The sequence below is a fragment of the Ferruginibacter profundus genome, from assembly GCF_054783275.1.
The window spans coordinates 173,015-230,685 of the sequence record NZ_BAAGQW010000002.1 but is presented as its reverse complement, the minus strand read 5'-3'; the positions used below and the strand labels follow the sequence as shown (position 1 = coordinate 230,685).

Sequence of the window (57,671 nt, the reverse complement as noted above, 5' to 3'; positions counted from 1 at the left end):
ATAGTGGTAACAACCGGGGTATATCAGATGAAAACAATCTATTTAAATCAATAAATATCTCTAATAATTAAAAAAAAAGCAAATGAAACAATTCAGAATTATTCTTTCAATGGCAGTAGCCGCATTTTCTTTTACTGCGGTAAATGCTCAATCTGCAAAAGCCAAAACCGACAGTGTAGCTAAAGATACGGTTGTTTACCAATGCCCGATGAAATGCGAAGGAAGCAAAACCTACGATAAGGCAGGTAAATGCCCTAAGTGTGGCATGAATTTAAAAGCTGTGGCAAAACCGGCAGTGGTAGCACTATATCAATGCCCGATGAAATGTGAAGGAGATAAAACATACGATAAGGCAGGTAAATGCCCGAAGTGTAATATGAACCTTGCTAAAGTAGAAAAAAAGATAAAAACAGAAAATCATCAGGGGCACATTCATAATTAATTAATCAAACAAAAAACAGATACATGAAAAAAGGATTTAAAATTTCTATGGCTGCTTTAGCCATTGCGACAGTGACATTTTTTACGGCTTGCAACAACAGCGCAGATACAACAAAAAAAGAAACTGCTGACACTGCAATGAATGCGATGACACATGAAGGCGGCGACCATATATACGCCTGTCCAATGCACCCGGAAGTAACCGGTAAAGAAGGTGATACCTGCCCCAAATGCGGCATGAAGCTGGAACACAACGATAATGCTGGCAGCACAAGTAATGTTAGTATGCAGTTTACTGCTACGCCTGCTTCGCCCAATGCCAACGAAGAAGTTACTTTATCTATGACGCCAAAATTGAAAGACAAACCCAATGAACAGGTGCCGTTAGATGTAGAGCATACAAAAAAAATTCACCTGATTGTGGTAAGCGAAGATTTAAGCTGGTTCAACCATATTCACCCGGAATTAAATGCGGATGGTTCTTATACAGTGAAAGAAAAATTTCCTTTCCCCGGCAAGTACACATTATTTGCAGATTATAAACCAAGCGGTGCAAACCATACGGTAGATAATTTGAATGTAACAGTGGCAGGTACCGCACCTGCGGCAAAAACTTATGGGGCAGATAAATTAACAGGTGCCGGTGGTGATGGATTTTCTGTTTCACTTTCGCCTGAAGGCGGTAAGTTTCTAACCAATATGCCCATGCACATTAATGGTGTGATGATGCTGAATGGTAAAGAAGTAGATGTAAATACATTAGAAGATTACCTCGGTGCAAAAGCACACATGGTGGTAGTAAGTCTTGCTGATAAAAAGTATTTGCATGTACACCCAAGTGTAGAAGGCGGCAAGTTTGATCTACATACCACTTTTGATAAACCGGGTGTTTACCGTGGCTGGATACAATATCAATCAAAAGGGAAAGTATATACCAGCGATTTTGTTTTCAATGTAGCAGAAGGAACAGCGGCCAACATGAAAGACATGAAACATGATAGCATGGACATGAAAGAAATGAAACACTAATTTTTAAACATAAAACAAAAAATATGAAAGCGTTAAAATTGAAAACAATTGTTGCAGTATTTGCAATGATGCTGTTAGGGGTTACTACTACTTTTGCACAAAAGAATCCACACAATGTAGGTGTTGCAGGTAAAGGCCCACACGGTGGCACGGTGCAGGAAGCTGATCCAAACCATGCAGAAATATTATTGAAGGATGCTATGCTGCAATTCTTTGTGCTGGATGGTGATGCAAAGCCAATGGCCAACAAAGGAATTACCGGTACAGTACTGTTGCAATTTGCGGACGGTACTTCAAAAACCGTTGCTCTTATGCCAATGGGTACAGAGGGCTTTATGGCCGATGATGCCAAAGCAGCAACATATGTCAATGCTATTGCGACTTTTAAAGTAAACGGCAAATCTGTTTCTGCAAAGTTTAAAAATAAACCTGCAAAACCTGCCGATACCCATCACCATTAATCATTTTATAAGAACACAGGTAACAAGTACCTGTGTTCTTATTCATCAAAAGGAATAAAATGAAAAAGATATTAAGTGCTTTAGGAGTTTGTTTAGTAATGCTTTCTTCGTTTGCACAAAGTAAAGAAGCAGGTACAGAGAGAGAAGCAATAAAGCAATTCGTGACAAAGGATGACAACTTACCTGTATCTCCAAAAGCCAAAGACGAAGAGGCCGTAAAGTTGGTATTAAAGCAATACAACAACGCCGTTGAAAAATTAGATGTCACCGGTACAGAAAAACTATTTACAGCGGATTCGAGAATTTATGAATCAGGTGGTAGTGAAGGGAACTATGCCCATTATTTAGAACACCACCTAGCCCCTGAGTTGAAAGAATTCAAATCCTTTACATTCAGCAATTACAAAGTAGAAGTACAGGTTGATGGTAATTATGCTTTTACCACAGAGACTTATAATTATACAATTGTAATAGCTAAGGATAATACAGAAGCAAAACGAAAAGGAATAGCTACTTCTGTTTTAAAGAAAATAAAAGGCGAATGGAAGATTATGATTGCACATAGTTCATCAAGAAAATAAAAAAATGTTTAAAGATTTTTCTTCCCTGCACCCCCTGGCTGTACACTTTCCGATAGTGCTGATATTGCTTGCTGCTGCATTTCAGGCAGTGTTAGTTGTAAAGGACTGGAAGCAAATTCGCTGGGCTACGTTTTTCATTATGGTAGCAGCTTTTTTTTCGGCATTGGCCGCCAGTACCATTCTGCATGCAGAGCCTTCAGCAGATGCACCCAAAGCCGCCATGGAGATGTTTGAGGCTCACGAAAAATATGCAGCATACACCCTGTGGATGTCGGGTATTACGCTGTTGCTTAAAAGCATTGGTATTTTTTTTAAAATATTCAGGCGGCCTTACGATATAATTGTGCTTATTGCCGCAATCATTGCTGCGGTTTTTCTATCTATTGCAGGTCATCATGGGGCAAGGCTAACACATGTTGCCGGTGTTGGCCCCATGGGCAGATATTTAATGAAAGAACACGGTATGGGAGGAGGTGATATGGAAATGAATGGTGATAGTACCATGAAGATGGATGACAAAATGCCCGGCATGGATACCATGCAAAATATGAAAGGTATGGATAGCATGAAGAATGTGAATGAAATGAAAAATATGCCTGGCATGAAAGAAACGAACAGCCAGAAAGAGATGGACAACATGAAGGATATGAAAGACATGAAAAATATGCCTGGTATGAATACCAATAAAAATATGAAAGGAACGAAGGAGATGAAAGGCATGCAGAATATGGATGGTATGCCAGTCATGAAAAGTAACAATAACATGAAAGGCATGAAAGGAATGGATAACATGAAAGATATGAAGGATATGAAAAACATTCCGGCTATGGATACGATGAAAAACATGAAAGGAATGGATATGCCCGGTATGAATATGAAAACTAATGCAATGGATACTATCCGCTTTCCTGATAATAACCCTGCACAAAAAAAATCAAAGAAGCCGGCAAAACAATAAATCAGTCTGAGATGAAAAAGCTATTTCCCTTTTTATTGTTTCTTCCTTTTTACAGTATGGCGCAAAGCAATCCACCCATGCAAATGAATATGGGTAAAAATAAGACGATGCCCAAAACAACTCCCTACAATCTTCCTTTGCAGCCTTCACCTGTAAAAGCAGGAGTTGCTTACACCGGAAAAAAAGTGGAATATGACTTATATGTAACCGATACAATGGTGAACTTTACCGGCAAACACCGCCATGCCATTGCTATCAATGGACAAATACCGGCACCAATTCTTGAATTTACTGAAGGCGATACCGCCATCATACGTGTGCACAATCAAATGAAGATGGAGACTTCAATTCACTGGCATGGTATATTATTGCCCAATAGGGAGGATGGTGTTCCCTATTTAACTACATCACCAGTAAAAGCAGGTGAAACTTATACTTTCACTTTCCCGCTTATTCAAAGCGGAACATACTGGTATCATTCACATACCATGCTGCAGGAGCAAAGTGGGTTGTATGGTTCTATTGTAATACATCCTGCCGTGGAGGAACCAAAATTGAAAGAATATGTAGTGCTGCTGTCAGACTGGACGGATGAAAATCCCCACCAGGTACTGCGTTACCTGAAACGTGGCGGCGAATGGTACGCCATAAAAAAAGGCGCATTGCAAAGTTACGGTGAGGCCATTGCAGCAGGTTATTTTAAAGACAAACTAAAACAGGAATGGCAGCGTATGCCCGCTATGGATGTGTCAGATGTCTATTACAATAAATTTTTACTGAACGGGCAACAAAAAAATGAGTTTAAAGATGCAAAGCCCGGCGAAGTAATCAGGTTGCGTATTATTAATGGCTCGGCATCCACTTATTTTAATCTGCAATATGCCAACAGCTATATGCGGTTGATTGCTGCAGATGGAATAAATGTAACACCTATATCGGTTAATAAATTAGAAGTCGCTATCGCAGAAACCTATGATGTATTAGTTACCGTACCTGAAAATGGCGCAGCTGAACTAAGGGCTACATCCTGGGATGTAACTGGTTATTCATCTGCTTATTTCGGTAATGGCCCAGCAATAAACGCACCTGATATTCCTAAACTCAATTATTTTAAAATGATGAGGGAAATGGGCAGTATGAATATGAGAGGGATGAACATGGGCGGTATGGACATGAAAGGAATGGACGTGAAGAATACGGATATGAACAAAATGCAAATGCCAGTTGATACCTCAGCCAATAAAATGGATATGAATATGGGTAATATGGAGGGTATGGACATGGGAGCAATGCAGGGAATGGATAACATGATGCCACCGGGTGAATTTAATTATAATATGCTACGGGCTTTGCACCCCACAACTTTAGATTCCAGTTTAAAACCAAGAGAAGTTAAATTGACGCTTACCGGAAATATGCTGCGGTACGTATGGTCTTTCAACTTTAAAACTTTATCTGTTGCCGATAAAATCCTGATCCGTAAGGGTGAACGAGTAAGATTTGTTTTGACCAACAACACTATGATGCGTCACCCTATGCACCTGCACGGCCACTTCTTCCGCTTTATTAATGCACAGGGCGAATATTCACCTATGAAACATACGTTTGATATTAAACCCATGGAAACAGTTACCATTGAGTTTGAAGCAAACGAAGAACAGGACTGGTTTTTTCATTGCCATATTTTATACCACATGATGGCTGGCATGGCCCGTATTGTAAGTTATGAAGGCAGTGAACAAAATGAATTTGCAAAAGCCGGTTACAAAAAATTGAAGAAAGAAGACAATGCTCTTTATCCGTGGTATGATTTATCAGTACACTCCCAGGGTGCCTGGTTAAGCGGCAATATTTCCAACAATAAAAATGCCCTGGAGTTTGAAGGAAGGATGGACTGGAAGGGAAATTTTGAAACGGAAACACACCTGCTGCGTTATCTTGATAAACAGCAATATCTAGCCTTTTATGTTGGGTACGATTACAGAAAAAATAAAACGCTGCCGCTATTCAACAAGCCGAATAGCAAAGACAACCGCCATGTATTTGATGCAGGTTTTTATTATCTGCTGCCGATGCTTGTTCGATCAGAATGGAGGGTTGATAATACAGGCAGGCTGCGCCTGCAATTGGAAAGAAAGGATTTACCGCTGAGCAATAATTTCTTTTTTGATTTCAGAGTAAATACCGATAAGGAATATAATGTAGCGGCAAAATATATGATTGCGAAATCATTTTCCATCAGCACAAATTATGACAGCGATTATAAATGGGGAATTGGATTAACATGGCATTATTGATTGTATTATTTGAACCGACATAAAAATGGAATCTATTTTTCACTTTTAAAATAATAATATGGAAATGCATAATATGGAAAACATGCCAATGGCAGACAAATCCCTATATTCAAAATTAATCTGGATGATAATTATCTCCTTTAGCACCATGTTTATATTGATGTATTCGATGGTTGATAAGTTCGCCAATGTTGTCATCAATATTAACCAGTTTTACATGGCTGGGCTTATGACGGCTCCTATGATAATAATTGAAATGATACTTATGGGTGGCATGTACATGAATAAAAAACTAAACCTCATTATTATTTCAATAAGTGCTGTGGTGCTTGTAGTCTGCTTCTTTTTTATAAGGGTGCAAACGGCAGTATCCGACAGGCAATTTCTAAAATCAATGATACCACACCATGCAGCCGCTTTGTTAATGGTAAATGGTGCAAAAATTGGCGACCCCGAAATAAGAAAACTTGCCGATGATATTATTTCATCACAACAAAAGGAAATTGATTTTATGAAGGCCAAATTGAAAGAGATGGAAAAATAGTAACGGAATAGTTAGAAGGATTACATTAAAACTGTAAATTTTTTAAAACTACAATTTGTAATATGGAACATAACAACGATATTTTACAATCGGCTTTTGCTTATACTTCAGAATATGTGAATGATGTAATTCCATTCAGGAATTGCGTAATATTTACTATGGTAATAAAATTAACTTTATTGCATTGTGAAAATTCTTTCATAATTAAAAATTTAAAATGAAAAATAATATAAGCTCAAGTTACAAGATGCTAAAGTTTGTTATGTTCTCATTCGTTATTTTCGGTGCTAGCACATTTTCTGCATACAGCCAGCAAATGCCGAAAATGAAGACCGATTCTGCAAAAGTTAAAAATGTCAATGATAAAAGCAGCCAAATGAGTAATGATGAAGAAATAGCTCATCCTTTCTTTACACACATGGGCATGCCTGAAGCCGTGGGTACCTACAGCTTGCGGTTTGCTGCATTAGCCACCCGGATGGATGGTACAACAAAAGGTGATTTTGCTTTTCACTTTGAAACCGGTCTTTCAAAATTTGTCGGGCTTCACATAAGAAATGACCGCTTTTTAGATAATACACATACGGAAATAATGTTTCAGTTTGCGGCAATAAGAAGTAAAGATGGTATGAGTGGGTTTTCTCCCATCATAGAGTTTGAAATTCCTACAAAGAAAGGGGCAAGCCGTATCAATACCTTGGTAGGTTTTTCCACTGCCGTTGTTAAATCCCGTTTTGCTTTTAATCAGGTACTCCATTACAACCCCCGGGAAGATATGATTGATGGCAGTGCCGCATTTGTTTATAGGGTGAACAAAGGAGTGTTTTTTGTGGTTGAAATTTTAGGTAAAAAAATGCAGGATGCACAAGCCATGATTAACCTGCTTGGAGGGGTTAAAGTAAAGCTTAATAAATATATTATTCTTGGAATAGGTTATCAACAACCAATTACAACCAATAAGGAATTTTCATCGCAGTATATTTTTCAGCCAGATATGGAATGGAAAAGGTAGTAACACAAAATAATAAGCCAGTTAATATTTTACCAACTTTCTAACTAAAATATAAAGAAATGGTACATCAACATCATAGCAACATCAGTGAGACAGGTACAATGTACACCTGCCCTATGCATCCGGAAATAGTGCAGGATAAACCCGGCCATTGCCCTAAGTGTGGAATGAACCTGGTTCCTGTAAAAGCTGAAACGGATTTAGCGGCCTCAGATAATCAATTTATTGACAATAAGCAGCCGGTTAGTCATGAAGGTCACAATCATAAAAAAGCGGTAAGAGCCGATTCAAATAAAGCCTTGCAGGGTTTTCAAAAATATACTTGTCCTATGCATCCACACATACTAAGGGATGCGCCGGGTAAGTGTCCATTATGTGGTATGACCCTGGAACCGGTTGTAACCGCAGGTACTGATAGTGCTCATGGAAAACACAATAAGCATAGTGGAATGATAGCTGATTTCCGCAAAAGGTTTTATACCGTATTGGTGCTTACCATTCCTATAATGTTGCTATCAGGGATGATACAACACTGGCTGAATATTCATATTAGCTTCCCCGGTTCAAAATATGTATTGCTGGCATTATCCTCAGTTGTTTTCTTTTATGGCGGCTGGCCTTTTTTAAAGGGATTGGTAGACGAAGCCAAAGCAAAAAATCCCGGCATGATGTTCCTGATTGGCTTTGCCATAACAGTTGCTTATGGTTATAGCGTAGCCATTGTGTTTGGCTTGCAGGGCATGGATTTCTTTTGGGAACTGGCAACACTGATACTCATCATGCTCCTGGGGCATTGGATAGAAATGAGATCCGTAGCCGGGGCATCAAGGGAATTGGAATTGCTGGTGCAGTTAATGCCTTCAGAGGCCCACAAAGTAAATGGGCAAATGACGGTGGATGTAAAAACAGATACCCTGAAAGAAGGCGATTTGATTTTAATAAAACCCGGAGAAAAAGTGGCAGCCGATGGAATAATTGATGATGGTGAAACCTATTTGAACGAAAGTATGCTTACTGGCGAAAGTAAACCGGTGCAAAGGATAAAAGGAGAGAAAGTAATTGCCGGTTCTATCAACGGAAATGGAGCTATTAAAATCATGGTGTCGCATGGTACAAAAGACTCTTATTTATCGCAGGTAATAAAGCTGGTACAGGATGCCCAAAACTCCAAATCCAATACGCAACTTTTAGCAGATAAAGCAGCAAAATGGTTAACTGTTATTGCAATTGTAGCAGGGATATCAACATTTTTATATTGGTATTTAACAGGACAGTCTCTGGCGTTTGCTATGGAGCGGATGGTTACTGTAATTGTTATTTGCTGCCCCCATGCCCTGGGGCTTGCTGTACCATTAGTAGTTGCTAAATCAACTGCACTGGCTGCAAAAAGCGGTTTGCTGATTAAGAACCGGACAGCATTTGAAAATGCAAGAAAAATAACCACGATTGTATTTGATAAAACAGGAACATTAACTGTTGGCAAATTTCAGGTAATACGATATGTAACGCACAGCATAAACTTTACAAAAGAACAGGTACTGCAATATGCAGCCGCACTGGAACAAAATTCAGAGCATCCGATTGCAACGGGTATTACTGCCAGGGCTAAAGAATTAAACATGTCTTTACCCGAAGTAAAGGGGTTTGAAGCTATTACCGGAAAGGGAATTACCGGAATTATTGACGGCAAAAATGTAATGGTTGTTAGTCCTGGCTATTTAAAAGAAAAATTTACATTTCTTACAAAAGATGATACAGTAAAAGCTGAGGAAACATTGGTATTTGTATTAGTAGATGAGGATATAGCCGGTTCTATCGCACTTGCTGATGAGATCCGCACCGAATCTTTTGATGCAATAAAAACATTGCGTCAAAATAAAATCAAAACCACCCTGCTCACCGGCGATAATACAGTTGTTGCCAAAGGAGTAAGTGAACGGTTAGGTATGGATGGTTTTATTGCCGAAGTGTTACCTCATCAAAAATTAGAAAAGATAAAAGACCTGCAAAGTAAAGGCGAATTTGTCGCCATGACCGGTGATGGTGTAAACGATGCGCCAGCTTTGGCAATTGCAGATGTTGGTATCGCCGTTGGCAGCGGCAGTGATATTGCTGCAGAAACAGCAGGAATAGTTTTGGTAAACAGTAACCCCAAAGATGTGGTGAATCTCATTTTATTTGGCAAAGCCACTTACCGGAAAATGATACAGAATTTAATTTGGGCAACAGGGTATAATATAATTGCATTACCACTGGCAGCAGGGGTTTTATATAATCAGGGTGTTTTATTAAGCCCTGCCGCAGGTGCAGTATTAATGACGGTGAGTACTGTGGTGGTGGCGATTAATGCAAGCATGTTAAAAGTAAAGAAATAATTGATTATGAATACCGAAAGTCAAAAACAGCATTGGGAGAATATTTATGAAACAAAACCTGAGCATGATTTTAGCTGGTTTCAGGAATACCCAAAAACATCCCTGGAATTTCTCTTGTTATTTGATCTCCCTAATAACTCTAAAATAATTGATATAGGCGGCGGCGATAGTCATTTTGTTGATGCGTTGCTTGAGTTAGGATATGAAAACATTTATGTACTGGATATTTCAGGTAAAGCAATTGAAAGAGCAAAAGAAAGATTAGGTGACAAGGCTGCAAAAGTTAATTGGATAGTTTCGGATGTAACAGAATTTAACCCTTCAGTAATTTTTGATTTTTGGCACGACAGAGCTGCATTTCATTTCCTTACAACTGAAGATAAGATTGAAAAATATGGCAACATAGCTGAACAAGCAATAAGCCCAAATGGATATTTGATATTGGGAACATTTGCAGAAAATGGCCCCAAAAAATGCAGCGGATTGGAAATAAAACAATATTCAGAAGCCTCTATGTCTATCAATTTTGAAAAGGATTTTTACAGAATTAAATGTATTGAGGAGACCCACGTCACGCCATTCAATACCCTGCAAAATTTTTTGTTTTGCAGTTTCAGAAAAAAGCTGAAATGATAGTTACTAAAGATTCCAAAAATCGTATAAGGTCAAAAAATCAGCACAAAGACACAAAACCGTTACTTGATAGGTGACAAAATAAAAAAAATAACATGCTCAATAAAATCATTCAATTTTCATTACGTAACCGTTTGTTTGTAGTTGCCTTTGCAGCTTTGCTCATGGTATATGGTGTTATTACACTTATCAATTTACCGGTTGATGTATTACCTGACTTAAACCGACCAAGAGTAACCATATTTTTAGAAGCCAATGGTATGGCTCCGGAAGAAATTGAAGCACAGGTAACACTGCCCGTTGAAACTTCTTTAAATGGTGCTCCCGGTGTGGAAGTGGTACGTTCTGTTGCCAGTCCGGGTTTGGGGCTTGTGTTTGTTGAATTTGACTGGAGTACTGATGTTTACCGTGCCCGCCAGCTAACTGCCGAGAAATTACAAACAGTTCAATTGCCCAATAAAATTGTTCCGGTAATGGGTCCCATTAGTTCTGTGATGGGACAGTTTATGATGGTGGCAGTTACTGGTGATTCTACATCACCGGCTGATATCAGGACATTGAGTGATTTTACCATCAGAAGAAGATTAATGAGTATTAAGGGGGTAAGCCAGGTAATACCAATTGGTGGTGAAAGGCTACAGTATCAGGTATTGATATCTCCAGAAAAAATGCGCCAGTACAATGTTTCAATCAATGAGATTGACAACGCTTTGCAGGCTACCAATCTTAATTCGACCGGGGGGTTTGTAGATGATAATAAAGGAAGTGAAGTGTTGGTGAGAAATATTGCCAGGGCTAATTCTCTGGAGGATTTAGCCAGTACAGTAATCAGTAATAAAAATAATGCTCCTGTTTTATTAAAGCAGGTTGCTGAATTAAAATTTGGCGGCCCTATTAAAAGGGGGGATGGTTCGTTAAATGGTAAGCCGGCAGTAATCCTGAGTATTGAAAAACAACCGGGTGCCAATACGGTTAATTTAACAGCGGAAATTATCAAAGCTTTGGATGACATAAAAAAGTCAGTGCCAAAAGATGTCAAGATTAATACCGATGTGTTTCAGCAAAAACACTTTATTGAAAACTCCCTTACCAATGTGGAAGAGGCATTGAGGGATGGTTTTATCCTCGTGGTTATAGTTCTTTTTTTGTTTTTAATGAATTTCAGGACTACTATTATTACCCTTACAGCTATACCCTTATCATTAATTATTACGGCCATTATCTTTAAACTGTTCGGTATTTCCATCAATACTTTAACGTTGGGAGGATTGGCTATTGCCATTGGCGAACTGGTAGATGATGCGATAGTGGATGTGGAGAATGTTTTTCGCAGGTTAAAAGAAAATTGGGTACTTCCTGAACCAAGGCCCCTGTCAAAAGTAATTTATGAAGCCAGCAGTGAAGTAAGAAACTCTATTGTGTATGCCACTATCATCGTAGTGCTGGTGTTTCTGCCTTTATTTTATATGCAAGGTATTGAAGGCAAAATATTTGCACCACTAGGTATTGCCTATATCACATCAATTATCGCATCCCTGGCAGTTTCATTAACAGTAACTCCAGCTTTATGCAGTTATTTATTGGGTAAAAAGAAATATTTACAGCACGTTAATCTTGCTTTCTGGAAAAAGAAAAAGGAATATACTGAGCACCAGATTTTAGACCATACTCCTGCCAGTGATACAGAGGCTGCCATGCTTGCTTCTTCTCATGACGATAGTTCGTTTGTAAAATTTTTAAAGCGACAGGACATTAAATTGTTGAAACGGGGGTTAAAACATCCTAAAATAGTTATTGGTACTGCCATCGCCTTGATAGTGTCTGCCATAGCCATTGTACCTTTTTTTGGTACAGAATTTTTACCGCCGTTTAACGAAGGGAGTTTTACTATTAACCTTTCGTTGCCTGCAAGTACTTCTCTTACGGAAGCCAATAATGTAGGCAGCATAGCAGAAAAGGAGATATTAAAAGTAGATGGCGTATTGCTAACAGCACGCCGCACCGGACGGGCTGAATTAGATGAACATGCTGAGCCTCCAAGCAATTCAGAAATTGAAGTTGCCATCAAACCGGCAGACGTTAAAAGGAGAGATATCATATTAGCGGAGATTCGAGACAAGCTTTCTGTTCTCAAGGGCGTAACGGTAAATATTGGTCAGCCTATTTCACACCGGTTAGATCACTTGCTTTCAGGTGTCAGGGCCCAGGTAGCTATTAAAATATTCGGTAATGACCTTGCAGATTTAAGAAGTAATGCTGCACAATTGAAAGAGATTGTAAGCACAGTGCCAGGCGTGGTAGACTTGCAGGTGGAAAAGCAGGTACTCGTACCACAGCTTATTGTTAAGATTGACCGCCAGGCGGTACAGCGTTACGGTTTACAGGTTGGCAAAGTAGCAGAAGATATTGAAATATTCTACAACGGTAAAATAAGCAGCCAGATATTGGATGGTATTAAAAGCTTTGACATTGTGCTGCGTACCACGGATAGCACCCGAAAAAATTTAGATGAAATAAAGAATACGCAGATATCTCTTCCTGATGGTTCATTGATACCTCTGTCTCAAATTGCAAAAATTGAAATTGAAAACGGCATTAATACTATCTACCATGAAAATACCTTGCGGAGAATAGTGGTAAGTGCTAATGTACAGGGCAGGGATTTGGGAACTACAGTAAAAGAAATGCAGCAAAAAGTAAATGCACAATTAAAACTGCCACAGGGATATTTTTTACAATGGGGTGGCCAGTTTGAAAGCCAGCAATCAGCATCAAAACTGATAGGCATCTTAAGCATATTTTCTTTCCTGGGAATTTTTCTGGTTTTGTTCAGCCATTTTAAATCATCAAGAATTGTGCTGCAGATAATGCTGAATATTCCATTGGCATTAATTGGCAGTGTGATAGCCGTGATGCTTACTGGTGGGGTGTTCTCTATTGCTACACTTGTTGGGTTTATAACACTAACAGGCATAGCTTCAAGAAATGGAATTATGATGATATCGCATTACATCCATTTGGTACAGCATGAAGGAGAAACATTTGGCGACAAAATGATTATCCGTGGTTCATTGGAAAGATTAGTGCCAGTGTTGATGACTGCATTGGTTGCCGCATTGGCATTGATACCACTAACATTGGATGCTACTGCACCCGGTAAAGAAATTTTATATCCGGTAGCTACTGTTATTTTAGGTGGATTAATCAGTTCTACTTTATTGGATATGATTGTAACACCTGTTGTATTTAAGCAGTTTGGGGAGAAGGCTTTGAAGAAGTATCTGGAAGAACAAGGGAAAAAGGAATTTGAATAAAGATAATGATGTTATAGAAAAAGAAAAATCACATGGGTCGGAGCCCTGCTTTACTTTCCTTATTTGTAATGAAACGTTTTAGAAAGCAGGGTTTCCGTACCCACCAATTGAAAAGTTCAATTTAAGCAATGGCTATGCCTTATTTACTTATAGAAATGAGTTACTCCAATGGGTAGAACAAAATACATACCGGCACTTCGTTTCAAATGGTTAACTCCTTTATATGATTTCTTTTTAGGTATTACAATGCCGGAAAGGAAAATCAAGTTTGCATTAATTGAAGAAGCCGAAATTTCACCACGGATGAAAGTATTGGATTTTGGCTGCGGCACAGCTACATTGACCATTATGATAAAAGAATTTCAGCCTGGGGCTAACGTTGCAGGTATTGATGTTGATGTACAAATATTACAAAAAGCAATTAAAAAGACGGAGCAAAAAGGGGTCGATATTTTCCTGATTGATTATGATGGCGTCCGGTTCCCGTTCCAGGATGAAGTATTTAATAGAACCCTGTCGTGCCTGGTCTTTCATCATCTTGATCTTGGGACTAAACAAAAAATGCTGGCAGAAATTTTCAGGGTTTTAAATAGGAATGGGCAATTCCATATCGCAGATTTTGGCCGTTCAAAATCATGGGTTCAAAGAACTCTTTTTAATTTAATAAGAGGCCTGGATGGATTTAAATCAACAGATGCCAATGCAAAAGGATTGCTGCCCAAATTAATCTCAGAGGCAGGTTTTGAAAATGTAATTATTACAAAACGTTTCAAAACTATGTTTGGTGAAGTTCAAGTCATCAGTGCTGAAAAAACGTAAACACAAATAAATAATACGATGAAGAAGAAATTTTATTTTCTGCTTTTACTGGTTGCAACAGCGTTTGCAGTAAAAGCACAGGAACAAAAGAAAGAAGAAGTATGCTACAATCCCAATTTAGTAAAGGATACCAGTAAGAAAAGTATCAAATCAATGGCCTTTGCTGTCATCAATGGCGACAGTATCAAAATCTCTTATCATTCTCCCGGAGTTCGTAAAAGAATTATCTGGGGCGGTCTTGTTCCTTACGATGAAGTTTGGGTTACGGGGGCACACGATGCAACCACTATTGAATTTAGTAAAACACTTATTGTCGGTGGCAAAGAAATCCCTGCCGGTAAATATGCGTTCTTCACTATTCCTGCAAAGAATGAATGGACTGTTATTATTAACAAACAATGGAAACAACACCTGGCAACTGAATATGATCAAAAAGAAGACGTAGTAAGAATTAAAGTAAAGCCACAGGAAAATAACTATACAGAAAGGCTGCAATATTTTATAGAGCCTGCTGATGGCAATAATTTAAAAATATCAGTCGCTTGGGCGAAGGTCAAGATTGAGTTTCCTGTTACAAGAAAATAACCCATTATGGCAAAGAGTAAACACTGCAATATCGGCAAAATACATCGCTGGCTCGGTATAATACTTGGCATTCAATTTTTGGTATGGACAACTGGTGGTCTTTTTTTCAGTTGGAGCAATATGGATAAAGTATACGAAGGTTTTCAACCCATGCATCCGGCTCAATTATTAGCTTCATTTAATTTTGTTTCATTTGCCTGCCGTAGTATTCAACAGCATCGCTGAAAAAACTGATTCAATTCATCGGATAGAGGTTTAAATATTTTTCTGAATCAATTTTACAGTATAAGCTATTTTTCAGGGAATAATTTTAAGTCTTTGCTTACAGATGCTCAAACAGAGCCGATAAGAAAGTCAATTGACAAACAATAAGCAAATAAAACAACTACCGGAAGTTTTATCAGTGAGGTAGCTATTAAATCTGGAGACTATATTATGCAGTAAGTAAACATGATGAATACCGTAAAAGCCTTTGTCTGCATGGAAGATTTCTTTTCAACTTTCGAGTAATAGCCATGTGTATGCATCAGTACAGACAGGAAAAATCGAAACTTACAGAAATAAAACATGTGGAATATTTGAGATATTATGAACGTTCTTTGGAATGGATTATAATGGCAGGGACGACATTAGTACTTGTGTGTTAAGGACTTTCTCTATATTTGGTTTAGTTAAGGAAATAAGAGGGGGCTCTTTATTTTGTAAACTCAAAAATATTTAGAAACAGCAAAGTGACCCAATAAGAATAAGAAAATGAAGAAGGTCTTATTGGTCTTTAACTTGACAATATGCATCCTTGTATCTGACAAGTTCAGTATATGAAAGGCATAGAAATGAGTAAAAAAGAAACGAAGCAACAACAGTTAACTTATATCTGTCCGATAAGTACTGAAATTCATGCTGCTAAGCCAGCCAATTGTCCTAAGTGTGGAATGATGCTGGTAAAGGAAAAAGCTAAAGTAATCATCACTACGCCTGCAGCAAAGAAGAAATGCAAAGCGTTTGCGTTTTAGTATGATGATCAATACGGATGAAGAGTATATCGCTGGCTTGCGTTACATCGCAACAAAATATATTTCTTTCTCCAGCCACTATGATAGTGATATGGGCTTGGGGGCAGGGATAGTATTGACATATTGATAAATATTTTTAACACATAAAACAACAGTACAATGAAACAAATCATCATGACTATGGCTATTTTATTAGCCACAGTAACAGCAGGTTTTGCTCAGGCAACGCAGGACAGTGTTCATACAGGACACAGCAATCAAACTACCGAAGTGAAAAAGTATACCTGTACCATGCATCCAAAGGTAAAAATGGATAAACCAGGTAAATGTCCTGAATGTGGAATGGAATTGGTGCCGGTTGGAAAATCAAAAGCTGCTAAAAAGAAAAAATCAATGTGTTGCGGTATGGGAATGTAAGCTAAGTACTGTGATAGTTTGCAACAGGTATTTCCGTTTTGTAATTGCTTAACAAAGAGATTTTAAATGAAATTTGCTTTTAAGGTAAATTTGGCGGCCATCTTTATATCATATTTTTTATGAAAAAACTATTACTGCTTTTAATATTATTTTCAAACGAAGTTTTGGCTCAGGTTGGCAATAATGACAAGCCTGTCAAAGGCTTGTCTGTTAGTAATAAGCCGCAGCACGATCCACCCGAAGTGGTAAATGAGTATACAGCGGCGCTTGCATTTGATGCCTGTAAAAACGAAATTACTGTTGCAGATGCCACCGCTTATAAAGTTGGCGATACGGTATTATTAATTCAAATGAAAGGCGCTGTAATAGATACCAGTAACACAGCTACATTTGGAACAATCATTGATTATAAAAATGCAGGCAATTACGAGTTCAATTATATCAGCCAGAAAACAGGGAATAAATTGACATTCAAAAACCGGTTGACAAAAGCTTACGATATACCCAATGGTGTTGTGCAATTAATAAGAGTACCCTATTTTAAAGCACCAATTTTTACGGGAGGGTTAACGTGTTTGCAATGGGATGGAACTAAAGGGGGAGTTTTAGCTGTTATATCAAGAAATGGCTTTGATAGTTTTGAAGATATTGATTTGAGTGGCATGGGCTTTAGGGGAGGTGAAGCTTACAATGCAGTGCTGCCATCTTCAAACTGTAGTGCAAATGAATGGAATTATCCTGCCGCAAGTCAACTTGCGGCTTTTAAAGGTGAAAGTATCGCTTCATTGTCTCAGACTACCATCAAAGGCAAAGGAAGCCCTGCTGGCGGCGGTGGAGGTGGTTTAAGTCATAATAGTGGCGGCGGTGGAGGTGGCAATGCAGGTGCCGGAGGATTCGGAGGTTATCAATCCGATACCTGCAATGGTGCACCATTTGATAACAGAGGGGTTGGAGGTAAAAATTTAATGTATAGCACAGCAGCCGATAAAATTTTTATGGGCAGTGGAGGTGGTGCCGGTCACATTGACAATGCGGACTTTATATATCCAAATGGAGGGAACGGTGGTGGAATTATTATTATCATTACCGATAACCTTACAATGGCCGGGCATAAAATAATTTCAAACGGTCGTGACGCAGATGCATGTGGCAATACGAATTGCAGCGATGGTATGAGCGGCGGCGGTGCAGGCGGCACAATTTTAGTAAGCTGTAATAACCTGGTTGATCCAACAGTTTTTGAACTCAATGGGGGTAATGGTGCAAACATGACCGCACCGATACTCCCCGGAGGAAAAGTAGGCGCAGGCGGCGGCGGTGGTGGCGGAGCTTTTTTCATAAACAATAATGCTTTGCCGGGTAATGCCACTGTAATTAGTAATGGCGGATTAAATGGTGTTTTAACAACGAATGGAGGAAATGCATGGGGTGCTACTTCCGGCACTAACGGATTAAATTTTTTCAATCTTGTGCTGCCGGTTGATGCAACTTTATTTACGCCGAATATTGACTCAGTGCGTATAATGGACAGCGTTATATATTGCAATAAACTGGATTTTAAGGGCCGGGCATTTACAAATACAAATCCAATAGCATCATGGCATTGGGATTTTGGTGATGGTGCAACTGCCAATACCCAAAACAGTGGACATAATTATGCTGCGGCTGGAACTTATACAGTGAAATTAATTGCAACCGATATTAATGGATGTAAAGACAGTATCACAAAATCTGTAGTCACTACGGGCCCGATGTTAGCTGAAGCAGGTGCCGATACTTCTCTTTGTTCCGGTGGAAAAGTCTCTATTCAATTAAATGGCAACGGCCCCGGTACCTATTCCTGGTCACCTGCTGTTTATCTTAATAACAGTACCGCTCAAAATCCGCTGGCTACTATTACAGTAACTACTAAATTCTATTTAACTGTTACTAACGGTACAGGATGCTCTGATATAGATTCAGTTACAATTACCTTAAAACCTGATCCTGTTGTACAAACTTTGCCTGATACCTCCATTTGTAAAAATGCAATTTTAGTATTAACAACCAATGGGGCTTTAACATATACCTGGAGCCCTGCTATATATGTAAGTAATCCCAACATTGCCAGTCCACAATTTACAGATTCGGTTTCCCGTACATTAATTGTAACTGGAACAATTGCAAACGGTTGTTCAGCAAATGATACTATTGCAGTTAATGTAAAAACCCCGAAAGTATTTTTGGCTCCTGCTGATAAGTCCTTTTGCTATAATCAGTCTGTACAGTTAGATGGGGCAAATGGAAATGCAGTTCAATATAGCTGGAGTCCCGCAACTTATTTAAATAATACAACAATAATTAACCCGGTTGCTAATCCTCCGTTTTCAACAGTATATAGAGTTACGGTAACTGATAAAACCTGTAATTATGATAGCAGTTTTGTAGTGAGTGTAACGGTTCTACCTTTGCCCATACTTAATGCTTCAAAAACAAATGACATCAATTGTAAACTGCCATTTACACATTTAAATGCATCAGGGGCATTAGAATATTCCTGGTCTCCAGCTGTATTTTTAAACAACAGCCTTATTGCTAGCCCAGTTGCTAATCCAACAATAACAACAACTTTTGTAGTAAGTGGAACAGCTAAAAATGGTTGTACAAGTAAGGACAGTGTAAAGCTTAATGTAAATTTTGGAAATGAAGGTTTTGAACTGCCTAATAGCTTTACGCCAAATGGCGACGGAGTAAATGATTGCTTTGGTATACGGTATTACAGGGAAGTGCAGAATTTGACATTCCTGATTTATAACCGTTATGGGGAAAAAGTTTTTGAAACCAAAAATGCTGCTGAATGCTGGGATGGTTATTACAGGGGAAAACATGCAGAACAGGGCAGTTATATTTATTATTTAAGTGCAAAGACTTTGTGTGGCGATTTGATGAAAAAGGGAAGTATTCTTCTGATACGATAATAGAACTATACAAAGTCCTTCTAATGTTTAGAATTATGATAATTCTTGTTAAATAGGGAAGACCATTTTACGGGCAGAGTGTCTTAATCAATAGAATGATTTTTAATTTAAAATTATTAAAAATGCAACTCTACATTAAAAATATGGTTTGTGACCGCTGTATAATGGTGGTACGTCAGCAATTGGATCAGTTAAAAATTGATTACAGGCATATTCAATTGGGGCAGATAGAGTTAAATCATGAGATAGCTCCAGTTAGATTACATCATTTAAAAGAAGCATTGGAAAAAGTAGGGTTTGAATTATTGGATGATAAAAAAGCTATGCTTGTGGAAGGGATTAAAAATATAATAATTTCCATTATACAGGGGTATAGCGAAGAAGAATTTAATAAAAAACTTTCAGTGATGCTGGAAGAAAAACTACGCAAAGATTATCATTATTTAACCACGCTTTTTTCGGCAGTTGAAGGAATGACTATTGAAAAATATGTTATTCACCAAAGAATAGAAAAGGTTAAGGAACTGTTGATGTATGACGAAATGAACCTGAGTGAAATTTCTTACCACTTGGGCTATAGCAGTGTGCAGCACCTGTCGCAGCAGTTTAAAAAAATCACAGGTTTCACTCCTTCAAAATTTAAACTACTAAAGGAAAATAACCGCAAACCACTCGATAAAATTTAATGGTATAGGTGCTATGTTTTTTCTTTGCTTTGCCTTTAATCCTCAGTTGAGCATTCGTAAATGTGCTAATCATTCTGTTGCTGATAATTCGCTTAAAATTATATACAACTCTTCCACAATAACATAACAATATAGCCTTTACCGCAAGCTAGCTTTGTATAAAATACTTTTTATGCAATCAGCCGATCTGTTAGAGGATAAATTAATAAGTAAAAATAAAACGAATCACACCGGCATTATTAATGAAATATTTCCTGTATTGGAAATGACCTGTGCTTCCTGCGCTGTTAGTGTGGAATCTATGCTGAAATCTGTTGACGGCGTAAAGGATGCGGGGGTCAACTTTGCCAGTCAGTCAGCTTGGGTGGTATACGATACGGCTATAACAAACCCGGAAATCTTTCAGGCAACCATTCGCTCCATTGGTTATGATATTGTAATTGAAAAGGAAAATCAGCAGGAAATAAAAGAAGCCGCACAGGAGAGGCTCTATGCCGCAATAAAGCAGCGTACAATTTGGTCCTCCTTATTATCCTTGCCCATTGTAATTATCGGGATGTTTTTTATGAATATGCCCTATAGCAATTATATTATGATGGCACTGGCTACTCCTGTGGTGTTTTACTTTGGCCGCAGCTTTTTCGTTAATGCATTTAAACAGGCTAAACACCGGAAAGCGAATATGGATACCCTGGTAGCACTTAGTACCGGTGTCGCTTACCTGTTTAGTGTCTTTAACACATTTTTTCCTGCATTCTGGCATGCAAGAGGACTGCATGCGCATGTGTATTTTGAAGCTGCCGCTGTGGTAATTGCCTTTATCTCCCTGGGTAAGCTGCTGGAAGAAAAGGCGAAATCCAATACATCATCTGCGATTAAAAAACTAATGGGGCTGCAACCTAAAACAGTCATTCGGATATTGGGGGATAATCAGACCCAGGAAATACCTGTAAGCCAGGTGAGAGTGCATGATGTATTACTTGTAAAACCGGGAGAAAAAATTGCAGTGGATGGAATGGTTATTAAAGGATCATCCTTTGTAGATGAGAGTATGATCACCGGCGAACCGCTTGCTGTTGAAAAGAAAGCCAACGAAAAAATTTTCGCAGGTACTATCAATCAAAAAGGAAGTTTTCAGTTTAAGGCTGAAAAAGTAGGGTCGGAAACTTTATTATCACAGATCATTAAAATGGTGCAGGAGGCTCAAGGCAGTAAAGCACCTGTTCAGAAGCTGGTAGATAAGATTGCCGGCATCTTTGTTCCTGTAGTGATCGTAATAGCAATACTCACTTTTGTAATATGGATGGTATGGGGAGGAGACAATGCTTTTACCCACGCATTGCTTACTGCGGTTACTGTATTGGTTATAGCATGCCCATGTGCATTGGGGCTGGCTACCCCAACAGCCATTATGGTAGGCGTTGGTAAAGGGGCAGAAAACAATATCCTGATTAAAGATGCAGAAAGCCTGGAGTTGGCGCATAAAGTAAATACAATCGTGTTGGATAAGACGGGAACTATTACTGAAGGTAAGCCAGTGGTTACTGATTTGATTTTTACAGAGGGCGTAAGCAAAACAGTATTGAAATCTGTTCTTCTTGCAATTGAAATGCAATCTGAGCATCCTTTGGCTGATGCAGTGGTTAAGTATTTACATGAAGAAAGGATAGTGCCGGTTGAATTGCATAAAATTGAAAGCATTACCGGTAAAGGCGTTGGTGCAACCTATAATGATAAATATTACCTGGTGGGCAATGCAAAATTATTATTTGATAAAGGTATTGTACCGGACACTGAGTTGGCGTGTAAAATTGAATTACTTCAACAACAGGCAAAAACTGTTGTTGGTTTTACGGAAAATAATAAAATAGTTGCCATTATAGCCATTGCTGATAAAATAAAAGCAACTTCCAAAGCTGCCATAGAAAATTTGCAACAGCTGGGAATTGAAGTGTACATGCTGACCGGCGATAATCAACAAACAGCCGCTGCAATAGCTGAAGAAGTGGGATTGAAAAACTTTCAGGCAGAAGTGTTGCCCGCAGATAAAGCAGCCTTTGTAAAAGCGTTGCAACAAAAAGGAAAAGTGGTGGCAATGGTTGGTGATGGTATCAATGATAGTCATGCCCTGGCACAGGCTGATGTTAGTATTGCGATGGGTAAGGGAAGTGATATTGCTATGGATGTTGCTAAAATGACTTTGATTACTTCTGACCTCAATAGTGTTTCAAAAGCGCTAATGCTTTCCACAAAAACAGTACAAACGATTAAACAAAATTTGTTCTGGGCATTCATTTATAATCTTATTGGAATTCCGATTGCGGCAGGTGTGTTATATCCGGTTAATGGATTTCTGCTGGATCCTATGATTGCCGGGGCGGCAATGGCATTGAGCAGTGTGAGCGTGGTGAGTAACAGCTTACGGTTGAAATATTTGAAACTTTAGATAACACTGCCATTGAGTAATCCGGTATGCCAGGATAATTATATAAAAACCGGTGCCTGATATATGACAGTTACGGTCACCAACTACTTTAATTTTACAATATAAAAATGAACAACATGGAAACTTTAAAATTTAAAACTACGATCAAATGTTCAGGGTGTGTGGCAAATGTCACTCCCTCTTTGAATAAAACAGCCGGTGAAAATAATTGGTCGGTAGACATTCAAAACCCCGAAAAAATATTAACCGTTTCAAAACAGGACAATATTACTGAGGCGGAAATTGTACAGGCAGTACAGGAGGCAGGATATAAAATTGAAATTCTCAAATAGCATTATTAAGAATCTGTACAGTCCGGATTTTTACCAGGAGTAATTTAACAATGGTAAATTATCTTTTCAATCTGAAATCCATTTTTAAAAAGAATGCTTACCCTTATTTTCGAAATAAGGAAAATTGCAATAAATGCAACAGTATGGACATTTTAGCAATTTTTTTTGCTTTTGCATTGGAATTTAATCCTTTATTTTGTTGCTAATGAAAATTCTTGCATTTATCATGGCTCTTATGGTACTGGTACTTAGCTGTGTCCCATGTATGGATGGGGCATTTGCCATGAAGAATGGGAATATTAAAGCCGAAATCTCCAAATCTACCGGTAATCATAACGAACATAATGATTCTGATAATTGCTCTCCTTTTTGTACATGCAATTGTTGCACAGGGTTTACATTTTCAATAAACACCTTTCAGGCTGGTACTACAGTATTTTATGCTGCTAAGACAATCGCTTTCCACCTGCCTTCAGAAATATCAAACATTGCCTTACCAATTTGGCAACCTCCCCAATTAGTTTAATCATTTTTATCAATTCAATTTTCTGACAAAGCTGCGCTTTGCCAGAAATGATTTTTTAACCTGATTCAATATTAAAATGATAAATAAAATCATTCGGTTTTCCGTATACAATAAACTTGTTACGGGTATGTTGTTGGGCATTTTTATTATTTGGGGGCTTTATTCTTTTACACAGTTAAGTATTGATGCCCTCCCCGATGTTACCAATAACCAGGTGCAGGTAATTACCAACAGCCCCAACCTGGCAACGCAGGAAGTGGAACAGTTTATAACCACCCCTTTAGAATTAGAATTTAAGTCTCTGCAGGGATTGGTTGAATTGCGCAGCACCAGCCGCAGCGGTTTATCGGTTATCACCATCGTTTTTAAGGACGATATGCCTTTGAATATTACACGACAGTTAGTCGCAGAAAAAATAAAAGTGGCACAGGAAAATATCCCCAAGGAATATGGACAGCCCGATTTGATACCACCCACAACAGGCTTAGGAGAAATCTATCAATATGTGATCGTTCCCAAAAAAGGTTTTGAAGATAAATTTTCTTCTGCCGATTTACGGACAGTGCAGGATTGGATTGTAAAGCGTCAACTCTTAGGCACAGCGGGAGTGGTAGATGTAAGCAGCTTTGGCGGCAAACTAAAACAATACGAAGTAAGTGTAAAGCCTGAAAGACTTGCAGCAATGAACCTTACATTAATTGATGTGTACAACGCCCTGCAAAAAAACAATTCTAACACGGGTGGCAGCTACATTGACAAGGGACCAAACATTTATTTTATCCGTGGCGAAGGCTTGATTGAAAAGTTAGACGACATCAACAATATCGTTGTTGCAAACACAAAAGGAATCCCTGTTTTAATAAAAGATATTGGTACGGTTGATTTTGGCTTTGCCCCACGGTACGGCGCTTTAACACGTAACGGAAAGGGCGAGACTGTTGGTGGCGTGGTGCTGATGCAGAAAGGAGAAAATGCTGTAAGGGTTATTGAGAGGGTAAAGGAAAGAGTGGCAACTATTGAGAAATATTTACCCGAAGGCTTAGGCATTGACGTATTTGTAGACAGAACAAAATTAATTGAAAGGGCAACCCATACAGTAAGTACCAATCTACTGGAAGGTGCATTGATCGTAATTTTTGTGTTGGTACTTTTCCTGGGTAATTTCAGGGCTGGTTTAATTGTGGCTAGTGTAATCCCTTTATCAATGCTCTTTGCCATTGCCATGATGAAATTGTTTGGCGTAAGTGCCAACCTGATGAGCATGGGTGCATTGGATTTTGGTTTAATTGTGGATGGTGCAGTTATCATCGTAGAAAGTTTAACGCATAAATTTTTCCATGATTTTAAAGGACAAAAATTAGGGCAAACAAAAATGGATGAAGAGGTAACCGCAGGCAGCAGCAAGATCATGAGCAGTGCAGTTTTCGGGCAAATCATTATCCTTATAGTTTACATTCCCATTTTTGCATTGAGCGGCATTGAAGGAAAAATGTTTATGCCAATGGCACAAACAGTAAGTTTCGCCATCATCGGTGCAATGATTTTATCTATTACCTATGTGCCTCTAATAAGTAGTTTGTTTCTCAATAAAAAAATAACCAATAAAGAGAACATTACAGATAAAGTAATGAAATGGTTAATCGGTAGATACCGACCGTTTCTGCAAAGGATAATCAAATACAGGATACCGGTTTTGGGAATGGCCTTGTTATTATTTATTGGTTCACTGTTCATTTTTAATTCTTTGGGTGGCGAGTTTATTCCTGAATTGGATGAGGGTGATTTTGCTGTGAACTATGCGATCAGGCAGGGAAGCAGTTTGCCGCAGTCTATCGAAACCGCAACACAGTTAGAAAAAATAGCGAGGCAATTTCCGGAAGTAAAAGAGATAGTAAGTAAAATTGGTAGCAGCGAAATTCCTACAGATCCGATGCCGATTGAAAGCGGCGATGTAATGATCGTCTTAAAAGATAAAAAAGAATGGACTTCGGCAAAAGACAAAGAAGGGCTGGCTGAAATGATGAACAAAAGAATGAGCGTCATACCAGGCGTTAATCTGACTTTTGAGCAACCAATACAAATGCGGTTTAATGAATTAATTGCAGGTGTAAAAAGCGATATAGCCATAAAGATATTCGGCAGTGATCTGAACAAATTATTTGCGAAAGGCAATGAAATAAAATCATTGGTCAAAGGCATTGATGGTTTGGTGGATGTTAAGGTAGAACAAATTGTAGGTATGCCGCAATTGGTGGTAAAATACAACCGCAGTAAAATTGCCCAATACGGGTTAAACATTGTTGACGTGAACGCAACCCTTAATACCGCGTACGCAGGAGGGTATGCAGGTGTGGTGTATGAAGGTGAAAGAAAATTTGATCTGGTGGTCAGGATTACCAAAGATCCGAACACCGATGCGGATGTTTTAAAGGCATTATTAATTCCATTGCCAAACGGTAAGCAAATACCGTTAAGCGAAATCGCCGATGTAACTTTTAAAGCAAGCCCCGCACAAATAAGCCGGGAAGATGCAGAACGCAGAATTGTGGTTGAAGCGAACACCAGGGGCAGGGATGTGGAAAGTGTGGTAAAAGAAATTCAGCAAACCCTAGATGCAAAATTAAAGTTGCCTGAAGGGTATTACATTACTTATGGTGGTCAGTTTCAAAACTTACAAGAGGCAAAAGGACGGTTACAATTAGCTGTACCCGTTTCTCTGCTGCTGATTTTCTTTTTATTGTTCCTTACTTTCCGTTCTGCAAAAGAAGCCATCATCATTTTTTCTGCCATCCCATTAGCAGCCATTGGCGGCATCATTGCCTTATGGATGAGAGGGATGAATTTCAGTATTTCCGCAGGAGTTGGTTTTATTGCGCTGTTTGGTGTGGCAGTTTTGAACGGCATTGTGTTAATCAGCTATTACAACCGGCTGAGAGATGAAGGCGAAGAAGATATTACCAAACGAATTTTAAAAGGTAGTGCTGCAAGATTACGACCGGTATTAGCCACCGCAGCCGTAGCCTCACTGGGGTTTTTACCAATGGCATTTAGCAACAGTGCTGGTGCGGAAGTACAAAAGCCCTTGGCCACCGTTGTAATTGGAGGCTTGTTTTCTTCCACATTTTTAACGCTGTTTGTACTGCCGGTTTTATACAGTCTATTTTATTTAAAAAGAAAAAACAAGATGAAAATAAATGCAAGTGCAATAACGATATTGGTTTTGATGTTTTCGTTTTTTGGGTTTAATGCAAATGCCCAAAACACACCTGTCCCGATTTTTCGGGAAACATTGACTTTACAAAATGCGTTGGATTTAGCAATAAAGAACTATCCAACTATTCAGCAAGCCAGTTTGATAACCCAGCAACAAAAAGCCTTAACAGGAACAGCCACCATTTTAGACCCTTTCAATATCAATACAGGTTTGGGGCAAATCAATAGCAAAGTGTTTGATTACAATGTAGGCGTGGCGCAAGGCTTTAAATTACCCAACGCTTACAAGGCAGAGAAAAATTTGTTAAAACAAAATGTAGCCGTTGCACAATCGTATGAAGCCGTTACAAAAAATGAATTGGTACGCAATGTTTCCAATGTATATTACAATTGGTTGTATAGTTGGCAGCAATATAACTTGCTGTTACAGACTGATAGCATCTTTGCAGATTATGAAAGGTATGCCAACAAAAAGTACCAGGTTGGCGAAAGCAATAAACTGGAAAAAATAAATGCCACACTTCAAAGAAAAGATTTGCAGTTGCAACTGTCAAAAGCAAAAACAGAAGTCGCCTTTTATTTAACAGATTTACAAAAGTGGTTGCGAAGCGCAGACCAATACCAGGCACCATTAACCTATCAAGTATTGCCTGAAATAAATTTAAGCGATAGCGGTTTGGTAAACAAGCATCCTGTATTACAATTTTTGCAGCAGCAGATCACGGCAAAAGAATTGGCCATTAAAGCCGAAAAAGCAAAAGGGCAGCCTTCTTTTAACTTGGGTGTAAATGCACAAAGTTTAGATAAGCAAACACAATTCTATTATGGAAGTGTCGGCATCAATATCCCCATATTTAAAAATGGTGTCAAGGCCCGTACTCAGGCTGCAAAGTTTGAAACTGAAATTGCAAAAAAGGAATTGGATAAATCGCAACAGGAAATTGCTACTTTGTTTTTACAGCAAAATCAGTTACAACAGCAAAGTTTAGAGCAGTTAAGATATTATCAATCCGAAGGCTTGCCAATGTCGGAAAGTATCATCAATGCTGCTCAACGCAGTTATAAAGCAGGCGATATCGGTTATATTGAATACATTCAGAATATAAAAGATGCCATCAAAATAAAAACCGATTATCTGGCTGCCGTCAACAGTTACAACCAAACCATTATCCAACTCAACTACTTATTAAACCATTAAAAGAATTTCAATAATGAAAAATATATTTTTAATAATGTTCGTTTTGCTTTTCGCAATTACATCCTGCAAAAACAAAGCAACAGAAACCAAGGCAGTGCCTGCTGCAAAAGACAGCACTGCAAAGAAAGAAGAACCGGTTGCAACTGAAGTAGAACTTACTGACGACCAGATTAAAGCGATTGGTTTGCAAACAGGTGATATTGAACAGCGTAATTTAAAATCTACTTTAAAGGTAAACGGTAAACTGACCTTGCCACCGCAGAACCAGGCACAGGTAAGTATTTTAACAGGGGGCATAGTAAAAACCATTAACGTAACCGAGGGCACATTTGTAAAGCAGGGGCAAATATTAGCAACCATTGTAAACAATGAAGTAATACAATTGCAGCAGGATTATTTGGAAAACAAATCTCAGTTGGTGTATCTGCAGGCAGAATTTAAACGCCAGAAGGAATTACAGGAAGACCGTATCAATGCCACAAAAACCTTGCAGCAGGTACAAAATGAATTGGGTATGGCGGAGGCTAAACAAAAAGGCTTGCAAACTAAATTACAGTTGCTGGGTATCAATGCGGCCAATATCAGCGCTACCAATTTTACCAGCCAAATTGCAGTAACAGCGCCTATAAGTGGTTTTATTCACCACATCAACTTAACAATGGGGAAGTTTGCAGATGCTAATACTATTTTGTTTGATATTGTTGATAACCGTTTTCTGCATTTAGATTTAACTCTTTTTGAAAAGGATATCGCCAAAGTAAAAATCGGCGACAAAATTGTGTTTACAGATGCGAATGATGCAAATCACACACATGCTGCAATCATTTTTGCATTAAACAAATCTTTTGAAGACAACCAGCAAGCCATTTTAGCCCATGCGAAAATAGAAGGGATTACCGAAACATTATTGCCTGGAATGTATGTAGAAGCAAGGATACAGGTTGACAACTATAAAGCCAATGCCTTGCCCGGTGATGCAGTGGTAAGCAATGGCGACGAACATTATATTTATGTTGAAACAAAAAAGAATCATTACAAACAAATACCGGTTACTGTAGGAGTAAGCGATATGGGCTTTACCGAAATATTGCCACTGGAAGAAATACCGGAAAATGCTAAAGTAGTTACAAAAGGGGCTTACTATTTATTATCCCAGCTTACAAAAGGAAGCAGCGAAGAGTAACAACCAAATATTAACAACAACTAAATTTACTATAATGTATTTTTACATCTTAAAATCAAATAAAAATGAACAGGCTCAATTGCTGGAAATGCGTTGTAATGCTGGCATCAATTCTTGGAATGGTGCAGGTGTTTTCATAAGCCGGCTTATACAATTATTTTAAAGGGGTTGCAGAAATATGTTTCCGCAACCCCCTTTTATTTAGTTAACTATTCTTCCATAACCGCAATGTACAGCATCTTTATAGGGAGCATTCTCTTAAGCTTATTACATGCAGTGATACCCAATCACTGGCTGCCGGTATTGGCCATTGGCAAAAAGGATAACTGGAATTTGCAGGAAATAACTAAAGTAACATTTTTATCAGGATTGGCGCATGCGTTAAGTACGATTGTGATAGGGATTGTTTTAGGCTTGTTGGGCTTACAGCTTGCAAAACAAATTGAATACTTCACTCATTTTATTGCACCTGCTGTTTTGATATTATTAGGCATATTTTTCATTTATCAGCATCACCGGCACAAGCATTTTCATTTGCATAAAACGCCTAAGCCTACACTTCCTAAAAATAAAATTATACTGGCATTGGTAGTTGCGATGTTTCTTTCGCCCTGTATGGAAATTGAAGCTTACTTCCTCTTGGCTGGTGCATACGGGTTATGGGCTGTAATAAGTATAGCTACACTATATCTCACCATATCAGTTTCCGGAATGGTATTGTGGGTAAGACTTGCGTATAAAGGTATTTTGAAATTAAACTGGCATACTCTCGAACATAAGTCCGGGATAATTACCGGGTGGACTTTAGTCCTGACAGGCATTATCTCATTTTTCATTTCTTAAAAAAAATTATATATGCCAAAAGAATGCTGCGACACAGACGAAAAAGATGTACAAAAAAAAGGATTTGTCAATCAACCGGAAAATACAAAAGGGTACAACCATAGTAAAGAGGATGGGCATGACCATGATAATGGAGAGCATGAGGATGGTGATGATCATAAGCATGGCGAAGAAGATTCAGATGGCTGGAAAAGTCATTGGCCTTTACTGTCATCGCTTGCGATATTATTGGTTATGCTGGTATTGGAATTTGGATTAAAGTTTAAACCGGTTTTTCCGGTTGATTTGATTATTTATGTAGTTGCCTATTTGCTTGCAGGTTACAATGTTTTGAACCTGGCTTTCAGAAAAGCGATGCGATTTGATTTTTTCAATGAGTTCTTTTTAATGAGTGTGGCAACCATTGGCGCATTTAGTATTGGCTCTTATAGCGAAGGTGTGGCGGTTATGGTTTTCTATTCTATTGGCGAATGGTTCCAGGATGCTGCAGTGAGCAAAGCAAAGAGAAGTATTAAAGCGCTATTGGATATACGACCCGATGAAGTAACGGTTTTGAGGAATGGAACTGCTACGGTTATTCATCCCAACGAAATACAGGTAGATGAAATTATACAGGTAAAGGCCGGGGAAAAAGTGGCTTTGGATGGAGAGCTGAATTCGGATGCCGGCACATTTAATACGGCGGCGCTTACTGGTGAAAGTAAGCCAGATACTAAACGAAAAGGGGAGCAGGTACTTGCAGGTATGATAAACCTTGATAAAGTTGCTGAAATAAAAGTAAAATCGCTTTTTAAAGACAGCAAGCTGAGCAAGATTTTAGAAATGGTACAGGATGCGACAGCTAGAAAATCACAGACGCAATTATTCATCAGCCGTTTTGCAAAAATATATACCCCTATAGTTTTTGCTTTGGCTGTTGGGGTTTGCCTTGTTCCATACTTCTTTGCTGATCCATATATTTTTAACGTTTGGTTTTATAGGGCATTGGTATTCCTGGTAATCAGCTGCCCCTGTGCTTTGGTAGTGTCAATACCATTAGGATATTTTGGTGGAATAGGACTGGCTTCAAAAAACGGCATTTTGTTTAAAGGTTCTAATTTTTTAGACGTGATTACAAAAGTGAATGTAGTGGTGATGGATAAAACAGGCACATTGACCAAGGGTGTTTTTAAGGTACAGGAAGTTGTGGCAAAGGGTATCGACAAAGATGAACTGGTTAAATTATCAGCGGCATTGGAAAGCAATTCAACACATCCCATTGCAAAAGCGGTGGTTGAATATGCAGGTAAAAATGCTGCAAGTTTAAAGGCAGAAAATGTTGAAGAAGTAGCAGGGCATGGTTTAAAAGGGATGGTTGATGGAAAGAACGTGTTAGTAGGCAATGTGAAATTGTTAAAGAAGTTCAATATTGAATACCCTTCAGAAATCGATAACCTGGTCGATACCATTGTGGTAATTGCAATGAATGATCAATATGCCGGATATATAACCATTGCCGATGAAATAAAAGATGATGCAAAACAGGCCATTGATGATATGCATAAACTGAATATTAAGACCGTAATGTTATCCGGTGATAAACAGGCAGTGGTTTCAAAAGTAGCGCAAACATTGAACATAGATAATGCCTATGGAGATCTGTTGCCGGAAGGGAAAGTGGATAAAGTGGAGGCATTAAAAAATGAGGGGATGCACATTGCTTTTGTGGGTGATGGGGTGAATGATGCACCTGTGGTTGCATTGGCCGATGCAGGTATTGCAATGGGTGGATTGGGAAGTGATGCTACCATTGAAACCGCAGATATCGTTATTCAGAACGACCAGCCCTCTAAAATTGTCACTGCCATTAAAATTGGTAAAATAACCAGAAGTATCGTTTGGCAGAACATCTCCATTGCAATGGCTATTAAAATAATTGTATTGATTCTTGGAGCAGGTGGCATTGCTACATTATGGGAAGCTGTCATTGCGGATGTTGGCGTGGCTTTATTAGCAATTCTGAATGCGGTAAGGATACAGCGGATGAAACTGTAATAAAACTAAAGCCATAGGAAGCTGCCAGCTTTCAGAATATTTTTTTAAAGTAATACAATTTGCTTAATATGTCTATGCCGTTTCCGCCATCCGGCGGACCGGGCTTTTCACTGCAATCTTCTTATCAGAAGGATTTTCGTTGCTATCCCTAACGGGTTCTTTAAAAGTTTAAATAAAGTCATTTAGAAAGCCATTGTAAAGAACCTGCACAGTACACCCGTCTTATTTCTTTTGCGCCTGCGGCAAATAAACCGGGAGAACTGTACCGGATAAGGATAGTGGTCATTGAGATTGGCTCGTTCCTCACCAAACACAATTACTGATTCGATAATAGAATTTCTCATCTATTTGATATAATGATTTATTTTTTGCATAATCAATATGGCTCTGGCGTTAGTAAAATCAATAAACTTATCTTCTGTCCAGATTGTTTCGTCTATTGGGATCAGGTGACGTTTAATGAATGCGGCTTTATCGGCAACATTATTATTTATCCAGTGTTTAAAAGGGCTGGCATTTTTAACTCCTCTGTTTGTATTGAAATCAATTAGCTGAAAATTTTTGATACTGTTAATCGTTGAAGGCTCCAGTCCCAATCCTTCAAGAATGGATTTAGGCATAATGTGATCTATGTCATTTATTCGTATGGTTTGGTTTCGATCATATATTAGGTAATATAAAAATGATGTATCCAGTTGGTCAAGATTGGTACTATCGTAAGTAGTAGTAAAAGTAATGGGATGATCGGCGTATACTTTAAATAATTCATCGGTCGGGAAATCCAGATTCTTAAAGTTCTGCATTTTATTAAGTAACTTCCTTATTCCGGTCTTATAAGGAATCCATCCTGCCCCTTTACTTTTAAAAACTCCGTTAATGAGAGAATGGTATATCCATTTTTCCATTTTTGGATGTTCTGAATTCTTTGCATCAAAATTGGCAAAGAACTTATTGAGTTCGTCATCACTTAATTCTTTATGAAAGAGGTGATAGGCAATAAAAAATAATGGAATAAAGGAGCGATTGCCATCTTTATAATAATTGTAAAGATTGGCATTTATAAGAAAATCCCTTAAACATTTTAATGTAATTTTTATACGCTCTCTGTTTTTAATGGCAAAATCCGCATCACCTGCTTCTATGGATGCCATTTCTTTATTATGATTATCCTGTAATAAAAAAATCAGCTTAATTAGATTATCTTGTGATAATCCAATTTCTTCATAACTTTTCAGCGTTTCTTCCAGGAAGCTTTCCATTTCCCAGGCAAATCCTTTTAAAATCGAAGCAACCAAATCGAATGATGAAAGTTTTGTACCTCCATCATTCAGTCTCCTGAAAAGTTCTACAATTCTTTGTTTATTTGAAATTTCATCATAGGACTTATTTATTGAAACTTTTGAAATTCCCATGCAGTCTGCTGTCAATGTGTTTTTGTAAAAAGCCTTTACATTTTTCTCAATATGCTTTTTGTGAATGGGGTCGATAATACCAAGTGACTTTATTATTTCTTCCGCAACCTGATCTTCGTCATTAGTATCTTTTAATCTCTTTAATAATGAACTCGCAAGGTACCAGCAATGTTCGGGGATAGTCCTGTCTGTATTATCTTTTGATTGCTTGGATAATTTTGTTTTGTCATTTTCAAATTTGAATTCGAATTCTGTATTATAATCACTGAATAAATCAAAGTATAAGACTTTACCATTAATACTTCCTTTTAAGCCAATATAAAAGGATTGCAGTCGTTGTTGTCCGTCAATTACAAAATTTTGAAGCTGGGTTAAATGATCTACCTGTCGCGAACTAATGATTCCACCATCTTTTGTAAATGGTCTGTAATTAAAAAGAGGTTTGGTGTCTCTATCTTCTTCTATAACCATAATACCCCCGAATGAATCACCCTTTAGTAAAGTGTCAAACAATAATTCCATTTTTTCCTCATCCCAAACCAGTCTTCTTTGAATGACCGGTAAAACAAATTTCTCGTCTTCAATTTCACTAACAATATCAGATATTTTATAGGATTTCCAGATAGCCATAAACAGGTAGGTTTGAAATATTAAGGTATTCCCAAATATAGATCGAATTTGGGTATTATTCTTGCAAATATTTGCATTGCATTCAACTAACCGTACCGCAAAATTATTGTCCTGCTCCGTGCGGAAAAAGGTCTGCGCCTGCGTACACTCCGGCTGGCATCCTGTTTTCAAAATAATCTCCACCTGACAATTTTTATACTATCCCTGATGGGGTAGTATTTTTTTGAAAAACCTTGTTCCTCCTCCACAGGCCTAATGGCTGGTCGCTATCGGTAAATGAATGAGGCGAAGCTGAATTCTTTAATTAATCATTTTTAAATTTTATCAATCATGGAAATGACAGCAAGATTAACAGGTGATGCAAAAATCAGCACCCTGCAATCAGGAAAACAGGTAGTGAATTTTAATGTAGCTATTAACGACAGCTACAAATCAAAAACCACCGGCGAAGTAATGAAAATGGTGACTTATGTACAATGCGACTACTGGGTAAACCCCGGTGTAGCTCAGTTTCTTACTAAAGGAACTTTAGTGGAACTGCAGGGCAGGATAGGAGTAAGCGCCTATACTGGTAAAGATGGGTTACCCAAAGCCTCCCTTACCCTGCATGTGAATAGCATCAAACTGCATGGGGGTAAATCAAAGCAACAGGAAACCATAGCAGCAGATAAAATTTTGGTGGGTGCCTCAAGCGAAACAGCAACCGATGATCTGCCTTTCTAAAATCAAAACGGCACCAGCCCTAATGGATTCGGGCTGGTATTTTCTTTCAATCTTTCAATTCAACAAAAACCACAGTGTAGCGCCTGCGGAATACAAATTAAAGCGTACCATATTATGGCACACAATTTAAATTTCAATGAACTAACAGGTAAACATAGCTTCTTTTCAGTAAAAGAAAAAGCCTGGCATGGATTAGGTCAAATAGTAGAGGGGTACCCAACCAGTGCAGAAGCATTAAAATTTGCAGGACTGGATTATACCATAACCAAAAGAAAACTGTATACGTTTGATAACGAAAACGAAACAGCCAATGCAGATATCGAAATCAAAATCCCTGAAATAGAAGTACCCAATTATTTTGCCACCATCCGCACCGACAATGAAACCGTTTTAGGTGTAGTGGGTAAAGATTATGAAGTGGTACAGAACATTGATGCGTTTAGTTTCTTTGATGCTATTGTTGGCGGCGATGGTATTCAATACGAAACCGCAGGGGCATTGGGAAAAGGAGAAAGAATTTTCATTACGGCTAAGTTGCCCAATTATATTAAAGTGGGTAAGGAGGATTTGATTGAGCAGTATTTGTTTTTAACTACCTCTCATGATGGCGGTGGCAGTATTACCGCAGCCTTTACTCCGGTAAGAATTGTTTGTAACAATACTTTAAATGCTGCCCTTCGCAACCATAGCAATGCTTTTAAAATAAGGCATACCGCTAATGCAAAAGAAAGATTGGATGAGGCTCATAAATTGATGGGCATTACAAATAATTTAAGCATCCAGTTAGAAGGAGTTTTTAATCAATGGGCTAAGATTCGTATTACAGATCTCGAAGTAAAAAACTTGATTCAAATGGCTTTAGTGCCTAACAAAGAAGTGTTGCAAAATATACAGGCTGGTAAAGAGGATGAATTATCCACCTGTTTTAAAAATATGACGGATGCGGCTTTTGAATATGCTATGACCAATGAAACGCAACAATTAGAAACTACCAAAGGCAGTTTGTTCGGTGCTTACAATGCCGTTACCGGATATTTTCAAAATGTACGAACTTACAAAAATGAAGAAGCCAAAATGAAATCTTTATTGTTTGGTGGTACAGGACAATTGAGAACACAGAAAGCATTCAATCTTTGTGAGGGTTTTGCAAAGGATTCAATAATGGAGTTTATTAATTAAGATGGCATAAGGGGCAAGCAGTGAAGTTTGCCCCTTTTTTATTAAGACTTTTAAAGCCTGGAAACGAGCCACGCTTGAAGGCGTGGCTCGTTGGGTACTGTGATGATTTTGAATTAATTAGTTTAGTAAAAAATATATTCAGAAAGGAAATACTTATTTTTTTTAATTATTTATAATAGATTAACGTCATTTTTAATTAGAGTTAGCTGTAAACTTATCTGATACCAAAATAGCACAATTATCTTCCGGCAACTCAGGGTTACAATTATCTGCACATTTGCTAACTCCGTTCAATAGTAATGTTCTTATGGAAATTAGTTCACGAATTTTTTCATCCAACAAAGAAACTTTCGATGAAATTTTAGAAGATACATTTTTGCAGGAGGCTTCGTTCATTTCAATCATCTCCAATAAATCAGCCACTTCATTCAGAGTAAATCCAAAGCCCTTTAATCTTTTTATGGTAAGCAATCTTGTCAGGATTTCATCAGAATATTCTTTATAATTATTCTCCCTTCTTTCCTTTCGGTTCACTTTAATTAAACCATGCTTTTCATAAAAGCGGATAGTATCTTTTGATAACCCTGTTTGCTTTACAAGTTGCCCAATTAACATAGTTTTTGAAATTTATTTTAAAAAAGCCTAGACCGTTGCCTATACTCCACTGTTTATGTTTGCAAATCTAAACACTTTAAACAGAAAAGAAAATGAAAAAATTTGCGCTAAAATTAACCCTGTTGATGGCTGTTCTTACAGGATTTACATCCTGTAGTAATGGGCAATCTGTCCCTGTAAAAGCACAGGCAAAACCAAAAGCAGCAACCTGCAGCCATTGCGGCAAAGCATCCTGTGATAAAAATTGTTCGTCAAATTTAATAATAAAAACAAAAGACACTGGTATGCAAATCAAGACAATTCCATCCTGCAGCCTCAATGAAAAAGAATTTTCAGAAAGAGGCGATACTTTAAGTAAAACAATTTTCGGCAAAGCAATAGCTATCAATTCTCTTAAAGATGGTTATGATATTGTTTTTAATGAACCCAAAGAATTTTCCAATGAACTTATGGAAATGGTAAATTTTGAAAGAAGCTGTTGTTCAGGCTTTACCTGGGCCTTGGTTTTTGAACCAAATAATAAAGCTACTCATTTGCAGGTATATGGCTCAAAACAAATAAAAGCCGAAATGCGAAATGCTTTCAAATCTTTTGGACTTGAACACCTGATTAAATAATGTATAAATACTTATAAATGGGAACAACTAAAAAAAACTGCTATAAAAAATTAGGCTGGACAGGAATTGCGCTTTGCGGATTGTGCTGTGCTTTGCCAATAATTGGAACAGCCATTGGAGTGGCTTCATTAACTGCACTTTCTGTATATGTAGAAAAAATAGGCATACTTGCTTTAGGGCTTGCTGGCTTCTTTTTTTGGTATGCATTGTATAACAAGCGTAAAGGCGCTAAAGCATGTACAACAAGTTGCAATACTAATTGCGACTGCAAGACTGAGATTGTAAAAGAAGACAAACAATCGTAATTTTAAAATTCAAAAAAAATATGGCAATAAAATCAACGATCATTTTTTTACTTGCCGGTTTGTGCGAAATTGGCGGCGGCTATTTAATATGGCTCTGGCTAAGAGATGGAAAACCTTTTTGGTACGGCATAGCCGGGGCTGTGGTTCTTGCATTGTATGGAGTGGTGGCTACCTGGCAGCCAGCCAACTTTGCAAGAACTTATGCAACCTATGGAGGTTTCTTTATTGTGCTCTCACTTCTTTGGGCTTATAAATTTGATAATTTTCGACCAGACAAATATGACATCATTGGGGCATCAGTTGCTTTAATAGGGGTTTGTATAATCTTCTATACGCCGAGGCATTAAAGTTCTATAGCTATATTTAAGTATTTGCTTAAATAGTTATTTCCCTTATCTTTGTGTAATGGAAAATAATATCTGCATCAGGCAATTTGCCGACCATGAACAAATAAAAAATTGTAAAGTAAAATTAAGGGCAGCTCAAAAGTCTTTTGGAAATTTATCTGCTGTACTGGCTTTAGCAGGAAATGAAGTAAGGTTGAAGATTATTTATTTACTGGAAGAGGAAAAAGAGTTATGCCCCTGTGACCTTGCTGATATATTAGGTATGAGTATTCCTGCCGTATCACAACATTTGAGAAAGTTAAAAGATGGAAATATTGTTGAAACCCGGAAGGAAAGTCAAACAATTTATTACTCTCTTACTCAGGAAAATATAAAGATACTAAAGCCATTCTTTAAGCATATTAATGTACAAACTCTAAAACTGGAAACAGTATGATAAGTCTAAAGTCATCTGGCACATTTACTGGTGCTGGCGTTCTTTCGGCAATTGCAGCTTCACTATGTTGTATAACCCCCGTTATTGCACTGCTTGCAGGCAGCAGTAGTATAGCTTCCAACTTTTCATGGATTGAACCGGCGAGACCTTATCTGATGGGATTATCAATAGCCGTATTGTCTTTTGCATGGTATCTTAAATTAAAGCCCGTTGCAACAAAAGATATAGATTGCAATTGCGACACAACGAAGAAGGCCTCATTCTTTCAATCAAAATTTTTTTTAGCCATTGTAACTGTTTTTGCTTTACTGATGATGACTTTTCCTCTGTATGCAAAAATATTTTACCCAACCCCAAAAGCGCAGTCAACAACGGTTGCAGCAGTTGATAACAGGCAAGAGGTAAAGTTTACTATAAAAGGTATGAGCTGCGAAAGCTGTGAAGTTGAAGTAAACAATGAAATAGCTAAAGTAAATGGGGTATTAGCCTATCAAACTTCTTATGCCAACCATAGCAGCCTGGTCACTTTTGATAAATCTAAAGTGGATGTAAAAACAATTGAAACGGCAATCAGTAAGACAGGCTATAAAGTAAAGGGCTATGAGTATATGAATAGCCTCGGTGAGAAAAACGAAAAAGAGAAATCATGTAGCGATTCATTAAAATCATGCTGCGAAAAAAAGAAATAACAAATGGAAAAAACAATCTTATTGCAATCAATCATTACTTGCCCTCACTGCGGTTTTAAAAAAGAAGAAACAATGCCTACAGATGCTTGTCAGTACTTCTATAAATGCACCAATTGCGAAACAATACTAAAACCCAAACAGGGTGATTGCTGTGTGTTTTGCAGTTATGGTACTGTAGCCTGCCCGCCTATACAGATGAATAAATCTTGTTGCTCTTAGATATGAAAAAAATATTGCTATGCCAATATCATTACTTTTTAATTATTTAAAATTTAGCACTAATACCTACATAAATACTTCTTCCAATAGAGGGAATAATTCCCGGACCAGGATATTCGTCTGTTCTGCGGGTGAAGTAGGCTTTGTCAGTTAAATTATTTGAACCAATCTTTAATGCGTAATTTTTATACTTGTAAGTAGCGCTTAGGTCAAGAACAGTATATGCTGGTATATATCCTGCAATTGGGTCTGAGCTTACCTTTACATTTGTGGCATCACCATAGGCATCTCCCACGTAATTAACCTGAAAGGTGGTAGAAAAATGTTTATTACTGAAAATTAAACCGATCCTGTTAATAGTCTTAGCTGCTGCCTCAACTCTGTTTCCTTTAAATTCCCCGGTAGTATATTTTGCATTAATATAGGCAAATGAATTAAAAATACTTAAACCATATTTCGATTTTTGGTTAAGGTATTTAAGAAGATTGAATTCAATATAACTTTCAATACCCTTGTGAACACTGTTAGCAATATTTTTTCTGATGGAGTAATCAATACCTGTTATTGGGTCTGTTTGAACCAGCACTCCAATCCGGTTATTGTAAGCCATATAAAAAAGCCCCATATCAAAATTTAGAAAGTTTTTTATAATTCCTCTGTAACCTAAATCAGTATTGAAACCATAAGCATCTTTTAAATTAGGGTCAATTTTTGAGGTTATACCAAATGGCTCTAACTGGCTGTAATCAATAGGCCGGTATGCCTGGCTGAAATTGAAATAGATACTGGTATTATAAACAGGTTTGTATTCTAATCCAATACCAAAAAGCGGGAAAGTTCTTGTTTTAACTTCATTTGGAGATTGTTTTACTGTATCTGTAATTTTGTAGCCTTTAGCAGTACTTTTTAAATATTCAAATCTAAAACCGGGGGTCACTGTAAATTTATCACTTAGCCTAAAAATGTTCTCGACAAAGGGGGCAAAGTTAGAAGTAGTAAAATCTAAATTATATCCCCAATTGCCTGTAATGGATAAATCAAAATCACTGTTTGTAGTACCCTCGCCACCACCTTGTCGCTTGAACCATGCATAAGCATACCTGATGCCGCCTGCAATGGTGGATTTTTGTTTTCCCAAAGAATAACTATTTGAAAAACGTAGCTCGGTTGTTGAATTGTGCATGTCCTCACTGCCAACCTCTCTTGGAACATAAGTACCGGTGGCGGTATCTATTTCATCTAACGCCTCAGGGCCACCGTCTTCATTCCGCCACACCAGCGAACGGTTACTGAAAAGGTAAGTTGTTTTTAAACTGATTGTAGTATTTGAAGAAGGCGTAAAGTTTGCGTAAGCAGTCAGAACGTTCCAGGGGCTTTTAAGCCAGTTTCTTGCCCTTGTTGAAGCCTTTGGATTAGCTTCAAACATACTGTCGGTTAAACCGCCTGGCATTTTTAGTTTATTACGGAGTAAAGAATATTCAACACCTGCATTTGTTTTTGCAGATGGTTTGTATTGGACCTTACCAAAACCTGACAGTTGCCATTGCCTGCTGTTGGGCCGGTAGCCATCAATGTACCTGTATTGGAGAAAGCCATAATAGCTTACCTTTTTGTAACTGCCCCCAATTGAATTGAAAGAATTAAATAGCCCGAAACTGCCAATAGTTTGTGAAGTAGTAAATTCAAATGGTTTGTTTGCAGGGGCATCTTTTGTTACATAGTTTACCAGGCCTCCAAACTGTGAACCAAATTGTAAGGAGGAAGCGCCCCTTACCATTTCAATACGGTTTACCGCTTCCATTGGTGGAATATAATAGGATTCATTATAACCAAAAATATCCGCACTGATATTATACCCGTTTTGACGGGTATTCATTTCAATGCTTTGAATTGGATTCAAACCTCTTGTAGCAATTCCATTGGCGGTAAAGCCACCACTTTCTGTTTCTACGATATTTAAACCTGGTATCCGCCCAAGTATTTGTCGGGTATTATTAATTGCCTTATTCGCATCCATGCTGTCTACAAGTATAACTTCATTCTTTTTACCTGCATAGATGATTCCGTCTTTTGTTTCCAGCAAATGCCCAACGCCATTGACTGTTTTGTACCCGGTAACTGTAATCTCCTTCATTAATTTCACACTATCACGGATTACTTTAACGCTATCCGGCAGCCTGGTTTGCTGAGCATTTGCAGTTACAAATCCAATTGATGCCACTAAAGCAATAACAATATTTTTCATATTTATTCGCAGTTATATAATGATTGCAAATGTTGAACATATTTTGAAGAGAGCATTTGGCAATCAGGAAAAAAACTATCGCAAAGCGGAAAACAGACATTGCTCACATAGCACCTTGTTTAATTATCTTTGCGCTTCAAAATTTATGAATGCGTGAATCAAGGAGTAAGCCAAAACGTGGCAACAGCTGTACGAACAACCTATTTTAGCATTATCGGAAATGCAACCTTGGCTTTAATTAAAGGACTGGCTGGTTTTTTTGGCAATTCTTATGCATTGATAGCAGATGCTATTGAATCTACAACGGACATTTTTTCTTCCCTGTTGGTTTTATTTGGGTTGAAATATGCAAACCGGCCTGCAGATAAAAATCACCCCTACGGGCATGGAAGGGCGGAACCATTGATTACTTTTCTTGTTGTTGGTTTTTTAATTACTTCCGCTACCATTATTGCCTATGAAAGCATTCAAAATATTGGTACACCGCATGAATTACCCAAATCATGGACTTTAATTGTATTAGGAGCAATAATTATTTGGAAAGAAATTTCATTCAGATTGGTAATTAAAAAAAGCAAAGAAACCAACAGCTCTTCATTAAAAGCAGATGCCTGGCATCACAGAAGCGATGCTATAACATCCGTCGCCGCATTTATCGGAATTTCTATTGCTTTAATTATGGGTAAAGGCTATGAGACAGCGGATGACTGGGCCGCACTTTTTGCATCGGGTTTTATTTTGTACAATAGTTATTTAATTTTTCGGCCTGCCCTTGGAGAAATTATGGACGAACATTTGTATGATGACCTGGTAGAAGATATCAGGAAAGTTTCGCTTACAGTTAATGGAGTAAAGGATACTGAAAAATGTTTTATCAGAAAAGCGGGCATGATATATCATGTTGACCTGCATGCCAAAGTTGATGCTCATATCAGTGTAAAAGAAGGACATAACATTGCACATTCACTCAAAAATACGCTGCGTGAGGAAATTCCTCAGTTAGGACATGTATTAATTCATATTGAACCATTTGAACAGAATCCATTACACGCTAATAATTAATTATTGCACCTGCTGATTTTCCACAATTGAATAATTGGAATTTTTTTAAACCGCCATCTTTGTTTTTCACTCCTTTATTTAATACAGGCTGGTCCATTGAATTAAACAGTCCGCTGTATTTTATACAACGGACTGTTTAAATGAAAATATTTTGTTTACGCACGTTCAGATTTTACCAGCACGCCAGTGCTTGTAAAATCTGAACGTGCTATCCCGTTTTTCAGGAAATGTGCTCTCCACTCTCCGCCACTTCTCAGTTTCCATTGACTTACGGGTACATTACCAAACAAAGCAGTAAAACTTTGTAATACTGCTGCAGGTGGGGTAGCCTGCACTGAAAAACCTTTACTTAATGATACATTGTTTGCCAATGTGGTGGCGTTAACAACGGAAAAACTGGTTGCCATCAAAAAGTAATTGCAAAAAAAATCTTTTTCATAATTTTTTGATTTTAAGAATGATGAATTTAAATAACAGAACTAAAATATTTATTCATCAACTATATAAAAATTCAAAGACTCTGAATGGAAAAAAATTAAGGCTCAATGGGAAAAAATATGCATTCCTAAATTGTAAATGTTCAGGAAATGTGTTCAATATAGAATTTGTGCCATCAATTCTCCCACAAAGTTCGCCTTTTAGCTTCTGTAGCGGCAATGAAATTCCGGCATAAACCGCTGCGCTATTTATTCCGTTGCTTCCTTGCCTTGGTCGCCAAAAGCCGGGGCAGGTTCCATAATTAATTTTTAAATCTTTAAAATGAAATGTTATGGAACAGACAATGATTCAACCAGATTGGAGCAAAGTAGCAGAAGTGGAATTGGTATACAAAACCAAAGTAAAAGCTTCTGAAAGGCCGCTGATAAAATCTTCTAAAGATTGTTATGTTATTTTTAGTGAACTATGGGATGAAAACAAGATGGAAATTCAGGAAGAGTTTAAAGTATTACTATTAAACAGGGCAAACAGGGTACTCGGAGTTTACCAGGCATTTGCCGGAGGAATGACGGAAGTATCTATCGATCCAAGATTGATTCTTGCAGCAGCTGTAAAATCTTTATCCGTAGCAATAGTTTTATCTCATAATCATCCCAGCGGAAACCTTAAACCCAGCAGGGCAGATGAAGAACTCACCATTAAAATTAAAGAGGCTGCAAAGTACCTTGATATAAAAGTGATTGACCACCTTATTGTGTCCAGTGAAGGATATTTAAGCTTTGCTGATGAGGGGCTTTTATAGCCCTTTTGAATGAGCAAGCTTTAGAATTCATTAGGCCCTTTAAATTCTCCCACTGCCTGGCCATACCAGCAATATTGTTTATCGGTATTGTAGCTGATTTCAAAAATCCGCCAGGGTTTTTCAGCGCAGATTCCTTCATGAGTTTTTCTGAATTCCAGATTACAACTGGAAAAGAATGGGCATTTATATTTTTCTGTTTTCTCTACTTTACTAGTGGAATTTAACCAATGCGCTTTTTGGTAATGATCATAGGCTATCAGAACTTTTAGTGCCTGGCTTTGTTCATCGGCAAATGAAGCGGTGCCAAGAAAATCTCTCATGTACTCGGCTTCATCCTTAAATATGTACATGTAATCACAGATAGGGAGTAGTTCCAGAAGTCTTAAATATTCCCCTTTGATAACAAAATCAACCTCAAAAGTCGGAGATTCGCAACGCAATAGATACCCTTTTTTAGCTTCTTCTGTGACAATGGTAAATGCGCTGTGTAATTGCTTTCTCTTTTTGAATATTTCTATAATTTCATCTTGAGCTTCATTAAAATCTTCAAGCTTTGAAACTAAGATTGCAGCTGTTTCACTCTTTAATTTAAAAAGTATATTTTCCTTACTGATGCCTGCTTCAATTGCTGTTTTAATTCTTTCAATAAATGCAATGAAAACACTACCGCAATCTAAATAGGAAAGGGAAAGAGAAGCAGCAACTAAAAAACATTCTTTATCAATGTTGGGATATATATATGTTGCAAGGGTCCGCAGCATCGTATATTCTGTAGCTTTCAAGTCATCTTTTATTTCGGGTAATCCATTTGATTGCTGGTTTATAAGCCTGTCAAGTTCATAAGCTAACCCCTCATAAATATAGAACTTGCCAAATGGAAGTGAAGCATCCTTGTATTGCCCTTTAATAAATAGTTTTATTGTTATTAAAGGGATGCCAATTTTAAAGCAAACTAAATCTGTGCCGTCAAGCAGATAAGCATCTTGTTCTATAAGGGAGAATGAATCAACCTTAAGTAATATTCCTTCTAATTCTCCCCCTCCATTTATAACTTCTTTGGTGGCATAGATTTTTGAAAATTTGTCAAGCAGTTCCTTGTTTTTAAAATCAAAGCCGGTGTATTCGCAATTGTCTAAATAGGAACTGAAATGCGCACTAAAAATACTTTTTAGGATCAGATCAAGGGACAGGCCAATATTGCCAATCACTGTGCTAATTTCATGTATATAATGTATGTATTCATGAAATAACGGAGTCAAGTTTTGAGATTGTAATTCTTTTTGAACTGATGAAGTGATAGCGTCTTGAGGGAACAGCCCGAATTGCTTTCGGAATTTATTTGTAGACACTGAAAAATAATACTTACTGATGAAATAAGTGGCCGCTATATCTTTTTTATGCAGTTCGTTTAATCTTTTTAATTGCTCTTTTTCAATCATATTTTATTTAGATTAGTCAGCGTTTTTTTCGAGCGAAAGCTGAATAGAATTCGGGTTGGGGAGCGTTTTTTATTTCTATATGGAATGTTTGCGTCTTTTTTAACTGTAGTTTTCAGCCTGATAGTTAGGATTTTGATAAAAACTTAACACTGAAAAGCGTTAGTCTCAATGAGCTAATTCATGGGTGTCAACAGCCAATTTTAAAGCCATAATTACTGAGTTGTCAATAATTTTATTAGTTTCGGCAACATCATACCAATTGCCTTCTGTTGTCTTGTATAATATGCAGGAAAATTGTCCAGTATTGTCACCCTCTTTTGTGAAATTATACTCTTGTAAAACTGCTATAACATTGCCCAGCGCATTGGTCAATTCATACGGCTTTATGGTGTAATAAAACTGGCTATTATCTTCCAAAGTAATTTGGTTGCTGAAAAGGTTCTTAAGGGCATCTCTCATATCACAATAATAAATTAAATGGCAAATGCTGCAAAACCAACTTATTAACATGGCTAAAATATAGCCATACAATGATAAACCTTGGTATAATTTTTAACTTTACAGAGCGACAGTGTTTTGTAGTGAAAATGAATAGTGATGAGTATTAAAAACCTAAGTTTAAAAGTTTTATTTATCTCCTTCATAAGTGGAATAATCTTCTTTATTCTTACTTATCATCTTTCACTAATTACAAATGCTCCGGCAAGTAAGCTTTATCAAGGCGTAATGTGCCTGGTCTTGCACATGGCAAGATGTACAAACGTTATACGTTTGGGGCATCTTGCCCTACGCTCCGGAGTCGCTTCGGGATGGTGAAAGGCATTAAAAACTAAAACAGATTTTTTAAACTCAGGGATATGAAGAAGAAGGATATTGAAGTGAGAAATAAAATGGTGGTAGTGAGGATGAACAATACCGAATTTGAAAAGGCGGAAAACCTGCGAAAGAAGACTACTGAGAAATACCTCAGTAGCTATCTGAGAAAACTGTCTTTGGAAAAGCCAGTTACGGTTAAATATCGTAACCAATCGGCAGATGATTTTTTAAAAGAGATGTTAGGGCTTAAAAAAGAACTGAATAGTATTGGTAATAATTTTAACCAGGCAGTACACAAATTACACTTGCTGGATAAAATACCAGAGTTCAGGGGTTGGATAAGCCAATTTGATGGGTTGCAAAAATCTTTGGTGAACAAGGTGGAGGAAATAAAATTAAAGGTGAATCAACTCTACGAACAATGGTTACTAAAATAACGATACCAAAAAGTATTGAAGCTGCATTAAACTACAACGAAAAGAAAGTGCAAAATGGAAACGCAGTTTGTTTACAGGCGGCTAATTATTTAAACGAAGCAAAGGATATGAACTTTTATCAAAAATTAGATGGCTTTGAACAACTGAATAGTTTGAATGACAGAGCAACAACTAAAACCCTTCATGTATCACTAAATTTTGACCCATCAGAAAAAATAGCTGATGATAAGCTTTTAAAAATTGCAGAGTTGTACATGAATAAAATTGGATTCGGAGAGCAGCCTTTTATAGTTTACAAACATGAAGATGCCGGGCATCCGCACATCCACATTGTAAGCACCACTATCAAAGCAGATGGCGGCAGGATTAATACCCACAATATCGGAAGGAATCAATCAGAAAAAGCAAGAAAGGAAATAGAGCAAATGTATGGACTGGTAAAAGCAGAACGGCAGCAGCAATTGATAAAGCCTGGTATCAAGCCGGTGGATGCACAAAAAGCCATCTATGGCAAGTCGGAAACAAAGCGTAGTATTTCAAATGTGGTAGGTGCAGTATTCAGTCAATACAAGTTTACTTCCTTGCCTGAGTTTAATGCGGCTTTAAAACAATTCAATGTTATTGCAGACAGGGGAAAGGAAGAAGGAAGGATTTACAAAAAGCGCGGGCTGGTTTACCGCATTTTGGATGCGAATGGTAATAAGGTTGGAGTACCTATTAAAGCAAGCGCTATCGGATGTAAACCAATACTTGATAATTTGGAAAAGAAATTTATTACCAATGAATCCGCAAAAGAACCATTGAAGCAAAGAACTAAAAATGCCATTGATGATTGCCTGAAAACGGCAATGGGGGATATGAATAATTTAGTAGTGGCTCTATCACAAAAACAAATCTATACAATACTGAGACAAAATACGGAAGGCAGGCTATATGGTGTCACTTTCGTGGATAATCAAAGTAAAGTTGTTTTTAATGGCAGTGATTTGGGAAAGGGATACAGTGCAGCAGCTTTGCAAAGTAGGCTGGCAACTGAAAACGAAAAACCACTGACACAGGATGAAACAGCAAACAGTAGTTCTGCAGGTTCGAAACAGAAAGACATGAACCAACTAAAGCACCAGGAAAAAACTATAAAACCAGGTATTAAAAACGAAGGATTACTGGATATTCTTTTTTCGGCCAAAGAACAATTTGATTACACGCCAGCTGGCCTGGTAAAAAAGAAAAAGAAGAAAAAGAAAAACCGCGATTTCTAAAATATAAAAAAATGAGGTTATGTCACTAACAGGAGAGAACGAACAGGGGCTGCGAAAAATAGTTGACCTGACAAGATTTGCAAGCATCTTTATCCTGCTGCTGCATTTCTATTATTACTGCTATACAGCATTTGTTCAATGGGGAGTTGAAAGCACCATTACAGACAGGTTGATGACGAATATTGTAAATACGGGTTTATTCAGTAATCAGTTTTTTTCTAAGTTTTTGGCAATTGGGTTATTGATCATTTCCCTATTGGGAGCACAAGGTAAAAAGGATGAAAAAATTAATAAAAGGATTGTAACGGTTTATTTACTGATCGGGGTATTGTTGTTTTTCTTTAGTGGAATTTTATTGCAGCTAAACTATCCTTTGGAAAGAGTAGCTATGATTTATATGACCTCAACGGGAATTGGTTTTTTAGGCATTCTTGCTGGTGGTAATTTGCTTAGCCGTTTGATCAAGATCAATTTGTCAAATGATGTTTTTAATTCACTGAATGAAACTTTTCCGCAGGAAGAAAGATTGCTCACCAATGAATATTCTATCAACCTCACCGCACGGTATAACCTGAAAGGTAGGATAAGGAAAAGCTGGATAAATATTATCAATCCTTTCCGTGGACTACTGGTTATTGGCAGTCCGGGTTCAGGTAAAAGCTGGTTTGTTATTCAGCATGTGATTAAACAGCATATCGAAAAGGGCTTTGCCATGTTTGTCTATGACTTTAAATATGATGACCTTTCTAAAATTGTTTACAACTGGTTGCAGCAAAATAAACACAACTATCAGGTAAGTCCCTATTTCTATGTGATTAATTTCGATAACTTATCAATTTCTCATCGCTGCAATCCTTTAGATCCAACCACCATGAATGACATTACTGATGCCACCGAATCAGCCAGAACAATTTTGTTGGGACTAAATCGGGAGTGGATTAACAAGCAGGGGGATTTCTTTGTGGAATCGCCTATCAATTTTGTTACGGCTATCATTTGGTTTTTGAAGAAATATGCAGATGGGAAATATTGCACCCTGCCGCATGTTATTGAACTGATGCAATCTGATTACGATGAACTATTTCCGGTGCTAAATACCCAGCCTGAAATTGAGGTATTGGTAAACCCATTTATCACTGCTTACCAAAATGATGCTATGGAACAATTGGAAGGGCAGGTGGCCTCTGCAAAAATAGGTATGGCACGATTGGCTTCGCCGCAATTGTATTGGGTGTTATCGGGCAACGATTTTACTTTAGACATCAATAACCCTAAACATCCTAAAATCGTTTGCGTAGGTAATAATCCGGAGAAGCAACAAATCTATGGTGCTGTTCTGTCTCTTTATATTTCCAGACTGATCCGGCAGGTGAATAGAAAAGGAATGTTGAAATGCAGTTTAGTCTTTGATGAATTTCCAACGATTTATTTCAACAACATGGACAGCCTGATTGCAACAGCAAGAAGCAACAAAGTGGCTACCACTTTAGCCATGCAGGATTTTAGTCAGTTAAAAAAGGATTATGGAAAGGAACAAGCTGATGTAATTGTTAACATCACCGGTAACATTATCAGTGGTCAGGTTACGGGGGAGACCTCTAAACTTTTGTCAGAGCGTTTCGGAAAAATAATGCAGGACAGGCAGAGTGTTTCTATAAATCGGACGGATACTTCTATCAGTCACTCCAAACAATTAGACAGCGCTATCCCAGCTTCAAAGATTGCAGCACTTTCTTCCGGCGAATTTGTAGGGCTTGTTGCGGATAACCCGGATGAGAAAATTAAATTAAAGATGTTTCATGCGGAAATTATCAATGATGCGGATAAACTGAATGAGGAGGTAAGCCGGTATAAAGATATTCCTGTGGTATCCAATGTTACCCAGCAACAGGTGTTAGATAATTATTACCAGGTGAAGCTGGAGGTGAAGCGGTTGATAGGGGATGAGGTGGGGCGGTTGAAGGAAATACAGAATTAATGTGATAGAGTGTCTTCATGCGAAATAGCCTTTATTATATATTCATGAGAGAGACTTTCTTGTTCTAACCTTCCGTTTATTTCAAATAACCTTTCTAAAGCATTCCCCTCGGTAAAAGTCAATTCACTCAAATTGAGATATCTATATTTAGTAGGTTGTTTATGTATTTCTGCACTATGGAATAGCAACGCATCAATATCCATTAGTACACTTTTTGTATGGGGATATAATTTCCTGCATTGCCTTAACATAGCATAGCCATCTTCATCCATATCTCCCCAGTAATAAAGCTTAACGTTATTAAACCAGGCAATATCACTGAGTAATTCTAAAGCTTTTCCTCTGCTGCAAATAGCTAGCGAATGCTTTCTTTCTGGAAGCATAAAAAGGGCAGTCTCATTCTCTACCATCCATAATTCCGTGATTTCCCAATTTCGATTACGTAAATTTTCGGGAGTAGCCCCAAGCACCACCATGCCTTGGGTATTTTGAACTGCAAGCTCTTCATCTAACCAACGAATGGGAAATAAAACAGGTTTTCTCTTAAGACCAACTGCATGATTTAATGATGTGTAATCAATGTTGTCTTTTTCAGAATTAAAATGCTGTAATAAAGACAAAATAATTCTTTCATTCTCTTCAATGAATTTTGTATGAACAGGAACTGGAAGATTACGTATATAATAAGTCGTGGCGTCGTTAGATAAAAGATAATCTACGACTGCACACAAACCCGCCCAATTATCAATATGTTTTATCAAGACCTCCGGATCTTTTACAAGCCAACCTGTAATTCCTTGTCTCCACCTTTTTAAGTCGGCTAATATCTGGTCGAAAATCAATATTTCTTTTTCCTTTTGAATAAGAAACAAAAAATCCTCAGCGGTATTTACAATCACGTTATTCGGCCATCTCTGCTTTCCAATTTTTTTGCTTATCCACTGCTCCCATTCTATATCCCAACCTTTTTTGTCCTCAGTTTTTTCGAATTGTAAAAACATTTTGATGGCATTATGTAGGTCAATTGAATTGTCAGGTTTGTTTTTACCGCCTCTCAAGATTATCTGTTCAAATTGATTTTCACAAATGCGATTCTTTAGAAAGCCGACATATTTTTTTTCAAGTTGCTGTATAAAATTTACGCTATTCATAAAGGGAGCGACGATTTTTCGATTTTATCTTTTAGTTCTTTGATAGTCATGTTATAGATTATACTATTGCGATTATTTACTCGCTGCACAAGATGTACATGGGCGATGTAATCCTGAACTATCTGAATTTTGTCGCTGGGAGTAACCACAAGTAATTGCAAATGCAACTGTTTACATAATTCCATTAGATACGTAGCCTTTTCTTCATCCTGGTTACTAAAGCTTTCATCTACGGCTATAAAGCGTAAGCTTTTGCTATTTTTGCCTTCTTTAGTAATTCCAAATTGATAAGCTATGGCGCTGCATAGAATTGTGTAAGTAAGTTGAGCTTTTTCTCCACCAGAAAGCTGACCCATTTGCCTGTAGGTCTTTTTTAATTCATCAGTACCTCTGTATTTTTCATCAGCCCAAAACTCAAACCAATTCCTTACATCCAAAACCTTGGATCGATAACTTTCGTTACTATCCAGACTGTCAATAAGTGGATTGATTTTTTGAGTGAAATGAAGCGCTTTTTCTTCGAAACTACTTTGTTGCCAATTAGCAGCTTGCGGTAATGCTTCCAGTAGCTGGCTTTTAAACTGCCTGATTTCACTGCCAGCCTGAACAGGTTGCTTGCGCAATTGAACATATGTATCAGGGAGGCGGTTGAAGTTAATGCCTTTAAGTGAATCATTCAATTTTGTTATGCTTGCACTCACATCTCTTTCCCACTTTTCCAGTTCTTCATTTAAACCGCCGATTTTATAAGTGATGGTGATATTAATATAGTTTTCAAAATCTTTTTTATACTTTGGAAGATTCTCAGTGTTTAATTTTTCCATCCATTCAATATATTCATCGGCATATTTTGCGTCATCTGGTAAACTCAAAACATCTCCCATCCAATCAGGATATTTATTCGCCAGTTCTGCTGATGGATTCTTTATTTTCATTATAGAACGGCTTAAGGCTTTTTCAATATCCTGCGTCTGTGACCTTTTTTCCTCCAGTTCATTTTCTTTAGCAGACCTGAATTCACTGTATTTACCTTCTAAATTGTTAAGCGTGACCGATCCCAATACAGCATGATATTTTTGTTGAAACCGAAGTAATTGATCTTTGTCTTCTTCTCTAATATTTTCTACTAGTTGATTTAGATTACTTATTTGTTCATTTGTTCGTTGCAGATCACTTTTAGCAATTGCTTCTTTTCCGACTAGTTCCGTTTTAAGTTTTTCAGCTTCATTTTTTAACTCTCCAATTTCTTCGTGTTGCTTTTTCAATTGGTTTAAAGCTTTATTCTCTTTGGTTAAAGCAGTTATCTGCTCCTGGATCTTATGCATTCTTCGTTGAGATGCTTCAACATCTATATCATCAAAAGAGGGGTATTCCCCAATTCTGTTACTTGCATAAAATTGACCTTGCAAGCGCTTTGATTTAGTTTTGCAACGCAAAATAATATCATCGGCCTTAGAAATATTATCAGAAAGAGTGTCCCTTTTTCTTAACAGCGCATTCTTTTTCTTTTCATTATCCCAACCCATAACGTAGTTTCCCGGATCATTACTGTTCGGGCGATCATCTTTTTCATGCCGTTGCCTATTTTTGATTAATCCATTAATTGTAATGGCTTTTTCATAACGGTCAAGTGTTTTTTCATCATTAATACAGATATAGCTATACTGTGTGATTATTTGTTGTTCTACCCATTTATTCATTTTGTGTTCTGGATTAAACTCCAATTTTTCATGAACGCTATCATGTTCGCCGAATTGAACAAGGGGAATATCCTTTACATGTTCGTATACTAACCGACCTTTTAGATTTTCTCTGTTGACATATTTACTTACCTTACTGTAGTATTTATCAGGTACTATCAAACGCATGGCAAATGGTCTTAATAATTTTTCTAACGCAGGTTGCCACGCTAATTCATCAAATTTAACCTGCATAAGCTCTCCCGCAAATGGCAACTCATCGGAACTTATACCTAAATCGGCGCATAATGTGCTACGAATACCAATAAGATGATGTGGAATATTGCTTTTGCTTGTCAAAAGACTGTTTAACTCTTTCTCAATCTCTGCCTTTGTAGTACTATCTGTATCCAATTTTCTTTTTGCCTCGTATTCATCATCCTCGTTAAGACGTTGCTCTCTTTCCAGAGTAAGTAGCTTTTTTGCATTCTCCTTTTTTATCCGTGAATAAGATGCTTCATCTGAAATCAAAGTCTCAGATAGGTTAAGTGTGTTAACCCACTGGTTAAACTCGTCCAGCTTTCTTAATGATGTATCTCTCTTTGTTGACAAATCCAATAATTCCTTTTCTAATTGCTGAAGTCTTTGCCCTGCTTTATTCTGATCTATCTGATTAAGAATATTTCGCTCTTCTTCAGAAAGCCTTTTAACTTCTCTGTCATGATGTTGTATTTTAATATTCAGTTCATCAATTTCAGCATTAAATCTCTCAGCTTCTGAAAGTAAAAGCTGGTAGTGCGTATATCTATTCCATAACAATGAGGTGTTTAGAAGTTGACTTAAGCTTTGCTGTTCATTTAATGCCATCTTGTATTTATCGAAAAAATCTTTTACCAGGCTGAGCATTGAAAGTTGCTCCTCTGACTTCTTAATATTTCTGCGGGCGTCTTGGAGGGTAGAAAGATGTTCTTTAAGTTGTTGAAACTGTTCTTCAATATTGCGTGGTTCCAGCATATGGGTTCGTATGAATTCATCAAGATTACCCAATACCTTAATTCCAACTGTCTGATTAAACAAATGAAGCGCTTGTATGCTTTGCATGCCTAAAACGGTGACCAAACGTTGTGCATATTTACTTGCTGAATCAAACCATTCAACAAATTTCCGGGAAGTTTTATTATAGCGTTGATCTATGGTTCGTTTCCAATTACCGCCTAAGTCAAATGGCTTAAAATCATCTTCTATTTTAAGTGCTTTGTGGGCAATACCAAAATATTTTTTCAACTCTGTATTATTGAAATAACGTACTTGAAACAGCGTAACTGCTTGCTCTGCTTCGTTAGCAAAATGAGCGAGTATAATACTATAAGCTTCCTCTTTATTTTCTCTTAAGTATAAAGTTTTTATTGTGTTTCCACTTTCGCTGTTAATAGAACCATAACCTCCCAATATATAGGTCTCTTCTGTGCGATCTCCTTTCTTTTCAGTACCACTGCTCTGATTGTAAAACCTGTACCGCTTTTCAGGAACGATCAGCGTTAATAAAGCGTCTACAAAAGTAGTTTTACCGCTACCATTGGCGCCAGTGAGTAAACTGGTCTCTCCGCCAGGGTGGATCGTATGAATAGTTTCATCAAAAGTTCCCCAATTGAATACTTCCATGTATTGCAATCGAAAACCACTTTTTTCATTGTCGGTACTGAAAACATTTAGTTGCATGTGGGTTACTTGTCGTTAGAATTGGGTATTTGTTTTTTGGATTGGTGTTGTTTCAATTGCGTTGTAAAACTTTCCAACTCTTCACTATCTATCTTTGCCTTAATGATTTTTTTAATTTTAAATCGTTGTTCATCTAATATTTCATGCGCTTCAACAAGGAAAAGAAATCCATACTCTTCGGATTTATCAATAAGTCTGTCTATTTCCTTTGAAAATTTAACTCTGCTTGCATTTTCTTTAAAAAATAATTCTGCATACTCTTTTATTTCACGTCTTTTTTTTATCAGCTCTCTGCTAACACTCTCACTTGTTTCGAATTCTGCCATCATTTCTCTGAGCAAAATCAGCATGATACTTTCTTCATAAGTAAGAGCACGCTTTATGATCCAGGAAACGGCATTTTCATCATCTTCCTGAGACGTTTGCTTTAGATAGGCATAACCGTCATTTTCTTCAAGAACAAGCCTTAGGCCCATTTGATCTAAAAATAGTGGCAGTTCTGCCTTATACTGAACTAGCTTTTCCCAGGTCGATTTATCTGTATAATCAACCGGACCTTTAAGAAGCTTTATAAATACTGTTGTGTAAGGCAATATTTGAGATTGCATAGTTTTTTATTTACTAAATAGTAAGTAGGGTACTTCTACAAATTTTGTGTTATCAATATTGAGTGGAATAAGTTCGGTAGTTGATCCTATGGTTTGAACCCTCGACTTTTTGTCGCGAATGAAGCTGTAATAGGTTACTATTTCTGCAATACCGTTTTCAAGCGGCTGCAATTCTAAAATCTCTTTGAGTGTAGCAGTGGACTTGCTATTAAGAGCAAACTCTACTTTTTGCCAGAGCTTTTTTTTGTCAATGAATGAGGTATTGATAAGTTTGCTGAATCTTTCCGGGTCTGCTATAATTTCCTTTTGGGCTAAAGGTTGCTTAATAGTTCCAGGAATTTTTCTTTGCTCAAGAGTAAGCTTTCTTTCCATTACCATTCTAATATCAGGATTTACGTCAATCTGCATGCCGCAATCAACATTTTCATTATCCATCAAATCAAATATTAATTCTTTTATTCCTGCAATTTGACTGCGCAATCTTCTGTGTCTTGTAATTTCCTTTTCTGTGATAATACGACTCAATTTTTCAGCCATTTTATCGTTGGCATCGTATACTGTTTTTCCTTGTTGCAATAACATTGATTTTACATTTTGAAGGAAATATTCGTCCACTGAAATTTCTCGCTCTCTAACCAATTGCAATAGTTGATCTGTTAATTCAGCCCAATGTTGATTCCCAATTCTGGATATTAAGAAATCCCAAAAAGCATAAAAACTTTTACCTTGGGGGCTTTGCCTTAAAGTGTCATATGCTTCAAATGCGAACCCAACAATGGCACCCTTTGAATGCTCTGCCTTGGTATGTTGCTCTACAATTCCCCTGTGTATCTGTTTAAAATTATCTTCAACCTCCCTAAAATCACTAATGAGCTCATAACTAAGCCTGCTAAATAATTCGAGTCTTTCTTGTACTTGTGAATCCGAATAACTCTCAGGTGCTATCCCCAATTCAATCGCCTTTATTTCCTTGTCAATCTCGGCTCTTTTGTTTTTAAGTAATTCTAATCTCTTTTTCTTATCGTCTTCCGTGTGTTCTACAATATCTTGAAGGGATTTGAACAATAGCTTGAAACGGCTTTCAGTTCCTACGTGCTTACGAATTTTTAGAGTCTGAATCCATTGAAAAACCTTCTCCATATTGGCACTTAGTTGGTAATGTATAGCACCGTCTGCGTACTGAAAGTCTTCCAACAATCTTTTTTGCACCCAGTTTAAAATATACTTTCGGCTTCGGGTTTGCTCGTCATCTCCGAATACGATCCTTGCCTCTGAAACGTCTTCTATTCCATCTTCATTGGCAATAAGCGTTTCTATTAATAGTTGAATTAACTGCCCTTCTTCTATAGTTGGCCGGTTCTCCTCTTTGTAAATACTGTATAAAAAAGGCAGCACCCAATGGGCATTTCTAAGGCGGAGAATTTGAACCGCCGGATTTGTTATTAAAATCTCATAGAGTTCTTCTTTCTTCATGCGTTAATTTACGTAAACAGTCACAAAATATAATAAATTAAACCATTTTGATCGGCATAGTTATACAAATTGAAGATATCAAGCCAAAAAATCGGGATAAAGTGGAGATATTAAGCATATAATTCTAACTAATTAAGTGATGAAAGGAATCTCAAATATTTAGTTGCGAAGTTTTTAAAATTATGCAGGAAAGGCATAGTGTTTCCTGTAACTGTACCGATACTTCTATCGGCCACTTTAAGCAATTAGGCGGCGCTATACCTGCTTCCAAAATAGCTGCTCTTTCCTCCGGAGAATTCGTACGCCGGGTTACTGATAATCCGGAGGAAAAATGATGGTAAAAATGTTTCATGCGGAGATTATTAATGATGCCGATAAACTAAATGAGGAAGTAAGCCGGTATAAAGATATTCCGGTGGTATCTAATGTTGCCCATCACAAGGTTCTTGATAATTACTACCAGGTGAAAATGGAAGTGAAAAGGTTTATTGGGGAAGAGGTGAAGCAGTTGAAAGCGGAGAAGAATTAATTTATCAATAGTCACAATTACTCATTACTTACAAATCCATTTTTACTCATTTCTATTGTATATTTTCCTTTTAAGTGTTGTATAGCTTTTACGTCATCAATTGTTCTTAGGTGTGCAACTATTTTTTCATATCTCATTCCACCATTTAATCCTCTTATGACCTCTGCAATAACCAAAGCACCGGAACAAGCACCTACAAATGATGCTGAAACGGCTTTTCCTGCGATTGATATTGGTACAATACCACAGATATCATTATCGCTTTTTTTCAAGATTTCTAATACAGTATAATTTATTTCGTGGCTCGTTTCGTCTACATCCCCCCAAATTTCTTTTGGTGATTTTGAAGCTGCTGGAAAAGTGTGTAAAATGATGTTATCAAAGGTGGCAAGATTACTGCCCAGAGCTGATTCTACTATCAGGTCAAATCCGGCATTTTCAAGATTAAGACGAGAGGATGCAGAATCAAATCCGCATAAACCAACAAAGGATTCTTCATTTATTCTTTTTGTGTGCTCATCAAATTTCCTTTCCGTTATTACTGTATTAAAACCTCTTGTTTCTAACCACGAGCTACACTTTCTTGTTTTATAAACCCCTATATCATTCTTTTCACATAATAGACCTGCACTAACATTTGCCTCTACTATTCTGTCATAATCCTGAAGAAGAAAAGTGATTTCATTCGGTGCTTTAAATGGTAATAGCCCTATATTCCAAATGTAAGCTTGCCCAAGATGTCCAAGGCCCAAAAGCCAAAACTTATTTGGGAGCAATGTAATCTTTGGTCCGCAAGCATTAGCATCAAGCCAGTGTAAATCTGGCCGCCACAAGGAAATCCCCACTGATTTATCACATGAAGAAATATTGATCCCGGATAATTTTAAAAATGAAAGACAAATCGCTAAACCACCAGAAAATATGCCAGCGGTTGGAATATTTCCAGATTCAGTAAATGGGACTTCTA

At 37.5% G+C, this 57,671-nt stretch carries 52 protein-coding genes (2 of these 52 running past the window's edge); 41 read left to right on the top strand and 11 right to left on the bottom strand.

Going from position 1 to position 57,671, the window contains the following annotated elements:
• The 26 genes from ACYVM0_RS11115 to ACYVM0_RS10990 form a co-directional block, all read left to right on the top strand.
• A protein-coding gene (locus tag ACYVM0_RS11115; RefSeq protein WP_460556945.1) for an efflux RND transporter periplasmic adaptor subunit crosses the window boundary here: on the top strand, positions 1-54 show its final stretch. Its footprint begins 1,623 nt before the window's first position; only the last 54 of its 1,677 coding nucleotides appear in the window; the start codon falls outside the window, past its left edge; the stop codon is at positions 52-54.
• Positions 55-82: 28 nt separating this feature from the next.
• Positions 83-442: a heavy metal-binding domain-containing protein gene (locus ACYVM0_RS11110; protein WP_460556942.1), complete on the top strand. Its 360-nt coding sequence runs from the start codon at positions 83-85 to the stop codon at positions 440-442.
• A gap of 23 nt (positions 443-465) precedes the next feature.
• Positions 466-1,470 (top strand): heavy metal-binding domain-containing protein, encoded by a 1,005-nt coding sequence (locus ACYVM0_RS11105; protein ID WP_460556939.1) that lies wholly within the window; start codon positions 466-468, stop codon positions 1,468-1,470.
• Positions 1,471-1,493: 23 nt separating this feature from the next.
• Entirely contained in the window at positions 1,494-1,931 is a 438-nt protein-coding gene (locus ACYVM0_RS11100) for a hypothetical protein (protein WP_460556936.1), read from the top strand.
• A 59-nt stretch (positions 1,932-1,990) separates the two neighbouring features.
• Positions 1,991-2,512 (top strand): YybH family protein, encoded by a 522-nt coding sequence (locus tag ACYVM0_RS11095; protein ID WP_460556933.1) that lies wholly within the window; start codon positions 1,991-1,993, stop codon positions 2,510-2,512.
• A gap of 4 nt (positions 2,513-2,516) precedes the next feature.
• Positions 2,517-3,470 (top strand): DUF2231 domain-containing protein, encoded by a 954-nt coding sequence (locus tag ACYVM0_RS11090; protein WP_460556930.1) that lies wholly within the window; start codon positions 2,517-2,519, stop codon positions 3,468-3,470.
• A gap of 11 nt (positions 3,471-3,481) precedes the next feature.
• Positions 3,482-5,767 carry a multicopper oxidase domain-containing protein gene (locus ACYVM0_RS11085; RefSeq protein WP_460556927.1) on the top strand — a complete coding sequence of 762 codons (2,286 nt, stop codon included), beginning with the start codon at positions 3,482-3,484 and terminating at the stop codon, positions 5,765-5,767.
• A 58-nt stretch (positions 5,768-5,825) separates the two neighbouring features.
• Entirely contained in the window at positions 5,826-6,311 is a 486-nt protein-coding gene (locus tag ACYVM0_RS11080; RefSeq protein ID WP_460556923.1) for a DUF305 domain-containing protein, read from the top strand.
• A 217-nt stretch (positions 6,312-6,528) separates the two neighbouring features.
• On the top strand, positions 6,529-7,323 hold the full coding sequence (locus tag ACYVM0_RS11075) for a hypothetical protein (RefSeq protein WP_460556920.1): 795 nt from the start codon (positions 6,529-6,531) through the stop codon (positions 7,321-7,323).
• Between the two features lie 59 nt (positions 7,324-7,382).
• A complete protein-coding gene (locus ACYVM0_RS11070) occupies positions 7,383-9,698 on the top strand; it encodes a copper-translocating P-type ATPase (RefSeq protein ID WP_460556917.1) in 2,316 nt (771 codons plus the stop codon).
• 6 nt (positions 9,699-9,704) lie between these two features.
• Positions 9,705-10,331 (top strand): class I SAM-dependent methyltransferase, encoded by a 627-nt coding sequence (locus tag ACYVM0_RS11065; RefSeq protein ID WP_460556915.1) that lies wholly within the window; start codon positions 9,705-9,707, stop codon positions 10,329-10,331.
• 95 nt (positions 10,332-10,426) lie between these two features.
• Entirely contained in the window at positions 10,427-13,645 is a 3,219-nt protein-coding gene (locus tag ACYVM0_RS11060) for an efflux RND transporter permease subunit (protein WP_460556912.1), read from the top strand.
• A gap of 168 nt (positions 13,646-13,813) precedes the next feature.
• Complete coding sequence (locus ACYVM0_RS11055) at positions 13,814-14,464, top strand: class I SAM-dependent methyltransferase (RefSeq protein ID WP_460556909.1); 651 nt, start codon at positions 13,814-13,816, stop codon at positions 14,462-14,464.
• Positions 14,465-14,482: 18 nt separating this feature from the next.
• Positions 14,483-15,049 (top strand): DUF2911 domain-containing protein, encoded by a 567-nt coding sequence (locus ACYVM0_RS11050; RefSeq protein WP_460556906.1) that lies wholly within the window; start codon positions 14,483-14,485, stop codon positions 15,047-15,049.
• A 6-nt stretch (positions 15,050-15,055) separates the two neighbouring features.
• Positions 15,056-15,274 (top strand): hypothetical protein, encoded by a 219-nt coding sequence (locus ACYVM0_RS11045; protein WP_460556904.1) that lies wholly within the window; start codon positions 15,056-15,058, stop codon positions 15,272-15,274.
• Positions 15,275-15,867: 593 nt separating this feature from the next.
• A complete protein-coding gene (locus ACYVM0_RS11040) occupies positions 15,868-16,062 on the top strand; it encodes a heavy metal-binding domain-containing protein (RefSeq protein WP_460556901.1) in 195 nt (64 codons plus the stop codon).
• A gap of 159 nt (positions 16,063-16,221) precedes the next feature.
• Positions 16,222-16,479 carry a heavy metal-binding domain-containing protein gene (locus tag ACYVM0_RS11035; protein WP_460556898.1) on the top strand — a complete coding sequence of 86 codons (258 nt, stop codon included), beginning with the start codon at positions 16,222-16,224 and terminating at the stop codon, positions 16,477-16,479.
• Between the two features lie 119 nt (positions 16,480-16,598).
• Positions 16,599-19,436 carry a T9SS type B sorting domain-containing protein gene (locus ACYVM0_RS11030; RefSeq protein WP_460556895.1) on the top strand — a complete coding sequence of 946 codons (2,838 nt, stop codon included), beginning with the start codon at positions 16,599-16,601 and terminating at the stop codon, positions 19,434-19,436.
• A gap of 122 nt (positions 19,437-19,558) precedes the next feature.
• Positions 19,559-20,122, top strand: a complete 564-nt coding sequence (locus ACYVM0_RS11025) for a helix-turn-helix domain-containing protein (protein WP_460556892.1) — start codon at positions 19,559-19,561, stop codon at positions 20,120-20,122.
• A gap of 172 nt (positions 20,123-20,294) precedes the next feature.
• A complete protein-coding gene (locus tag ACYVM0_RS11020) occupies positions 20,295-22,568 on the top strand; it encodes a heavy metal translocating P-type ATPase (RefSeq protein ID WP_460556890.1) in 2,274 nt (757 codons plus the stop codon).
• Between the two features lie 116 nt (positions 22,569-22,684).
• A complete protein-coding gene (locus ACYVM0_RS11015) occupies positions 22,685-22,900 on the top strand; it encodes a heavy-metal-associated domain-containing protein (RefSeq protein WP_460556887.1) in 216 nt (71 codons plus the stop codon).
• 205 nt (positions 22,901-23,105) lie between these two features.
• Positions 23,106-23,426 carry a DUF6660 family protein gene (locus tag ACYVM0_RS11010; protein ID WP_460556884.1) on the top strand — a complete coding sequence of 107 codons (321 nt, stop codon included), beginning with the start codon at positions 23,106-23,108 and terminating at the stop codon, positions 23,424-23,426.
• 76 nt (positions 23,427-23,502) lie between these two features.
• Positions 23,503-27,837 carry a CusA/CzcA family heavy metal efflux RND transporter gene (locus tag ACYVM0_RS11005; protein WP_460556881.1) on the top strand — a complete coding sequence of 1,445 codons (4,335 nt, stop codon included), beginning with the start codon at positions 23,503-23,505 and terminating at the stop codon, positions 27,835-27,837.
• 13 nt (positions 27,838-27,850) lie between these two features.
• Positions 27,851-29,020, top strand: coding sequence for an efflux RND transporter periplasmic adaptor subunit (locus ACYVM0_RS11000; protein WP_460556877.1), 1,170 nt, complete (start codon positions 27,851-27,853; stop codon positions 29,018-29,020).
• A gap of 303 nt (positions 29,021-29,323) precedes the next feature.
• A complete protein-coding gene (locus ACYVM0_RS10995) occupies positions 29,324-29,863 on the top strand; it encodes a hypothetical protein (RefSeq protein WP_460556874.1) in 540 nt (179 codons plus the stop codon).
• Between the two features lie 12 nt (positions 29,864-29,875).
• Complete coding sequence (locus tag ACYVM0_RS10990) at positions 29,876-31,897, top strand: HAD family hydrolase (protein WP_460556871.1); 2,022 nt, start codon at positions 29,876-29,878, stop codon at positions 31,895-31,897.
• Positions 31,898-32,241: 344 nt separating this feature from the next.
• On the opposite strand, the gene ACYVM0_RS10985 is transcribed toward ACYVM0_RS10990, so the two are convergent.
• Positions 32,242-34,122, bottom strand: a complete 1,881-nt coding sequence (locus tag ACYVM0_RS10985) for a DUF262 domain-containing protein (RefSeq protein ID WP_460556867.1) — start codon at positions 34,120-34,122, stop codon at positions 32,242-32,244.
• Positions 34,123-34,269: 147 nt separating this feature from the next.
• On the opposite strand from ACYVM0_RS10985, the gene ACYVM0_RS10980 reads away from it, so the two are divergent.
• Together ACYVM0_RS10980 and ACYVM0_RS10975 are read left to right on the top strand one after the other, a co-directional pair.
• Positions 34,270-34,662, top strand: a complete 393-nt coding sequence (locus ACYVM0_RS10980; RefSeq protein ID WP_460556864.1) for a single-stranded DNA-binding protein — start codon at positions 34,270-34,272, stop codon at positions 34,660-34,662.
• A gap of 114 nt (positions 34,663-34,776) precedes the next feature.
• Positions 34,777-35,841 (top strand): DUF932 domain-containing protein, encoded by a 1,065-nt coding sequence (locus ACYVM0_RS10975; RefSeq protein WP_460556861.1) that lies wholly within the window; start codon positions 34,777-34,779, stop codon positions 35,839-35,841.
• A 192-nt stretch (positions 35,842-36,033) separates the two neighbouring features.
• Here ACYVM0_RS10975 and ACYVM0_RS10970 read toward each other — a convergent pair whose 3' ends face one another.
• Entirely contained in the window at positions 36,034-36,456 is a 423-nt protein-coding gene (locus ACYVM0_RS10970; RefSeq protein ID WP_460556858.1) for a MerR family transcriptional regulator, read from the bottom strand.
• A 92-nt stretch (positions 36,457-36,548) separates the two neighbouring features.
• On the opposite strand from ACYVM0_RS10970, the gene ACYVM0_RS10965 reads away from it, so the two are divergent.
• From ACYVM0_RS10965 to ACYVM0_RS10940, 6 genes are read left to right on the top strand one after another with little or no spacing between them, the layout of a single operon-like run.
• Positions 36,549-37,073 (top strand): hypothetical protein, encoded by a 525-nt coding sequence (locus tag ACYVM0_RS10965; RefSeq protein WP_460556855.1) that lies wholly within the window; start codon positions 36,549-36,551, stop codon positions 37,071-37,073.
• Between the two features lie 17 nt (positions 37,074-37,090).
• Positions 37,091-37,378 (top strand): hypothetical protein, encoded by a 288-nt coding sequence (locus ACYVM0_RS10960; RefSeq protein WP_460556852.1) that lies wholly within the window; start codon positions 37,091-37,093, stop codon positions 37,376-37,378.
• 20 nt (positions 37,379-37,398) lie between these two features.
• Positions 37,399-37,725 (top strand): YnfA family protein, encoded by a 327-nt coding sequence (locus ACYVM0_RS10955; RefSeq protein ID WP_460556849.1) that lies wholly within the window; start codon positions 37,399-37,401, stop codon positions 37,723-37,725.
• Positions 37,726-37,783: 58 nt separating this feature from the next.
• Complete coding sequence (locus ACYVM0_RS10950) at positions 37,784-38,161, top strand: ArsR/SmtB family transcription factor (RefSeq protein WP_460556846.1); 378 nt, start codon at positions 37,784-37,786, stop codon at positions 38,159-38,161.
• Positions 38,158-38,850, top strand: a complete 693-nt coding sequence (gene merTP / locus ACYVM0_RS10945; protein ID WP_460556843.1) for a mercuric transport protein MerTP — start codon at positions 38,158-38,160, stop codon at positions 38,848-38,850. The genes ACYVM0_RS10950 and merTP overlap by 4 nt, the downstream gene beginning before the upstream one ends.
• A gap of 3 nt (positions 38,851-38,853) precedes the next feature.
• Positions 38,854-39,069: a GDCCVxC domain-containing (seleno)protein gene (locus ACYVM0_RS10940; protein ID WP_460556840.1), complete on the top strand. Its 216-nt coding sequence runs from the start codon at positions 38,854-38,856 to the stop codon at positions 39,067-39,069.
• A 46-nt stretch (positions 39,070-39,115) separates the two neighbouring features.
• Here ACYVM0_RS10940 and ACYVM0_RS10935 read toward each other — a convergent pair whose 3' ends face one another.
• Positions 39,116-41,314: a TonB-dependent receptor family protein gene (locus ACYVM0_RS10935; protein ID WP_460556837.1), complete on the bottom strand. Its 2,199-nt coding sequence runs from the start codon at positions 41,312-41,314 to the stop codon at positions 39,116-39,118.
• Positions 41,315-41,467: 153 nt separating this feature from the next.
• Between ACYVM0_RS10935 and ACYVM0_RS10930 the strand changes: the two genes are divergently transcribed.
• Positions 41,468-42,376 carry a cation diffusion facilitator family transporter gene (locus tag ACYVM0_RS10930; RefSeq protein ID WP_460556834.1) on the top strand — a complete coding sequence of 303 codons (909 nt, stop codon included), beginning with the start codon at positions 41,468-41,470 and terminating at the stop codon, positions 42,374-42,376.
• 155 nt (positions 42,377-42,531) lie between these two features.
• Here the strand turns inward: ACYVM0_RS10930 and ACYVM0_RS10925 are convergent, their stop codons facing one another.
• Complete coding sequence (locus tag ACYVM0_RS10925) at positions 42,532-42,783, bottom strand: hypothetical protein (RefSeq protein WP_460556831.1); 252 nt, start codon at positions 42,781-42,783, stop codon at positions 42,532-42,534.
• A 362-nt stretch (positions 42,784-43,145) separates the two neighbouring features.
• Between ACYVM0_RS10925 and ACYVM0_RS10920 the strand changes: the two genes are divergently transcribed.
• Positions 43,146-43,616 carry a JAB domain-containing protein gene (locus tag ACYVM0_RS10920; RefSeq protein WP_460556828.1) on the top strand — a complete coding sequence of 157 codons (471 nt, stop codon included), beginning with the start codon at positions 43,146-43,148 and terminating at the stop codon, positions 43,614-43,616.
• Between the two features lie 20 nt (positions 43,617-43,636).
• On the opposite strand, the gene ACYVM0_RS10915 is transcribed toward ACYVM0_RS10920, so the two are convergent.
• Positions 43,637-45,055 (bottom strand): hypothetical protein, encoded by a 1,419-nt coding sequence (locus tag ACYVM0_RS10915; RefSeq protein ID WP_460556825.1) that lies wholly within the window; start codon positions 45,053-45,055, stop codon positions 43,637-43,639.
• 165 nt (positions 45,056-45,220) lie between these two features.
• Positions 45,221-45,514, bottom strand: coding sequence for a hypothetical protein (locus ACYVM0_RS10910; protein WP_460556822.1), 294 nt, complete (start codon positions 45,512-45,514; stop codon positions 45,221-45,223).
• 398 nt (positions 45,515-45,912) lie between these two features.
• On the opposite strand from ACYVM0_RS10910, the gene ACYVM0_RS10905 reads away from it, so the two are divergent.
• Genes ACYVM0_RS10905 through mobC form a run of 3 tightly spaced genes read left to right on the top strand, consistent with a single transcriptional unit; the run spans position 45,913 to position 49,545 of the window.
• Positions 45,913-46,308 carry a plasmid mobilization protein gene (locus tag ACYVM0_RS10905; protein WP_460556819.1) on the top strand — a complete coding sequence of 132 codons (396 nt, stop codon included), beginning with the start codon at positions 45,913-45,915 and terminating at the stop codon, positions 46,306-46,308.
• Positions 46,293-47,567 carry a relaxase/mobilization nuclease domain-containing protein gene (locus tag ACYVM0_RS10900; RefSeq protein ID WP_460556816.1) on the top strand — a complete coding sequence of 425 codons (1,275 nt, stop codon included), beginning with the start codon at positions 46,293-46,295 and terminating at the stop codon, positions 47,565-47,567. The genes ACYVM0_RS10905 and ACYVM0_RS10900 overlap by 16 nt, the downstream gene beginning before the upstream one ends.
• 19 nt (positions 47,568-47,586) lie before the next feature.
• Entirely contained in the window at positions 47,587-49,545 is a 1,959-nt protein-coding gene (gene mobC / locus ACYVM0_RS10895) for a conjugal transfer protein MobC (RefSeq protein ID WP_460556813.1), read from the top strand.
• Here mobC and ACYVM0_RS10890 read toward each other — a convergent pair.
• The 4 genes from ACYVM0_RS10890 to ACYVM0_RS10875 are packed head-to-tail and all read right to left on the bottom strand — an operon-like array spanning position 49,542 to position 56,175.
• Complete coding sequence (locus ACYVM0_RS10890) at positions 49,542-50,696, bottom strand: Wadjet anti-phage system protein JetD domain-containing protein (protein WP_460556811.1); 1,155 nt, start codon at positions 50,694-50,696, stop codon at positions 49,542-49,544. The two genes, mobC and ACYVM0_RS10890, sit on opposite strands and share 4 nt — an antisense overlap.
• A complete protein-coding gene (locus tag ACYVM0_RS10885) occupies positions 50,693-54,094 on the bottom strand; it encodes an ATP-binding protein (RefSeq protein ID WP_460556808.1) in 3,402 nt (1,133 codons plus the stop codon). The genes ACYVM0_RS10890 and ACYVM0_RS10885 overlap by 4 nt, the downstream gene beginning before the upstream one ends.
• Before the next feature lie 5 nt (positions 54,095-54,099).
• Positions 54,100-54,702 carry a DUF4194 domain-containing protein gene (locus tag ACYVM0_RS10880; RefSeq protein WP_460556806.1) on the bottom strand — a complete coding sequence of 201 codons (603 nt, stop codon included), beginning with the start codon at positions 54,700-54,702 and terminating at the stop codon, positions 54,100-54,102.
• 6 nt (positions 54,703-54,708) lie between these two features.
• Positions 54,709-56,175, bottom strand: coding sequence for a DUF3375 domain-containing protein (locus ACYVM0_RS10875; RefSeq protein WP_460556803.1), 1,467 nt, complete (start codon positions 56,173-56,175; stop codon positions 54,709-54,711).
• 182 nt (positions 56,176-56,357) lie between these two features.
• On the opposite strand from ACYVM0_RS10875, the gene ACYVM0_RS10870 reads away from it, so the two are divergent.
• Positions 56,358-56,510: a hypothetical protein gene (locus ACYVM0_RS10870; RefSeq protein ID WP_460556800.1), complete on the top strand. Its 153-nt coding sequence runs from the start codon at positions 56,358-56,360 to the stop codon at positions 56,508-56,510.
• Entirely contained in the window at positions 56,507-56,704 is a 198-nt protein-coding gene (locus ACYVM0_RS10865; RefSeq protein ID WP_460556797.1) for a hypothetical protein, read from the top strand. The genes ACYVM0_RS10870 and ACYVM0_RS10865 overlap by 4 nt, the downstream gene beginning before the upstream one ends.
• A gap of 17 nt (positions 56,705-56,721) precedes the next feature.
• Here ACYVM0_RS10865 and ACYVM0_RS10860 read toward each other — a convergent pair whose 3' ends face one another.
• On the bottom strand, positions 56,722-57,671 hold the 3' portion of the coding sequence (locus ACYVM0_RS10860) for a hypothetical protein (protein ID WP_460556793.1). 415 nt of this gene lie beyond the right edge of the window; only the last 950 of its 1,365 coding nucleotides appear in the window; the start codon falls outside the window, past its right edge; the stop codon is at positions 56,722-56,724.

Bases quoted from the DNA above. Each gene is read 5' to 3' on its own strand.
- ACYVM0_RS11110 (WP_460556942.1), top strand. From the start codon at position 83: ATGAAACAATTCAGAATTATTCTTTCAATGGCAGTAGCCGCATTTTCT.
- ACYVM0_RS11105 (WP_460556939.1), top strand. From the start codon at position 466: ATGAAAAAAGGATTTAAAATTTCTATGGCTGCTTTAGCCATTGCGACA.
- ACYVM0_RS11100 (WP_460556936.1), top strand. From the start codon at position 1,494: ATGAAAGCGTTAAAATTGAAAACAATTGTTGCAGTATTTGCAATGATG.
- ACYVM0_RS11095 (WP_460556933.1), top strand. From the start codon at position 1,991: ATGAAAAAGATATTAAGTGCTTTAGGAGTTTGTTTAGTAATGCTTTCT.
- ACYVM0_RS11090 (WP_460556930.1), top strand. From the start codon at position 2,517: ATGTTTAAAGATTTTTCTTCCCTGCACCCCCTGGCTGTACACTTTCCG.
- ACYVM0_RS11085 (WP_460556927.1), top strand. From the start codon at position 3,482: ATGAAAAAGCTATTTCCCTTTTTATTGTTTCTTCCTTTTTACAGTATG.
- ACYVM0_RS11080 (WP_460556923.1), top strand. From the start codon at position 5,826: ATGGAAATGCATAATATGGAAAACATGCCAATGGCAGACAAATCCCTA.
- ACYVM0_RS11075 (WP_460556920.1), top strand. From the start codon at position 6,529: ATGAAAAATAATATAAGCTCAAGTTACAAGATGCTAAAGTTTGTTATG.
- ACYVM0_RS11070 (WP_460556917.1), top strand. From the start codon at position 7,383: ATGGTACATCAACATCATAGCAACATCAGTGAGACAGGTACAATGTAC.
- ACYVM0_RS11065 (WP_460556915.1), top strand. From the start codon at position 9,705: ATGAATACCGAAAGTCAAAAACAGCATTGGGAGAATATTTATGAAACA.
- ACYVM0_RS11060 (WP_460556912.1), top strand. From the start codon at position 10,427: ATGCTCAATAAAATCATTCAATTTTCATTACGTAACCGTTTGTTTGTA.
- ACYVM0_RS11055 (WP_460556909.1), top strand. From the start codon at position 13,814: ATGGGTAGAACAAAATACATACCGGCACTTCGTTTCAAATGGTTAACT.
- ACYVM0_RS11050 (WP_460556906.1), top strand. From the start codon at position 14,483: ATGAAGAAGAAATTTTATTTTCTGCTTTTACTGGTTGCAACAGCGTTT.
- ACYVM0_RS11045 (WP_460556904.1), top strand. From the start codon at position 15,056: ATGGCAAAGAGTAAACACTGCAATATCGGCAAAATACATCGCTGGCTC.
- ACYVM0_RS11040 (WP_460556901.1), top strand. From the start codon at position 15,868: ATGAAAGGCATAGAAATGAGTAAAAAAGAAACGAAGCAACAACAGTTA.
- ACYVM0_RS11035 (WP_460556898.1), top strand. From the start codon at position 16,222: ATGAAACAAATCATCATGACTATGGCTATTTTATTAGCCACAGTAACA.
- ACYVM0_RS11030 (WP_460556895.1), top strand. From the start codon at position 16,599: ATGAAAAAACTATTACTGCTTTTAATATTATTTTCAAACGAAGTTTTG.
- ACYVM0_RS11025 (WP_460556892.1), top strand. From the start codon at position 19,559: ATGCAACTCTACATTAAAAATATGGTTTGTGACCGCTGTATAATGGTG.
- ACYVM0_RS11020 (WP_460556890.1), top strand. From the start codon at position 20,295: ATGCAATCAGCCGATCTGTTAGAGGATAAATTAATAAGTAAAAATAAA.
- ACYVM0_RS11015 (WP_460556887.1), top strand. From the start codon at position 22,685: ATGGAAACTTTAAAATTTAAAACTACGATCAAATGTTCAGGGTGTGTG.
- ACYVM0_RS11010 (WP_460556884.1), top strand. From the start codon at position 23,106: ATGAAAATTCTTGCATTTATCATGGCTCTTATGGTACTGGTACTTAGC.
- ACYVM0_RS11005 (WP_460556881.1), top strand. From the start codon at position 23,503: ATGATAAATAAAATCATTCGGTTTTCCGTATACAATAAACTTGTTACG.
- ACYVM0_RS11000 (WP_460556877.1), top strand. From the start codon at position 27,851: ATGAAAAATATATTTTTAATAATGTTCGTTTTGCTTTTCGCAATTACA.
- ACYVM0_RS10990 (WP_460556871.1), top strand. From the start codon at position 29,876: ATGCCAAAAGAATGCTGCGACACAGACGAAAAAGATGTACAAAAAAAA.
- ACYVM0_RS10980 (WP_460556864.1), top strand. From the start codon at position 34,270: ATGGAAATGACAGCAAGATTAACAGGTGATGCAAAAATCAGCACCCTG.
- ACYVM0_RS10975 (WP_460556861.1), top strand. From the start codon at position 34,777: ATGGCACACAATTTAAATTTCAATGAACTAACAGGTAAACATAGCTTC.
- ACYVM0_RS10970 (WP_460556858.1), bottom strand. From the start codon at position 36,456: ATGTTAATTGGGCAACTTGTAAAGCAAACAGGGTTATCAAAAGATACT.
- ACYVM0_RS10965 (WP_460556855.1), top strand. From the start codon at position 36,549: ATGAAAAAATTTGCGCTAAAATTAACCCTGTTGATGGCTGTTCTTACA.
- ACYVM0_RS10960 (WP_460556852.1), top strand. From the start codon at position 37,091: ATGGGAACAACTAAAAAAAACTGCTATAAAAAATTAGGCTGGACAGGA.
- ACYVM0_RS10955 (WP_460556849.1), top strand. From the start codon at position 37,399: ATGGCAATAAAATCAACGATCATTTTTTTACTTGCCGGTTTGTGCGAA.
- ACYVM0_RS10950 (WP_460556846.1), top strand. From the start codon at position 37,784: ATGGAAAATAATATCTGCATCAGGCAATTTGCCGACCATGAACAAATA.
- merTP (WP_460556843.1), top strand. From the start codon at position 38,158: ATGATAAGTCTAAAGTCATCTGGCACATTTACTGGTGCTGGCGTTCTT.
- ACYVM0_RS10940 (WP_460556840.1), top strand. From the start codon at position 38,854: ATGGAAAAAACAATCTTATTGCAATCAATCATTACTTGCCCTCACTGC.
- ACYVM0_RS10935 (WP_460556837.1), bottom strand. From the start codon at position 41,314: ATGAAAAATATTGTTATTGCTTTAGTGGCATCAATTGGATTTGTAACT.
- ACYVM0_RS10925 (WP_460556831.1), bottom strand. From the start codon at position 42,783: ATGGCAACCAGTTTTTCCGTTGTTAACGCCACCACATTGGCAAACAAT.
- ACYVM0_RS10920 (WP_460556828.1), top strand. From the start codon at position 43,146: ATGGAACAGACAATGATTCAACCAGATTGGAGCAAAGTAGCAGAAGTG.
- ACYVM0_RS10915 (WP_460556825.1), bottom strand. From the start codon at position 45,055: ATGATTGAAAAAGAGCAATTAAAAAGATTAAACGAACTGCATAAAAAA.
- ACYVM0_RS10910 (WP_460556822.1), bottom strand. From the start codon at position 45,514: ATGAGAGATGCCCTTAAGAACCTTTTCAGCAACCAAATTACTTTGGAA.
- ACYVM0_RS10905 (WP_460556819.1), top strand. From the start codon at position 45,913: ATGAAGAAGAAGGATATTGAAGTGAGAAATAAAATGGTGGTAGTGAGG.
- ACYVM0_RS10900 (WP_460556816.1), top strand. From the start codon at position 46,293: ATGGTTACTAAAATAACGATACCAAAAAGTATTGAAGCTGCATTAAAC.
- mobC (WP_460556813.1), top strand. From the start codon at position 47,587: ATGTCACTAACAGGAGAGAACGAACAGGGGCTGCGAAAAATAGTTGAC.
- ACYVM0_RS10890 (WP_460556811.1), bottom strand. From the start codon at position 50,696: ATGAATAGCGTAAATTTTATACAGCAACTTGAAAAAAAATATGTCGGC.
- ACYVM0_RS10885 (WP_460556808.1), bottom strand. From the start codon at position 54,094: ATGCAACTAAATGTTTTCAGTACCGACAATGAAAAAAGTGGTTTTCGA.
- ACYVM0_RS10880 (WP_460556806.1), bottom strand. From the start codon at position 54,702: ATGCAATCTCAAATATTGCCTTACACAACAGTATTTATAAAGCTTCTT.
- ACYVM0_RS10875 (WP_460556803.1), bottom strand. From the start codon at position 56,175: ATGAAGAAAGAAGAACTCTATGAGATTTTAATAACAAATCCGGCGGTT.
- ACYVM0_RS10870 (WP_460556800.1), top strand. From the start codon at position 56,358: ATGCAGGAAAGGCATAGTGTTTCCTGTAACTGTACCGATACTTCTATC.
- ACYVM0_RS10865 (WP_460556797.1), top strand. From the start codon at position 56,507: ATGATGGTAAAAATGTTTCATGCGGAGATTATTAATGATGCCGATAAA.